General features: G+C 34.0%; 47 protein-coding genes, 1 tRNA gene and 1 pseudogene (1 of these 49 cut by a window edge). 40 read left to right on the top strand and 9 right to left on the bottom strand.

Annotation, left to right across the window (positions count from 1 at the left end):
• Window positions 1-26: 26 nt before the first annotated feature.
• Together KHA94_RS22395 and rocF are read left to right on the top strand one after the other, a co-directional pair.
• A tRNA-Lys gene (locus tag KHA94_RS22395) sits at window positions 27-99 on the top strand.
• Between the two features lie 451 nt (window positions 100-550).
• Window positions 551-1447 (top strand): arginase, encoded by an 897-nt coding sequence (rocF, locus tag KHA94_RS22390; protein ID WP_213104329.1) that lies wholly within the window; start codon window positions 551-553, stop codon window positions 1445-1447.
• 312 nt (window positions 1448-1759) lie between these two features.
• On the opposite strand, the gene KHA94_RS22385 is transcribed toward rocF, so the two are convergent.
• Entirely contained in the window at window positions 1760-1957 is a 198-nt protein-coding gene (locus tag KHA94_RS22385; RefSeq protein WP_213104328.1) for an aspartyl-phosphate phosphatase Spo0E family protein, read from the bottom strand.
• 165 nt (window positions 1958-2122) lie between these two features.
• Between KHA94_RS22385 and sigW the strand changes: the two genes are divergently transcribed.
• The 6 genes from sigW to glmS all read left to right on the top strand — a co-directional run bounded on the left by sigW (window position 2123) and on the right by glmS (window position 9614).
• Window positions 2123-2686: an RNA polymerase sigma factor SigW gene (gene sigW / locus KHA94_RS22380; RefSeq protein ID WP_213104327.1), complete on the top strand. Its 564-nt coding sequence runs from the start codon at window positions 2123-2125 to the stop codon at window positions 2684-2686.
• Window positions 2687-2705: 19 nt separating this feature from the next.
• Window positions 2706-3353: an anti-sigma factor family protein gene (locus KHA94_RS22375; protein WP_213104326.1), complete on the top strand. Its 648-nt coding sequence runs from the start codon at window positions 2706-2708 to the stop codon at window positions 3351-3353.
• A gap of 264 nt (window positions 3354-3617) precedes the next feature.
• Complete coding sequence (gene cdaA / locus KHA94_RS22370) at window positions 3618-4445, top strand: diadenylate cyclase CdaA (protein WP_213104325.1); 828 nt, start codon at window positions 3618-3620, stop codon at window positions 4443-4445.
• Entirely contained in the window at window positions 4438-5724 is a 1287-nt protein-coding gene (locus KHA94_RS22365; RefSeq protein ID WP_213104324.1) for a CdaR family protein, read from the top strand. The genes cdaA and KHA94_RS22365 overlap by 8 nt, the downstream gene beginning before the upstream one ends.
• 34 nt (window positions 5725-5758) lie before the next feature.
• Window positions 5759-7111 (top strand): phosphoglucosamine mutase, encoded by a 1353-nt coding sequence (gene glmM / locus KHA94_RS22360; RefSeq protein WP_213104323.1) that lies wholly within the window; start codon window positions 5759-5761, stop codon window positions 7109-7111.
• Between the two features lie 700 nt (window positions 7112-7811).
• Window positions 7812-9614, top strand: coding sequence for a glutamine--fructose-6-phosphate transaminase (isomerizing) (gene glmS, locus KHA94_RS22355; protein WP_213104322.1), 1803 nt, complete (start codon window positions 7812-7814; stop codon window positions 9612-9614).
• Between the two features lie 509 nt (window positions 9615-10123).
• Here glmS and KHA94_RS22350 read toward each other — a convergent pair.
• Together KHA94_RS22350 and KHA94_RS22345 are read right to left on the bottom strand one after the other, a co-directional pair.
• Window positions 10124-11350 (bottom strand): TolB family protein, encoded by a 1227-nt coding sequence (locus KHA94_RS22350; protein WP_213104321.1) that lies wholly within the window; start codon window positions 11348-11350, stop codon window positions 10124-10126.
• 245 nt (window positions 11351-11595) lie between these two features.
• On the bottom strand, window positions 11596-12015 hold the full coding sequence (locus tag KHA94_RS22345) for a hypothetical protein (RefSeq protein WP_213104320.1): 420 nt from the start codon (window positions 12013-12015) through the stop codon (window positions 11596-11598).
• A gap of 193 nt (window positions 12016-12208) precedes the next feature.
• Here KHA94_RS22345 and KHA94_RS22340 point away from each other — a divergent pair, with 193 nt between their 5' ends.
• From KHA94_RS22340 to KHA94_RS22285, 12 genes are all read left to right on the top strand, one after another.
• The gene (locus KHA94_RS22340) at window positions 12209-12418 is read left to right on the top strand and encodes a hypothetical protein (RefSeq protein WP_213104319.1); all 210 of its coding nucleotides are present in this window, start codon (window positions 12209-12211) and stop codon (window positions 12416-12418) included.
• Between the two features lie 452 nt (window positions 12419-12870).
• Window positions 12871-13503, top strand: a complete 633-nt coding sequence (locus KHA94_RS22335; protein ID WP_213104318.1) for a hypothetical protein — start codon at window positions 12871-12873, stop codon at window positions 13501-13503.
• Between the two features lie 253 nt (window positions 13504-13756).
• On the top strand, window positions 13757-14023 hold the full coding sequence (locus tag KHA94_RS22330; RefSeq protein WP_213104317.1) for a hypothetical protein: 267 nt from the start codon (window positions 13757-13759) through the stop codon (window positions 14021-14023).
• Between the two features lie 251 nt (window positions 14024-14274).
• Window positions 14275-15186, top strand: a complete 912-nt coding sequence (locus tag KHA94_RS22325) for an alpha/beta hydrolase (protein ID WP_213104316.1) — start codon at window positions 14275-14277, stop codon at window positions 15184-15186.
• A gap of 26 nt (window positions 15187-15212) precedes the next feature.
• Window positions 15213-16577: a sensor histidine kinase gene (locus KHA94_RS22320; RefSeq protein ID WP_213104315.1), complete on the top strand. Its 1365-nt coding sequence runs from the start codon at window positions 15213-15215 to the stop codon at window positions 16575-16577.
• A 5-nt stretch (window positions 16578-16582) separates the two neighbouring features.
• Window positions 16583-17203 carry a response regulator gene (locus KHA94_RS22315; protein WP_213104314.1) on the top strand — a complete coding sequence of 207 codons (621 nt, stop codon included), beginning with the start codon at window positions 16583-16585 and terminating at the stop codon, window positions 17201-17203.
• Window positions 17204-17444: 241 nt separating this feature from the next.
• Window positions 17445-17681, top strand: a complete 237-nt coding sequence (locus KHA94_RS22310) for a hypothetical protein (RefSeq protein WP_213104313.1) — start codon at window positions 17445-17447, stop codon at window positions 17679-17681.
• 72 nt (window positions 17682-17753) lie between these two features.
• Entirely contained in the window at window positions 17754-17918 is a 165-nt protein-coding gene (locus tag KHA94_RS22305; RefSeq protein WP_213104312.1) for an FDLD family class I lanthipeptide, read from the top strand.
• Window positions 17919-18076: 158 nt separating this feature from the next.
• Window positions 18077-21292, top strand: coding sequence for a thiopeptide-type bacteriocin biosynthesis protein (locus tag KHA94_RS22300; protein ID WP_213104311.1), 3216 nt, complete (start codon window positions 18077-18079; stop codon window positions 21290-21292).
• A complete protein-coding gene (locus tag KHA94_RS22295) occupies window positions 21279-22601 on the top strand; it encodes a lanthionine synthetase C family protein (protein ID WP_213104310.1) in 1323 nt (440 codons plus the stop codon). The genes KHA94_RS22300 and KHA94_RS22295 overlap by 14 nt, the downstream gene beginning before the upstream one ends.
• 23 nt (window positions 22602-22624) lie before the next feature.
• Window positions 22625-24478 carry an ABC transporter ATP-binding protein gene (locus tag KHA94_RS22290; protein ID WP_213104309.1) on the top strand — a complete coding sequence of 618 codons (1854 nt, stop codon included), beginning with the start codon at window positions 22625-22627 and terminating at the stop codon, window positions 24476-24478.
• Window positions 24479-24837: 359 nt separating this feature from the next.
• Entirely contained in the window at window positions 24838-26070 is a 1233-nt protein-coding gene (locus KHA94_RS22285) for an erythromycin esterase family protein (RefSeq protein WP_213104308.1), read from the top strand.
• A 572-nt stretch (window positions 26071-26642) separates the two neighbouring features.
• Here KHA94_RS22285 and tnpC read toward each other — a convergent pair.
• The 3 genes from tnpC to KHA94_RS22270 form a co-directional block, all read right to left on the bottom strand.
• Window positions 26643-28034 (bottom strand): IS66 family transposase, encoded by a 1392-nt coding sequence (tnpC, locus tag KHA94_RS22280; RefSeq protein WP_338030862.1) that lies wholly within the window; start codon window positions 28032-28034, stop codon window positions 26643-26645.
• 139 nt (window positions 28035-28173) lie between these two features.
• The gene (locus tag KHA94_RS22275; protein WP_213104307.1) at window positions 28174-28710 is read right to left on the bottom strand and encodes a GNAT family N-acetyltransferase; all 537 of its coding nucleotides are present in this window, start codon (window positions 28708-28710) and stop codon (window positions 28174-28176) included.
• 119 nt (window positions 28711-28829) lie between these two features.
• Window positions 28830-29153 carry a DUF2834 domain-containing protein gene (locus KHA94_RS22270; protein WP_213104306.1) on the bottom strand — a complete coding sequence of 108 codons (324 nt, stop codon included), beginning with the start codon at window positions 29151-29153 and terminating at the stop codon, window positions 28830-28832.
• Window positions 29154-29458: 305 nt separating this feature from the next.
• Here KHA94_RS22270 and KHA94_RS22265 point away from each other — a divergent pair, with 305 nt between their 5' ends.
• Window positions 29459-30328: a recombinase family protein gene (locus KHA94_RS22265; RefSeq protein WP_213104305.1), complete on the top strand. Its 870-nt coding sequence runs from the start codon at window positions 29459-29461 to the stop codon at window positions 30326-30328.
• 326 nt (window positions 30329-30654) lie between these two features.
• A pseudogene (locus KHA94_RS22260) lies at window positions 30655-30807 on the top strand (IS4 family transposase); the annotation flags it as partial.
• 286 nt (window positions 30808-31093) lie between these two features.
• Here KHA94_RS22260 and KHA94_RS22255 read toward each other — a convergent pair.
• Window positions 31094-32161: a hypothetical protein gene (locus KHA94_RS22255; RefSeq protein WP_213104304.1), complete on the bottom strand. Its 1068-nt coding sequence runs from the start codon at window positions 32159-32161 to the stop codon at window positions 31094-31096.
• A 202-nt stretch (window positions 32162-32363) separates the two neighbouring features.
• Here KHA94_RS22255 and KHA94_RS22250 point away from each other — a divergent pair, with 202 nt between their 5' ends.
• The 17 genes from KHA94_RS22250 to KHA94_RS22170 all read left to right on the top strand — a co-directional run bounded on the left by KHA94_RS22250 (window position 32364) and on the right by KHA94_RS22170 (window position 53929).
• Entirely contained in the window at window positions 32364-32969 is a 606-nt protein-coding gene (locus KHA94_RS22250; protein ID WP_213104303.1) for a TetR/AcrR family transcriptional regulator, read from the top strand.
• Window positions 32970-33202: 233 nt separating this feature from the next.
• Window positions 33203-34096 carry a DUF6414 family protein gene (locus KHA94_RS22245; protein ID WP_213104302.1) on the top strand — a complete coding sequence of 298 codons (894 nt, stop codon included), beginning with the start codon at window positions 33203-33205 and terminating at the stop codon, window positions 34094-34096.
• Between the two features lie 17 nt (window positions 34097-34113).
• Window positions 34114-34953 (top strand): TnsA endonuclease N-terminal domain-containing protein, encoded by an 840-nt coding sequence (locus tag KHA94_RS22240; protein ID WP_213104301.1) that lies wholly within the window; start codon window positions 34114-34116, stop codon window positions 34951-34953.
• Complete coding sequence (locus tag KHA94_RS22235) at window positions 34950-37103, top strand: Mu transposase C-terminal domain-containing protein (RefSeq protein WP_213104300.1); 2154 nt, start codon at window positions 34950-34952, stop codon at window positions 37101-37103. Before KHA94_RS22240 ends, KHA94_RS22235 begins: the two co-directional genes overlap by 4 nt.
• Window positions 37096-38769, top strand: coding sequence for an ATP-binding protein (locus KHA94_RS22230; protein WP_213104299.1), 1674 nt, complete (start codon window positions 37096-37098; stop codon window positions 38767-38769). The genes KHA94_RS22235 and KHA94_RS22230 overlap by 8 nt, the downstream gene beginning before the upstream one ends.
• 42 nt (window positions 38770-38811) lie before the next feature.
• On the top strand, window positions 38812-39645 hold the full coding sequence (locus KHA94_RS22225) for a TIR domain-containing protein (protein ID WP_213104298.1): 834 nt from the start codon (window positions 38812-38814) through the stop codon (window positions 39643-39645).
• Window positions 39646-39675: 30 nt separating this feature from the next.
• A complete protein-coding gene (locus KHA94_RS22220; protein WP_213104297.1) occupies window positions 39676-41535 on the top strand; it encodes a TnsD family Tn7-like transposition protein in 1860 nt (619 codons plus the stop codon).
• The gene (locus tag KHA94_RS22215) at window positions 41516-43069 is read left to right on the top strand and encodes a Tn7-like element transposition protein TnsE (RefSeq protein ID WP_213104296.1); all 1554 of its coding nucleotides are present in this window, start codon (window positions 41516-41518) and stop codon (window positions 43067-43069) included. Before KHA94_RS22220 ends, KHA94_RS22215 begins: the two co-directional genes overlap by 20 nt.
• A complete protein-coding gene (locus tag KHA94_RS22210; protein ID WP_213104295.1) occupies window positions 43063-44793 on the top strand; it encodes a dsDNA nuclease domain-containing protein in 1731 nt (576 codons plus the stop codon). The genes KHA94_RS22215 and KHA94_RS22210 overlap by 7 nt, the downstream gene beginning before the upstream one ends.
• Window positions 44783-45358: an ABC-three component system middle component 1 gene (locus KHA94_RS22205; RefSeq protein WP_213104294.1), complete on the top strand. Its 576-nt coding sequence runs from the start codon at window positions 44783-44785 to the stop codon at window positions 45356-45358. Before KHA94_RS22210 ends, KHA94_RS22205 begins: the two co-directional genes overlap by 11 nt.
• Window positions 45359-45360: 2 nt before the next feature.
• Window positions 45361-48276: an AAA family ATPase gene (locus tag KHA94_RS22200; RefSeq protein ID WP_213104293.1), complete on the top strand. Its 2916-nt coding sequence runs from the start codon at window positions 45361-45363 to the stop codon at window positions 48274-48276.
• Window positions 48277-48549: 273 nt separating this feature from the next.
• Complete coding sequence (locus KHA94_RS22195) at window positions 48550-48738, top strand: amino acid transporter (RefSeq protein ID WP_213104292.1); 189 nt, start codon at window positions 48550-48552, stop codon at window positions 48736-48738.
• A 635-nt stretch (window positions 48739-49373) separates the two neighbouring features.
• Window positions 49374-49919: a signal peptidase I gene (gene lepB / locus KHA94_RS22190; protein WP_213104291.1), complete on the top strand. Its 546-nt coding sequence runs from the start codon at window positions 49374-49376 to the stop codon at window positions 49917-49919.
• 320 nt (window positions 49920-50239) lie between these two features.
• Window positions 50240-50467 carry a hypothetical protein gene (locus KHA94_RS22185; RefSeq protein ID WP_213104290.1) on the top strand — a complete coding sequence of 76 codons (228 nt, stop codon included), beginning with the start codon at window positions 50240-50242 and terminating at the stop codon, window positions 50465-50467.
• A 131-nt stretch (window positions 50468-50598) separates the two neighbouring features.
• Window positions 50599-51024 (top strand): hypothetical protein, encoded by a 426-nt coding sequence (locus KHA94_RS22180; protein WP_213104289.1) that lies wholly within the window; start codon window positions 50599-50601, stop codon window positions 51022-51024.
• A 10-nt stretch (window positions 51025-51034) separates the two neighbouring features.
• The gene (locus KHA94_RS22175) at window positions 51035-51661 is read left to right on the top strand and encodes a TIR domain-containing protein (RefSeq protein WP_213104288.1); all 627 of its coding nucleotides are present in this window, start codon (window positions 51035-51037) and stop codon (window positions 51659-51661) included.
• Window positions 51662-52054: 393 nt separating this feature from the next.
• A complete protein-coding gene (locus KHA94_RS22170) occupies window positions 52055-53929 on the top strand; it encodes an SLOG domain-containing protein (RefSeq protein ID WP_213104287.1) in 1875 nt (624 codons plus the stop codon).
• A 224-nt stretch (window positions 53930-54153) separates the two neighbouring features.
• Here KHA94_RS22170 and KHA94_RS22165 read toward each other — a convergent pair.
• Window positions 54154-55313 (bottom strand): IS3 family transposase gene (locus KHA94_RS22165; protein ID WP_249365496.1). Its coding sequence is split into 2 segments (ribosomal slippage): window positions 54154-55052 and window positions 55052-55313, totalling 1161 coding nucleotides; the frame shifts between segments, so codons are not numbered across the junction.
• Window positions 55314-55665: 352 nt separating this feature from the next.
• Here KHA94_RS22165 and KHA94_RS22155 point away from each other — a divergent pair.
• Window positions 55666-56859 (top strand): toll/interleukin-1 receptor domain-containing protein, encoded by a 1194-nt coding sequence (locus KHA94_RS22155; RefSeq protein ID WP_213104286.1) that lies wholly within the window; start codon window positions 55666-55668, stop codon window positions 56857-56859.
• A 449-nt stretch (window positions 56860-57308) separates the two neighbouring features.
• Here the strand turns inward: KHA94_RS22155 and KHA94_RS22150 are convergent, their stop codons facing one another.
• Window positions 57309-57671 carry the 3' portion of an SRPBCC family protein gene (locus KHA94_RS22150; protein ID WP_213104285.1) on the bottom strand. The gene runs 132 nt beyond the window's last position, so the window shows 363 of its 495 coding nt (coding positions 133-495); its start codon lies off the right edge, out of view — the gene reads right to left on this strand; the stop codon is at window positions 57309-57311.

Raw genomic sequence — 57671 nt, 5'->3', positions numbered from 1 at the left:
AAATAGAGGAATTTAATACTTTATATGAGCCATTAGCTCAGTCGGTAGAGCATCTGACTTTTAATCAGAGGGTCGAAGGTTCGAGTCCTTCATGGCTCACTTATATCAAGTAAAGAAGACTTTTAGGAATCCCTAAAAGTCTTCTTTACTTGTTTTTGTGTTTTAGCATCTGTTAAAAAGATGATAATATGTGCAAAATCAATGGTGTACCAAATCTGATAAAAAATGCAAAACCTTCCATCAAAATGTTCCTATTGATGCCCGATACTTGAGAAAAATAGTGAGAGCGGTAATCAAAAGCGTTCTATACCCAATATCTAAGAAAAACCGGAAATACGATCATCATGAACTTTCTAAAGTCATTGAAGTCAACTTTGATAGAATAAATGCTTTTGATAGGATTTTTTATTACTTAGTTGATTTTAGAAAGACCTTAGTAGTAAAGTAATGAATGACTCTCGCATATATATTCACGGTTTTGTCGAGTTGAGTCATTTCTTTAAAAGGGGTTAAAATAGAGATATATTTATGGGTTGAAGGAGGATTTTTTATGAAGAAGCTGGCCATTATTGGCATGCCTATGGATTTAGGGCAAATGAGACGTGGGGTAGATATGGGGCCAAGTGCCATTCGATATGCAGGTGTGACGGAGCGTTTAAAAGAATTATTTGATGAGGTACATGATAAAGGGGATATTGCGGTTGGAAGACCTGAAGTAGAAGTGGATCCAGCTTCAAATCTCCGTAATTTAAATCTAATCGCTGAAAAGACTGAGTTATTAGCGAATGAAGTAGATAAAGCAATTGAAGATAAAGCGTTTCCACTTGTTCTTGGAGGAGACCATAGCATCGCCATTGGAACATTAGCTGGGGTAGCGAAGCATTATAAAAACCTAGGTGTGATTTGGTATGATGCCCATGGAGATTTAAATACAGCTGAGACCTCTCCAACAGGTAATATACATGGAATGCCGCTTGCTGTGAGTATTGGCTTAGGTCACCCGTTATTAACAAATGTCGGCGGATATGGTCCAAAAGTGAAGGCCGAAAATATTGTCATAATTGGTGCACGCTCTTTAGATGATGGGGAGCGCGAGCTTATTAAGAAGCATGGAATTAAAGTATATACGATGCATGAAATTGATCGTCTAGGAATGACAAAAGTGATGGAAGAGGCGATTGAATATCTATCGGAAAAAACAGATGGTGTTCATCTATCTCTTGATTTAGACGGTTTAGATCCACATGATGCACCAGGAGTAGGAACGCCAGTAAATGGCGGAATTAGCTACCGTGAAAGCCATTTAGCAATGGAAATGCTGGCTGAAGCAGGTATTATTACGTCTGCGGAATTTGTTGAAGTCAATCCAATATTGGATGATAAAAATAAAACTGCATCCGTCGCAGTAGCTTTAATGGGATCATTATTTGGCGAAAAGCTTTTATAAAAATAAAAAAACTAAGCAGACACTTTTAATAAGGACATTGCTTAGTTTTTTTCGCACGTTAAGAAAGTATAAATTGTCAGCACGGATTGATGATCCGACGTACTGGCCAATTTTAGGAATTAAGTACGACGGACAGGACAAGGAAGGCTTCGATAGCGATTAACATCGCACGAAGGAAAAGCGATAGCTTTTACGAGGATGTCCTAGTCGAGTGAATGCAACAGGATAAGGAAAGCTTCGTCAGAGATACATCGCACGACCAAAAGAGAAGCTTTTGGGAGGACGTGGCATGTATGAGTGCGATAAGTGTAACTACACCTCTGTCTTCGCCTTTCCAAGGCTCGCCAATCGGCGAGTTTTCTTTATATGGTTTTCATATAAATTTAGCAATTGATCTAATTTTTTACTCATGTCTAATACTTGCTTGTCAGATAATGAAGAATGAGAGGCTAACTTGTTCATTTCCTTTCTGCAATCTTCAATGTCTTTTAACAATACATTTTTACACATGAGAATCGTCCTTTTCTATGTTTTACGTACTATCATGTCCGATATGGAAAAATATTAAACCAAGTAAGTAAAAATTTGTTAATATAGATATATTATAACTAGTGAAACCTTTTTCGCTATCGATCGTAATATCAATTAGCCGCATAGAGCGGAGGTAAAATAAAAATGGAAACAATCGTAAAGAAAAGGATAAAGCAAGTACTAGTAGGGGATCAGGATGCGTATGCAGAAATAGTTGAAATATATAAAGACAAAGTATTTCTTATTTGCTACAGAATGCTAGGGAATAGACATGAAGCAGAGGATATTGCACAGGAAGCTTTTTTGAGGGCTTATGTTAACATTCACAGCTTTAATATAAATTTGAAATTCTCTTCATGGCTTTATCGAATTGCCACGAATCTTTGCATCGATCGAATTAGAAAGAAAAAGCCAGATTTTTATTTAGATGCTGAGGTTGCAGGTACAGAGGGTTTAACAATGTACTCACAAATTGCCGCTGATACGAGCCTCCCTGAGGAAGATGTCGAAAGTCTGGAGCTGCAGGAAACGATTCAAAGAGAAATATCCAAGCTCCCAGAAAAATACCGTACCGTTATTGTTTTGAAATATATTGAAGAGCTCTCATTGAATGAAATAAGTCAAATATTAGATCTTCCATTAGGGACGGTTAAAACAAGAATTCATCGGGGAAGAGAAGCATTAAGAACCCAATTACGATATGTATAATTTGAAGAGGGTGAGAACTTTGAAGTGTCCAGCAGAAGTGGTTCTTTATATGCACCAATATTTAGATGAAGAGATCTCAGCCGATCATGAACGGGAATTACGAGCACATCTGCAAAGCTGTAAGGATTGTCAGGCGCATTTTCATGAATTGAGAAAGACAATTGCTCTTGTTCGAAGCACTTCACATATACAGGCGCCATCTAATTTCACTGCGAATGTGATGGCTAAGTTGCCAAAGGAGAAGCGTAAGGTTGGATTTCAGCGCTGGATCAGGCAGCATCCGATGTTTACGGCAGCTTCTCTGTTCCTTGTATTAATGATAGGGAGCTTTTTCTCCTCTTGGGAACAGGATCGTCAATTATCCGTTTCAAAGCAGCCAAACCTTGTCGTTCAAAATGATACAGTGATTGTCCCTGAGGGTGAAGTCGTGAGGGGTGACGTCGTTGTGAAAAATGGAAAATTGCAAATAGAAGGCCAAGTAGAAGGAAATGTGACCGTTATTAACGGTGAAATTAACGGTGAAAAATATTTGGCTTCGGCTGGTCATGTGACTGGAGAAATTAATGAAGTGAATGCTGTTTTTGATTGGATGTGGTATCATATCAAAAATACTGCGAAAGAAATATTAAGTGTATTCGAAGGCAGCGAGCCTGAAACAGTTAAATAATACCTAATAACGGAATCTTGCTTAAAAGGCAGAGTTCCGTTATTTTTATTAAAAGGCACTCAGTCAATTCGAGCGGTATCTAATTCATTTATGTTATAATATTGACGTTACTTAGTAACAATGAATTTTTTTTCTAAATTTCTAGCAACAGCGCCTACTCCTCAAGAATAGCTACTTTAAATAATCTTCACAGGAACAATCTGAACTTTGCTAGTTCAGAAGGCGTTTGTGCTATTCTAATAAAAATTATTTGGAGGAAGGATAATGTCGTTTTCAGATTTCTCAATACTGAAATTTTTAGCTAATACTGTTGACATTCTCCTTGTATGGTTCGTCATCTATAAACTCATTATGGTTGTGAGAGGAACGAAAGCTGTTCAATTGTTAAAAGGAATCTTTGTCATACTCCTTGTTAAAGTGATCAGTGATAAATTCCACCTCCAAACATTAGGGTGGATGATGCAGCAAGTACTTATTTGGGGATTTTTAGCGATTGCAATTATTTTTCAGCCTGAGTTAAGAAGAGCCCTTGAACAACTGGGAAGAGGAAGATTCTTTTCAAGAACTAGCAATCAAGAAGCAGATGAACAGGAAAAATTAATAGAATCGGTTGTAAAGGCAGTCGATTACATGGCAAAACGTCGTATTGGGGCGCTTATTTCGATTGAACGGGAAACAGGAATGAACGACTATATCGAGACGGGTATCCAGCTTGATTCTAAAATTTCATCTGAATTACTCATTAATATATTTATTCCCAATACACCACTCCATGACGGGGCAGTGATTTTACAAAAAAATCAAGTAGCAGCAGCTGCATGCTATCTTCCATTATCTGAGAGTCCATTTATTTCTAAAGAGCTTGGGACACGTCACCGGGCGGCATTAGGCATTAGTGAGGTAACGGATAGTATTACAGTTGTTGTCTCAGAAGAAACAGGCAATATTTCCTTAACGAAAAATGGTGAGCTGCATCGTGATTTAAAATTGAATGTATTCAAAGAAATGCTTTCGAAAGAGTTGCTATCTCAAAACAAAGTGAAATCGACTTCTTCTGCTCGTTGGAATTGGAGGGCGAAGAAAAATGGATAAATTTGATAAGCTTATAGAAACACGATGGTTTATGAAAGTTGTTGCGTTAATTCTAGCATTACTACTATTCGACTCTGTTTATGACCCTGACAAGGATGTTTCGAATATTAATGTTCCAAGCGAGCAAGACTCGGTAGTTCTAACTAATATTCCGGTGAAAAGCTATTATGATACAGATAACCTCATTGTGACTGGTGTTCCAGAAACTGTTGACGTAACCTTAACAGGTCCAAAAAACTTTCTTCAACAAGCGAAAGCACATAAAAATTTCGAAGTATATGCTGATTTATCGGATGCGCAAATAGGCACTGAAAGAGTTCCGATCAAGGTTCGAAATCTTTCTGATAAGCTGAAGGCGACAGTGGATCCTGCCTATGTGGACGTAAAAGTACAAGAAAAGGTAACAAAGGATTTCAAGGTAGATGTAGAATTTGATCGAACATTATTAGAGGATGGCTATATCTCTGAACCACCTGTGGTAGAGCCACAGTATATAACAATAACTGGTGGAAAAGATGAGATTGAAAGAATCAGCTATGTGAAAGCCGTTGTTAATGTAAAAGGGCCAATTAAAGATACTGTTAGAAGAGAAGCCCAAATCCAAGTATTAGACCGGGACATGAATAAGCTTGATGTCATGCTGAATTATAATACGGTCGATGTGACTATCCCTGTAAAAAGCTTGAGCAAAACAGTACCAATAAGGATCATCCAAAAGGGAAGTCCACCAGAAGGCGTCACTATTAAAAATATCTCACTTGACGTAAACGAGGTAAAAATTTTCGGAAGCCAAGAAGCTTTAGACCGAACGGAAAATGTTAGAGTGGAAGTGGATGTTAGCCAGATAAATGGAGATACAGATATGACGGTGCCTGTTATCATCTCAGATGGAATCAATGAAGTGAATCCGAGTGTTGTAAAGGCAACAATTAGTACCAGTGTGAGTCAATCAGATACGGTTCAAGATGAAGAGAAAGAGAAAGAGAAAGAGAAAGAGGAAAATAAAACATTTTCAAATATCCCTATTCAACTAACTGGCCTTTCCAATCAGTTTGAGGCAACCGTTCAATCTCCTCCTAATGGCATTAGTCTAACGGTCACAGGAAAAAGTGGGTTGATTGAGCAGCTAAAAGCGAGTGATTTCCAAGTTTTTCTTGATTTATCTAATTTAACTGAAGGCGACCATGATGTAAAAATTAACGTCAAGGGCCCAGCAGATGTGCAGTGGAAGCTGGCAACGGAAGTAGCAAAAGTATCAATTACACAAAAGGAAATCTAATAATAGAACAAAAGGATAAGGAGAGATTAATGTCATGGGAAAATATTTCGGTACCGATGGGGTGCGTGGAGTTGCTAATAGTGAGCTCACACCAGAATTAGCTTTTAAATTAGGCCGTTTTGGAGGATATGTTTTAACAAAAGATAAAAGTCGTCCGAAGGTGATAATTGGGCGAGATACTCGTATTTCAGGCCATATGCTTGAAGGAGCACTTGTTGCAGGATTATTATCGATTGGTGCTGAGGTTATGCGTTTGGGCGTAATTTCAACACCAGGGGTTGCCTATTTAACAAAAGTCCTAGGAGCGGAAGCAGGTGTCATGATTTCAGCATCCCATAACCCTGTGGCAGACAATGGGATTAAATTTTTCGGTCCGGATGGATTTAAGCTTTCTGATGAGCAGGAGGCTGAGATTGAAAGCTTTATGGATCTTGAAGAAGATCAGCTTCCTCGACCAGTAGGAGCAGAGCTTGGACAAGTGAATGATTACTTCGAAGGCGGACAGAAATACCTTCAATTTTTGAAGCAAACAGTTGATGAGGATTTCTCTGGCATTCATATTGCTTTAGATTGTGCACACGGTGCCACTTCCTCTCTTGCTTCACATTTGTTTGCTGATTTAGATGCAGATATATCCATGATGGGAGCTTCTCCAAATGGGTTAAATATTAATGATGGGGTAGGAAGTACTCATCCCAAGGCTCTTGCTGCCTTCCTAAAGGAAAAGGGAGCGGATGTTGGTTTAGCCTTCGATGGGGATGGCGATCGCATCATTGCGATTGATGAAAATGGAGAAATTGTCGATGGCGACCAAATTATGTATATTTGCGGGAAATACTTGAAGGAACAGGGCAGATTAAGACATAGTACCGTTGTTTCCACCGTTATGAGTAACCTTGGATTTTATAAAGCATTGGAAGCAAATGAAATTCAAAGTATCCCAACTGCCGTCGGAGATCGTTATGTTGTAGAAGAGATGAAGAAGAATGGCTATAATCTTGGAGGAGAGCAATCAGGCCATATCATTTTCCTTGATTATATTACGACTGGTGATGGGCTTCTTACTGGCCTTCAGCTCGTTAACATTATGAAAATGACGAAGAAGCCATTATCAGAGCTAGCGAAAGAGATGAAGAAATTTCCGCAAAAGCTCGTCAATATTCGTGTGACGGATAAACATCATGTAACAGATAATGAAAAAGTAAGTGCCGTCATTTCTGAAGTAGAAAAGGAAATGAATGGAAATGGACGAATTCTAGTTCGTCCTTCTGGAACGGAGCCGCTTGTTCGAGTTATGGCTGAAGCTCCAACTGAAGAGCTATGCAACTCCTATGTAGAAAGAATAGCAGCTGTCGTTGTAGAGGAAATGGGTTTAAAGGAAGAGTAAGAGTAAACAAGCTATGCATAAGGGAACGAAACGGTTCTCTTATGCATATTTTTATATTAGGAATCACTTCCGCATTTCTTAGTTGTATAGGAAATTATAATTTCCGCTATCTGTTGATAACTTGAGATATAGTTTATCTACGTTCAGCTCCAGCGCCTACCTCCTCGAGGTCACAAGCCAATCCTCCCAGAAAGGTAAAGAACACCTTTCCGGGAGGCTCGTCTTGTGCTTGTCGGAGGTGAGCACTAAGGAAAGCTTCTTTGAATATTCATCGCAGGAACAATTTGTCCTTTAATTGTTCCGAAGGCGCTTGCGCATTTGTTCTTGACTTAGGAGTTTTGCTTGTTGTATGATATTAATGTTTTTCACATCTTCATGTTGAAAGGAAAGGTGGGCAGAGGTTTAATCATGTAATATAAGCGCCAGGACTAATCCGCGGACGACAAATGGATTAGTTGACGAGGTGGAGGTTTATCGAAGATTTCGGCGGATGCCTCCCGGTTTCAAGCAAACCGATATCTCATCTTTAAAACATTAGGGTAACTTAATCCACAAAGGGATGGGAATGCTAGTAGAGGAGCCGGATGGAAAGACATCTGGTATTGAAAAACTAGAAAAATGAATTCATTACAATACAGAGATAAGGGGCAAGACTGTCCCTTTGGCTTCTTGCCCCTTCTATTTTAGGAGGAACAGAAGTATGTGCGGTATCGTAGGATATATTGGAAATAATGATTCGAAAGAAATTTTGCTAAAAGGCTTAGAAAAGCTTGAATATAGAGGGTATGATTCAGCAGGAATCGCTGTTTTGAATGAGAGTAAAGTCCAAGTTTTTAAAGAAAAAGGCCGTATTGCCGATTTACGTAATATTGTGGATTTTGATGTTCTTGCCAATGTAGGGATTGGTCATACTCGTTGGGCAACACATGGAGTGCCAAGCACGGTAAATGCTCACCCGCACCAAAGTACATCTGGCCGTTTTACCCTTGTTCATAATGGTGTCATCGAAAGCTATGAAAGCTTAAAGCGTGAATACTTGCAAGGCGTTTCTTTTATTAGTGATACAGATACAGAGGTTATCGTTCAGCTGATTGAATTATTTGCTGGAGAGGGATTAGCAACTGATGAAGCGTTCCGCAAAACGCTGACACTATTAAAAGGCTCCTATGCACTCGCGCTTTTAGATGAGCAGGACAACGAAACGATCTACGTTGCAAAGAATAAAAGCCCGCTTCTTGTTGGCTTAGGTGAAACATTTAATGTTGTCGCATCAGACGCAATGGCTATGATTCAAGTAACAGATCAGTATGTTGAACTAATGGACAAGGAACTGGTCATCGTGAAAGAAGATGAGGTAGTCATCCAAAATCTAAATGGCGAGATCATTACTCGTGACCCGTATACGGCGGAATTAGATGCAAGTGATATTGAAAAAGGCACATATCCTCACTATATGCTGAAGGAAATTGATGAACAGCCATTAGTGATGCGTAAGATCATTCAAAATTATCAAGATGATCAGGGGAACTTAACCATTGATCAAGAGATCATTGATGCTATGAATGATGCCGACCGTATTTATATTATTGCTGCGGGAACATCTTATCATGCTGGATTAGTTGGGAAACAGTTCATCGAAAAGATGGCTAAAATTCCAGTGGAAGTCCATATTTCCAGTGAGTTTGGCTATAATTTGCCTTTACTCCCTGAGAAGCCGTTATTTATCTTTATTTCTCAGAGCGGAGAAACAGCTGACAGCCGTGCAGTTCTCGTGAAAGTGAAGGAAATGGGCTATAAAGCCATCACCATTACGAACGTACTAGGTTCTACATTATCCCGTGAAGCGGATTACACGCTATTGCTTCATGCAGGCCCAGAAATTGCAGTTGCTTCTACAAAGGCTTATACAGCTCAGCTAGCCGTTTTAGTCATTTTGGCAGAGGTAACAGCAAAGAGCCGTGGAATGAAGTTAGGACTTGATCTAGTTCATGAGCTAGGAATCATCGCAAATGCTATGGAAGTGCTTTGCAATGAAAAAGAGGAACTTGAATCCATTGCCCGTGAATTTTTAACAGTTACACGCAATGCATTCTTCATCGGCCGTGGATTAGACTTCTACGTTGGCCTTGAAGGCGCACTTAAACTGAAAGAAATCTCTTATATTCAAGCTGAAGGATTTGCAGGCGGCGAATTAAAGCACGGTACGATTGCTTTAATCGAAGAAGGCACACCAGTTATCGCCTTAGCAACACAAGAAAGTGTTAATTTAGGTATCCGCGGCAACGTACAAGAAGTAGCTGCCCGTGGAGCATACGCGTGCATCATCTCCATGAAAGGACTGGAAGCGGAAGGAGATACCTTCGTACTTCCAGAAGTGCACGAGTTATTAACACCTCTTATCTCTGTTATTCCGTTACAACTCATTTCTTACTATGCTGCCTTACACCGTGATTGTGATGTTGACAAGCCGAGGAATTTGGCGAAGAGTGTGACGGTGGAGTAGGAAAAAGATTTATTGTTCGCTGATTGTGTCGTATTAGAATAAAGATTGATAATTTATAACAAAGTTCGATAATTTTAAATAAAGATTGATAATAGATAATAAAGTTTGATAAAAAATAACCTCTTCGGTATTATAGCCGTAAGAGGTTATTTTTTTATTTTTCTGAAAAAGGCGGGATAGAGAATGAAGCTAGGCTTTAGAGATTTTTATTATTTAGATGCAGATGTAGCTTTAGAATAAAGATTGAGCAAATTAATACTAATAGCCTTGATGAACACGCTCTTAGGGGTAGTACCAGCGAAGCTGACACCACCCGCAATAAGGAAATGTCAAGGTTATAATACGTTATTTAAGTTAAATACTTCCAATGCACATACCCTCATCCTGTTTTGGATGGGGGGAAAATAAAGTTGTTAAATAAGGATTCTTTAGCAATAAAGTCGTTTAAAAATCTAAGTTTTATACAACAATCGCGCCCGATTGCTGAATAAGATTTATTCAACATATTCTTAAGGACTTTGCTCCAGTGTAAAAAACATTGGAGCGTAATCTACATTTTTAAGCCATATATGCTCTTGACCACTTAAAGCATTTTTTACCCATACATCACCTTTATTTTGCTCTGCCATCTTTCGAAACCAAGTAAGGTGAGATCCAACAACTTGAGGATCTTCGTCAAGTTCATTCTTCCTTGGAAACGAGATTTGTTTTTGCTCTCCTGTTCTTATGTTTATAGCGTAAAGTGATGTGAACATAGTTGGTACGGGTCCTTCTTTCCACTCCTTGTTCTCTTTCGCACGAGCCACAATAACCAAATCTTTAGAGAACCATTCCAGATCGAGGTCTACAAATCCTTTAGGTGTGTATTCCTTTTGTTCTTTAGATGCTGGCATTTCGGCAATCGTCATCTTCTTGTTTTCAACGAAAAATCTTCCTTCTCCTGAAATATAGGCCAATTGATTGGCTGAAGGAGCCCACTTAAACCAGTCTTTAAACTCTAACATTTTTCCTACTGATTGAAAGTGTTTTCCTTGTGATGATAGGACACATAACGTATTGCTATCCATGGACCAAGAAGCTGTAGGAACAACTAAAAAGCTAACCCACTTCCCATCAGAACTCCACTTAAAATAATAGGCATCAATCCCAAACAAATCAGGTTCTTTAGTTTGAATAGTATAAAAAGGCTTTATTTTATCTTTAGCAAGATTTGCATCTAATGGAATTCTGTAAAGTGGGATTGGACTCCACCCTGTAGGAAGTAAGTTGGATTGTGAGGAAACAATAAATTCTCTCCCGTTCGGAAACCATTCAAAACCACTAACTCCTAATGAGACATTTTCAAATCCTTGGGGCCGGCCATTCTTTATTTTTGTCACATTTAATATACCTTGATCATTGTAGGCCAACTGATTTTTGTTTGGGGACCATTTAAAGTCAGATGTTACGACCCTTACATAAGGTTGGTAGCTTTCTTTTTCCTTTGTATCATAAATGAATAAATCCGATTTTTCTCCCTTTTCATCACCATCAATATACCCAATAAAACGACCGTCATATGACCATTTCGGAGAATACACATATCGGTCCTTTGTGAGTTGTATTTCTTGACCACCCTTTTTGAGCCACAACTGATGATCACGGATAAATGCAGCTGTTAGTGGTGCTTCTGCACTTGCTATCGTCGAAAAATGAAAACAGATGAGAGTTAGTAATAATAAAATCCGAATTCTCACGTTCAATCCCTCCTACTAATAGATTTACCAAATCATTGTTAGGAATTAACTGGGATAATATGGTAATTAATATCATTTACTTATATTTTATGGTACAACGTCCTTTTCCAATGATTTGCTCTTTTATAACGTAAATAATCAAATAATGGACTGCTGCAGCAGTCCATTATCTTTCAATTCTTGCGCCCGTTGAACAAGGTCGTTCTTAATTAGATGATACCAATTAAAGGTAACACCTTTTCCAGTTACTTATGTTTATAATCTATTACTTCTACTTTAAAACCATGGCTACATCCAATTTTGGGGCTGTCGCAGGATGGAGATACTCTTACTTTAACCAAGTCATCTGCATATTCCAATGAGCTATTACTATTATCAGGAACTCGAATCCTCACGGAAATATCATAAGAATGATTGTTATTATAAACAATACCAACAATCCTCTGTGACTCCCAGCCAAAAGTAGCAGCATCATTACCTGGGTATTCTTTCATCACTCTCTTATCAATAGATGGAAATATAATATCTCTAATAATATCCTCTGGTGTGACGTACCAGTCATCTGCAAATGGTTTAATTTCCTTTGGCTCTGGAGGTTTAGCATTAGCTAAGTTTCCTGATACAAACATTAATGAAAAGGTGAAAAGGACAATTACTTTCTTCATGATGCTCATTCTCCATAATTTTTTACAGTTAGATTTCGCATCTTTAAATAATATTATCCACAACAACCAATAACCCGTATCTTACAAGTTGTTTCGTCTACACATTAATAAAATGGTTTCGGAAAGTGTTCAGAATAGTGTAGAACCAATGCTACCAGCTCCCATAAGTAAAGAAGCTGAGCGAGCGAAACAGATGGACGATACAATTACTCGCATGAGAATTGAGATGCAGCTAGAAGATCTTGCGATTCAGGCATGGGAGAAACTCCCTGAAAATGAAAAAACGAAAAAAGCTGGTTTCTTTAGAAAAGAAGAGGACTTGGTCAAAAGAGATAAGTTCATTCGAAGCTTTAAGAAAAAGAATCTAAACAAAGTGTTGGAAGAGGCCTTTAGCTTAGATTAAACCAACTGTTATTCATTGGTGAGATGAGGAGATCGTAGGAAGTTTGTTAAAAGTTACAAACTATTAAAATATCCCGAAATGTTCAGTAAAATGATAAAATTATTGTAGATTATTGGTATTATGTGTTTGCTAGTTTTAAGCTTTTTGTGATACACTCACTAATAACAAACTTGAACGAAAATGAAAAAGACTTCCAGCCATCTAAGTAGTGCGCCAACACTCTTAGACGGTTTGCCCTACTGTAACTAGGGAAAACACTGACAGGAAAGTCTTTATTCTTTCATCATAATTATATTCATTATACAAAAATATGATGTAGGAGTCAAAGATTTTTCATGTTAAAAAGTCTGTTAATGCTACCTTTTTTTAGCATAACTAAGACGGTGCTTTCCTTTTACTTAAGGGGGGTATCGTCTTTTTTGTTGGTTCTTATAAAAAAGGAGAATGAGATTATGATGGAACAAAACGTAACCTTTAAAAAAGGCGAAGAAAAACGTGAAGAATTAGAATTACCTACATTACATTTTGTAGTCATGGACCAATGGGTTGACGTAATTGGAGAAAAAGCATTATTTGCCTGGTTGAAAATGTATACATGGTGTGATCGTGACCGAAATAAAGGTGATAAGCTAGTTGATATAAACTTATGGGAACAATCCAAAATCCCTGATAGTTTAGTAAAAATCAGAAAAAAATTAAGTGTTGGAAATGATACATTCTACAACAAAATCCTTAAACCTTTATGGAATGTTGGCCTGATTGATATTGAAGAATGGGCAGAAGATCCAAGAAGTGGCCAAAAGGCTATGAATATTATTGTTTATAAATATCCTCAAAATAATAAAAGTCTTTCATTTGCTAAATTAGCAGAAGTTAGAAATTATGATACTGATTATAGTTCTACTGCTAAAAGTTTTGCTAAAAAAGGTGGTAGGCCTAAGAAAGAAGATTCAGAGCAACCAGAGGAATTAACCGAAAATGAACTTAATGATCTTGTGGATAACTCTAATTTAGGGGGGTTCTCTCACAGAACAGGGGGGGTTCTCTCACAGAACGGGGGGGGGTTCTCAAATAGGAGACAATAATATACTTAATACTTCTTTTAATAGTCTTAATACTATTAGTAATAATCTTAATAGTGATATAAAAAACCTTAATACTAATAATAATAATTTTAATTCTTCTTCTAAAGAACAGATAGAGGGCAAAAAATATATAGCTTCAACTTTAATAAAAAATGAAGAAGAAGAAGAACTTGAGATTAATAAATTTGTAATTGAATTTTTAAAAAATGAATTAAATTATTCTGACTACATAATCTCAGATATTATTAAACATATGGAATTGAATAAAATCAGTGTATTCTCTAAATCACAAATGATAAATCAAGCAAGACGTATTATTAAATGGGTTAGTGAAAATAAACAAGAAATTCGTGAATTTGGAATGTTTTTTGTAAATGGAATTATGAAACATGAGCCGTCCAGTAAAATCCTTATTCCACAAGCAGAGCTTAAAAAGATTGCAGAAGATGCACGAAAAGAAAAACAAGAAAAAAATCAGTATACAGGCAAAGTTCCTTTTTATAATTGGCTAGAATCATAATATTATTCTAATTACGTGTAGAATAGAAAAATAAAGGTGTGCTGTTTCTCGAATGCCTGCACCTGCCGGCAGAGCGACCGAAAATCAATTTTGATTAAACTTTATTTTAAAGCTACATTACGATGGATTCTTATCGAAAATTAGGACAGTATCATGCGTGTTCGATGTTACGGAATTAAACAACTTTATTTGTATTTAACAGGAAGTAGTTCCGAACGGTTACAATTTATTTTGAAAAGGAGATTTTAATAATGCTGTATTTTATTAGTGTGGTAGCGTTTATTTTTATTTTAGTAATGTTAGTATCGATTTTTGTTGGCTGGAAGTTGATACATCCTCCGGATAGACCCGTCATTGATAACCCTAAAAATTATGGTTTAAATTATGAAAATATTAGTTTTAAAAGTCGTGGAAATGATATTAGTTTAAAAGGATGGTACATTCCTGCAGAAAAAAATGAAAAAATGACTTTGATTTTTGGCCATGGATATTTAGCTAACAGAGAAGAGCCTCGAGCAGAAGCTTTAAAATTAGTAAAAACACTTGTATCTGATGGCTACAATGTGCTGATGTTTGATTTTAGAGCATGGGGCGAATCAGAAGGAAAAATGTGTACGCTTGGACTCTATGAAAAGTCTGATATGCAGGGAGCTATTGATTGGGTAAAACAAAAAAACCAGAATTCTAGAATTGGCTTAGTTGGTTTTTCTATGGGAGCTGCAACATCATTGTTGGTTGCGGCTGAGGAAAGCTGTGTAGAAGTAGTTGTTGCTGATAGCCCATTCAGCGATTTAAAAGCATACTTAAACGAAAATTTATCTTACTTTACTAAACTTCCGAAGTATCCATTCACTCCAATTATTTTAAACACGATACCTTTTTTATCAGGTGTAAAACTTGATGTTGTTAAACCTATTGATGTTATTGGAAAAATATATCCTCGAAAAGTGTTATTTGTACACAGTGATGCAGATAAAACAGTCTTTTGTAGACATAGCGAACTGTTATCAAACTGTCATCCTGACAAATTTACATATTGGAATACATCAGGTGTATTGCATTTGCGAAGTCACCAAACTTATCCAACTGAATATCAAGAAAAAGTACTTTCATTTTTAAATTCTGTTGCTGATGTAAAATATGTTGAAAAAAGCAATGTATAAAGACATCTTATGTTAGGGGTAGTTATATGATATTAACCTTTTTAATTCTTTATACGGTTGCTTTAGTGGTTTATTTTAATAATCGAGAAAAGAATTGGGGTCTATGGCTTAGTTTATTATTATTTTCATTTGGTAGTGGGGCCTTTGGTAAGTCTGTGATTGAAAATTTTTTTCCGTATCTGATCAAATACAATTTTGTTACTTTTAATTCTGAATTTATATTTCAAATAATCTATAGTATAGGCAGTTTTTTAAATCAAAATGTATCTCCTTATTGTTTTATGATGTTTGCAGCTACATATTCAGGTCTCTTTTCAAAGGGAAAATTAAGAGTATTAGGTTCATTGTTGCTAATTCCCTTATTCATTATGTTTCTCAATACAACTTTTTACCCGAAAGTTTCGCATAATTGGATTTTAGTGGCTATTTGGGCAATTCCATGTTACTTAGTTGGAACATCTTTTATGATTTATAGTACAAGTATAGAGAAAAGTACTGAGATAAAAAAAGATCGGAAATTATTTAATTACCTTTTGCTTCCTCCTTTTCTAACAAATGTTTTGACCAATTATATAGGGCATGCGGTTGGATTAACCGCCATGTGGAGATTAAATTCTATTCCTGTTGTATTTGCGGGAATCACATGTTTAGTTATGATGACAAAAATGGGAGTATTAGGTGTTAGACTTAAAATAGAAAAACAGGCCTTTGATAGTAAAATGCAAGTTTTTAATACGGGATCTGGTTTATTAAACCATGCAGTAAAGAATCAAATATATAAAATTAATTCCAGCCTTTTTATTTTGAAACCCTACAGAGATCAATTAAAAGGAAGTGGTAAAGAAGCGATCGATATTATCAGTCGGAGTTCAGATCATCTTACGAAATTGGTAGATCGAATCCAAAGTAAAACACAAGAAATCTATATTGTACGCTTAAAACAGAATTTAAATAAACTGTTAGATGACAGTATAGAAGATATACAGATGGATTGTAAAAATAAAAAAGTGATAATTAACAAGAAATATAATGCAGGAAATATTGATGTTTTATGTGATAGCACTCATACAAAAGAAGTGTTTATAAATATTTTAAAGAATGCACTGGAAGCTTTAAAAGAAGGTGGAGACATAGAGGTATTAACAGAGATTTCTAAGGCGGACAATGTCATAGTTGTATTTACTGATAATGGTATGGGTATACACCCTAATAATTTACGTCGTGTTGTAGATCCTTTTTTTACTACAAAAGGCAAGAATGGAACAAATTTTGGTTTGGGCTTAGCTTATTGCTACCATGTGATGACTAAAAGTGGTGGGAATTTAGAGATTGAGAGTGAGTTAAATAAAGGGACAAGTGTTAAATTAACATTCCCGATGAATGAGGTCTGATGCATATGGATAAAATCAGAGTTGTGTTAATTGAAGACGATGAAGATTGGATTAAAATCATAGAAACGATTATTGGCAATGAAGATGATATGATGCTTGTTGGATGTAGCCGAACACAAGAAGAAGCAATTAAACTTTCAACAGCACTTGATCAAATTGATATTTATCTAGTTGATATAAATCTTACGGAAGATAACTTGGATGGTATATACACAGCATTAGAATTAAAAAGAAGTGAATCTTCTAAAATTATTATGTTAACATCCATGTCAGATGAAGAAGTTATTCAGCAAGCTTTTACGGCTGGAGCAACAGATTATATTTTGAAAAAAGATGCTTCTCATATACCTGAAATTATCCGTTCAACTTATTATGAAAACCCTCCAATTCAAGCTTTGATTAAAGATTATATTCGCTTGAAAAGCGAAGAACAACTTAAAGAATTAACTACTGCTGAAAGAGAGGTATATGACCTTATTGAGGAAGGATATTCGAGAAGCGAGATACAAAAAAAATTAATTAAAAGCGATAATACTATTAAGAATCAAATCAAAAATATACTAAAAAAACTATCTGTATCAAGTATGAAGGAAGCTATTCAAAAAGTGAAATCTGGAGGTTTATAATGCGTAGTTACTTCATGGTGATCAGCCAAATTGTCAGATTCAGATCAAAAGTAAAAAACTTCAATTGAATATTTAACAATAAAAAGGGGCTATATTAGCCCCTTTTTTTATTTTAGGGCTATAAAATATAGCCCCCTTTTTAATTTAGGGTCATAAAAAATGACACTCCTCTAATTTTGTCAGATCTTATATTATTTATGTAGACAATCACTCAAGTGAGTAGCTGAGGAGGTAGAAGAGATTGCCTATACAAGATGAAAAGGACGAGAAACGATTAAATGCGGATATTCCGAAAGATTTACACAGGAAAATATCAATTCTTCCAGCAAAGAAAGGAGTTAGATTAAAAGCTCTAGTCATTGACTTTTGTTATTTTTTAATTCTGTACCAAATTTGTAAATTTTTTGTGTGCTATGATGAAATCCGTAAGAGAAAAGCCGTTCCTTCTCAATTGAATATTTATCCATTTTATTTTTAACAATTTAAAAAGATTAAGGGTTTTTTAGGCATACCACAAAGGGAAATAAACATATTAAGGGAGAGATTGATTATGCAAAAAGATTTATTTAATGTAGATTTTCAAGTTCAACAAATGAATAGTGACGTAGTTGAGCCAGATACTGTTAGAACAACTGTATGCTGGGTAACAAAAGTTACTTGTAAAGCTTCTTGTGGTTGTAATTTTACATCTTACTGTACTCCAGGTTGTTTCTAATTTTCTGGCTGTAATAAGCGATAATGTTGATACTGCAGAATCTTATCAACATTAATGATCTACATAGGCCAGCCTATATAAAAAACGGACTTTATTTAAAGTAATTCAACCCTATGTGGTATGTCTAAAAAATCTTTAATTTAGAAAGGGTGTTACACGTGAATGAAAATACATTAGACACAGAGTATATGCCATTAGATTTCTTTATGTTGAGAACTCCTTTGCTTCCTTTAGAAAACTTTATAAAACAGGCGGAGCAATTATCTAAACACGATAATGATAATTATGATGAAGAAGTAGATAGATTAATAAGTTTGTTGGAGTTACCGGAAATTAAAGAGTCCATCGCGATATCAAGTTTGTCTCTTTACAAAGCAATTAACAAAAAAGATAAGTCTAAAAAACAAAAAGAACAAATTATAAGCAGCGTTTTTAAGTATATCAATCGGATGTCTACAAGATCTACACCATTTGGATTGTTATCAGGCATCAGTATAGGAGAGTTTAATGAAAAGACTGATTTAAAGCTTAACCATATTCATAAACATATGAAGCGGGCACGTCCCGATATGCAGTGGCTCCTAAAAGTAGTTAAAAATATGGAACAGGATATTCAAATTGTAAGACAACTATATGTGACTGCAAATAAAATGATTTATCAAGTAGGTAATAGAATTAAGCTTCCTTTTTTAACTAATTATGGAGACGTGTCGAATAATAATGTATCTTTCTATTACTCATCCGTAGATTGGAATGAACTAGTGGAAATTACACTATCAATAGCAGCAACTCCTATTAAACTGGATGATCTTAATAAGCATTTACAGAGTAAATACGATCAAGTTGATATGAAGATCATTGAAAGCTTTACCTATAATTTATTCATAAATGAATTTTTAATAAGCTCTCTTAGACCCCCTTTAGCAGATGATAATGCTTTTGAATATGTATTAAAAGAAATGAAGTCAATTAAAGGTTTAGAACAATTAAATCTTTATCTACATAATATAAATGAATTAATTAATCAATATAACTCGATTCCAATTGGAAAAGGTTTAGATCAGTACATAGAAATTTGTGAGGCGATGAGGGAAATTGCCGATGTTAAAAACCCTCTTCAAGTAGATTTGAGAGTGAACTACATTTCTAATAGCTTACATAAGGATATAAAAAATGAAATAACAAAAGTTGCAAACGTATTATGGAAACTGTCACCACAAACAGTATGGTTTAAACATTTAAACAAATACCATGAACAATTTTTAGAGAAATATGGCATAGCCAGAGAAGTTCCAATCCTGGAACTATTAGACGAGGATATTGGCTTAGGAGCCCCCCATACATATGAGAATCCAATAAGTATTTATCCTTTTGAAGATAACTATCAGGAGGAAGTCATATACTCACGTAAGATGATGAGCATAGCTGAAGAAGCTATTATAAAAGGGAATGAAGTGCGCTTAACGGACGAAATCATTCATGATTTAATGATTCCTATTGAGAATGACTATCGTGAGCATCCTGAATCGATGGAGCTCTATTTTACTGTTAATCAAAAAAACTCCCAAGACAAGGAAGAACAATATCAACTAATTATGGGGCCTAATGCCGGTTCTCCATCAGCCGGCAAAAGCTTCGGGAGATTTCTGGACATCCTTGATCGTGATGTAACGAATCGATTTAAAAAGGAAAAACAAAAACAGTTTCAACCGGATGGTCCTATAGTAGCTGAGATTGTTTATCTGCCAAGACATTCAAGAGCGGCAAATGTAGCCCTAACTAAGAATCTTGGAGATTACCAAATAGTGTTGGGGACTAGTTCATCCAATCTGGCTAATGAGTTAACACTGGATGATTTAGTAGTAGGATGTACGATGAATCGATTGTATATTAAGTCAAAAACATTCAATAGAGAAGTGATTCCGGTAACCAATCATATGCTGAATATTACAAATGGAACTCCAAATGTATATAGATTTATGTGTGAAATAGGAATGGCACGATATAAGAATTGGCGCGGTTTTACTTGGGGACTGTTGTCCAATCTGCCATATTTACCGAGAATCATTTATAGTAATACGATTCTTTCGTTAGCAACATGGAATATAAATCATAAAATAATTAAATTTAATAAAAATCAAAGTGACAATGATTGGTTTGATGAAATAGCAAGATGGAGAAAACTGTATAAAGTACCACGATATGTTTATTTAACGGATGTAGACAATCGTATTATGTTCGACTTAGAAAATAAATTGCATCTATTAGAATTAAAGAACGAATTTACAAAAATTCTAGCAGATGAGTATATAACCTTAACAGAGATTGGAACAGACTTTACTGATTTAATTGTTAGGGATGAACAGCAAAGAATGTACAATATGGAATGTGTTTTTCCTTTGGTGTTAGCCTCTAAGGAAGAAGCGTCCAAAAATATCATTAGTCAGCAGGAAAAGGATGCAATGAAGGTCTATTCAAGCTTAGATAGTCGTTCAGGTGAATTTAATCGAACTTATTATCCCGGAAGCGAATGGATGTACTTTAAGGTTTATGGAATAAAAAGCAGAATCGAAGAATTTATTGCTGTACATCTTTCGCAATTCATTCATGAGCAAAAAGGAAAAGGTGTATTCGATACTTACTTTTTTATGCGATATGCGGATCCATTACCACATATAAGAATACGTTTTAAGGGAGAACCGGAAATATTAACAGGTACGTTATTGCCTTTATTTAATAATTGGATGAAATTATTAAGAGAAAAAGGTGTAGTTACACATTGTTCAATTGATACTTATGATAGGGAAGCTGAAAGATATGGCGGTCCAAAACTGATAGGATTAGCTGAAAAGGTCTTTTCAGAGGATAGCAATTTTGTCTTAAATGCCATAAATTTCAGCAGTGTTGAAAAAAGAAGTCTATCTCTTGAAGATATTGGGATCATTAGTACGATTGACTATTTATCTCATTTTCTCCCTGACTTTGATCATCAGCTGGAATGGTTAAATAACGTGACTGATTTTAAAAAATACAGTAAGGAATTTAGGGAAAATCGGTCATTATACATGAAAATTGGTAATGACACTGATGAATGGTCTACATTACGAACGACTGAAGATGGTGAATTAATTTATCAGTATTTAAAGACCAGATCCAAAGTGATTGAAGAATATGTACAGGAAATGGCGTTAACTAATGATATTTATAATAGCCAAGGCAGTATCATGGGAAGCTTTATCCACTTAAATTTGAATAGGTTAATAGGAATTGACCGGTTGAAGGAAGAAAAAGTAATGACACTTTGCAGGCATACTCTTTATAATCTTAGATTTCTTAAAAAGCAAAAGGGGCTTAAAATTCATGTTGAAGTCTGATCAGTGCAGAATATTGTCGCAAAATGAACAATATGAAGTGACAAGATTAATAGATAAATTGAAAATGATCTATCGTTCCCCAGAAAAAGTGAGAGATTTTTATGATGAGCAGGGATTTAGTGATTTTGATTTATGCAATTTAGCCGTTGGATATCCCGGTATCTGTATATTAACAGCAGAATTAGATGATATTTACCCTCATGAAGGCTGGGGGTTAGTAGGACATGAATACATGTCCTACTTACAAAACTTAGTTAATGATGGGAATGTTTATTCGTCTTCATTATGGAATGGTTTAAGTGGTATAGCCACAGCAGCAAACATTTTGTCTAAAGATAGAAAAAAGTACGCAAACGTAACGAAGGTACTTAATAACTACATCATTGCAGATCTCGATACATTACTGGATAAGGCAAACGCTAATTTAGGCGGTCAGGTGGATATGTACGATTATGATGTAATCGAAGGACTTACGGGAATTGGGCGTTATTTAATCCAATTAGATGATTCCGAATCCAGAAAAGCTACCATAAAGGCCGTTCGTTATTTAGTTTCTTTGACAAATGATATTCTGTGCGACAACCATATAGTTCATGGATGGTATATCTCTCAAGAAAATCAATTCCTTGAAAATGAAAAAAACATGTATCCAAAGGGTAATTTTAATTTGGGACTGTCCCATGGGATTGCCGGCCCCTTATCTTTCTTGAGTAGTGCATACAGCAGTGGGATTATAATAGAAGGCCAAAAAGAGGCAATAGAAAAAATAGTTTCATTTTATAAAACATGGGCACAAAAAGATCAATATGGAATGGTTTGGCCTGACAGGGTAAAGTTTGAAGAGTTTGTCAGCCGGGAAAAGGATGATATTCCTGTTAATAATGAATCTTGGTGCTATGGTATACCAGGCATTAGTCATTCCCTTATGTTAGCGGCTGGGGCATTAGAGGATGCTTCATTAATGAAATATTCTATTGATGCATTTGAAGAAATCTTCTCCAGACCAGAAAGCATATGGTCGATAAAATCTCCTACGTTTTGCCACGGCTATGCAGGATTGTTATACATCACACAAAAGTTTTATCTTAATAATCCAAATTCGCAATTAGAAGGTTTTAGGACGAAACTGATTAAATATATTCTTAATCAATATAATGAAGAATTACCATTCGGATTTTTAGATTACGATCATCGCGGCGGGGCACAGAACCCTGGATTATTACTAGGTACAGCAGGGATCTTGCTTGTACTGATTAGTTTATTAAAGAATGAGACAGCCGAATGGGATTCTATTTTTCTTCTATCTTAGTGTAATCGAGAGGAGATATTTTTTTGCAACTTAATAACCAATCAATTGACTTAAAAAATATTTTACACTCCTTTTCTTACTGGCCTAGGTTATTCTGTTTATTCTGGAATACACATAAAGTTTACTTTATAAGCATCACGATATTATCCTTTATTCAGGGGATACTCCCTGTATTATCTTTGTATATGACGCAGCTCTTAGTGAATACAATCGTAACAACAGATACAGGTGTGTTTGATGAAATCCTCTTCGTTTTTCTTTTGTTTATTATTTTTACTATCTTTAAAGAAGTTGTCAACTTAATTACCGAATATATTGATGGACTTTTCCAGACTCTATTAACCAATAAATTAAATTTCATGATTTTAGACAAGTCAAATACGTTAGGACAGGAGGACTTTGAAAACTCGGAGGTCCAGGATCAGCTGAAGCGTGCGCAGCAGGAAACCGGATACAGACCTTACCAAATATTCCAGCAGATTCTGTCTATTATAACGAGTGTCATTACCGTGATCTCCTCGATTGTATTTTTATTTTATTGGAATTGGTGGGTAGCATTGATTCTAATTGTCTTACCGTCTTTCTCATTTTTGTCTTTCATCAAAATTAGTAACAAAGAATTTTTCGTCTTTTGGAATCGTGCAGGAAGAAATAGACAGAGCTGGTATCTTACGCATCTTTTAACACATGATAAAGCCTTTAAGGAGGTAAAAATTTATAATATCGGTCGCTTATTGCTTGATCAATATAATAAGATTATGAATGGGTTTTACTCTGAAGATAAGCAAATTGCTACGAGAAGACTTAAAATGTCTCTATTCTTTGGTCTTATTAATTTAGCATGTGTTTTTTTTGCCATTTACTTAGTGATAAGAGACACCTATCTTAAACAGATTTTAATTGGAAGTTTTATTAGCTATGTACAAGCGATCATTTTGATACAAACTACATCTGAAAGGCTAATGCATTCTGTTATCAATCTCTGCCAGCATAATTTATTTATTGAACAGTTATTCAGTTATCTTGAAACCAAATCGAATGACCCTGTGTACAGGCGTCCGGATTCAGCCATAAAGCTGGAGGTCATAGAATCGATCGAATTCAAAAACGTTTCCTTTTCTTATCCCGGTACTGAAAATTATGCTTTAAAGAATGTTAGCTTAATTCTAGAAAAAGGGGACAAAATAGCGATCGTCGGCAAGAATGGTTCAGGAAAGTCTACGTTTATTAAACTGCTATGTCAGTTATATGAAAATTATGAAGGTGAAATACTGATTAATGGAATAAACCTTAAACTGTATGATACTGCATCCGTCAGAGAAAATATTGGGGCGGTATTCCAAGATTTTATGCAATATGAAATGCCGCTACGTGCTAATATTGGATTTGGAAACTTTAAACATATGCATGAAGATGAATTAATTTATAAGGCTGCTGAAAAGGCAGGAATCGCTGCGTTTGCTAAAGCACTACCTAATAAAATAGATACGCAGCTGGGAAAATGGTTTCCTGGTGGTTTTCAACTATCTGGAGGGCAGTGGCAAAAAATCGCTATTGCGAGGGCGTTTTTTAGAGATGCGAGTCTTTATATTCTGGATGAACCAAGTGCTGCATTAGATCCTGAGTCAGAAAAAGAAGTTTTTGACAAATTTATACAGTTGCTTGATAATAAAATAGGAATATTTATTTCACATCGATATACGACGACAAAATTTGCTGAACGAATTATTTATATGGAAGATGGGGAAATAAAGGCAATGGGCAGCCATCAGGAGTTGATGGAGGATTGTCCTGATTATTATTATCTTTATAATCTGCAGGCAGATTCTTATACTGATAACGATCTTCTCAGTACAAAAAATGTTGTAAATGGATAAGGAACAGGGTCAGAAAGGCTTACAAGCTATCTTTTGTTTTGTATGGCAGCTAATATCAATTAGTATCATTCTTATTATTTTTCTCTTATTCTTTATTCAGTTTGAGTGAAAACAGTGAAAAAGTAAAAAACAAACATACACTATTTAAGACTGGTTTTTTCTATTTAAACTAGTCTTATAGTGTACCTTTATTCTTTTATATCAATCCCACTAAACACATCAGCATGATCGGATCCTGTCGTTTACCCGTTTTCTTCCCTTTTTCCATACCTTTCCTTAAATATATCAATCCCATTTAATTATATGGGCTTTTATATAATTACATTAGAAAAACTATAATATAGTAGTAGGAGATCTTAATGAAAAATTTCCAATTCATAAACAGAAAATATAATAGGTCTGTAGAATGGGTGAAAGAACATTCTTTCGGTATAGACACCTTAACCCAAGTTAAAATGGATGAGTTTCATTTTTTAGAAAAGGTTTTAAAAAATAAGAGAATAGTGTGGATGGGTGAAAATGGTCATGGGATTGCAGAGCATAATTTATTGAAATCCAAACTAATTGAATTCTTATATCATAAAATGGGATTCAAAGTTATCGCATTCGAGAGTGGATTAAGTGAATGCTATAGCTCGAATCACTTAAAAAACAGCCTATCTGTAAATGAATTAATGGATAAATCCATCTATTCTTTATGGAAAACAGAAGAAACGATATCGTTATTTAAATTAATAAAAGAAACTGATTTGAACCTTCTTGGATTTGACTTTCAACCTTCTACTAAACAGAACTTATTCTTAGAGTTTTTAGAGAGTATCGACATTGATATTCCAGTAGAATTTAAAATGTCTGTAAAAAGGGTAGATGAAGGAACTCTTGATTGGTACAAACGTATTGGTGAGTATAAGGCAAGAAGAAAAAAAGTGCCCAAAACTATATTTCAGGAGTTTCAGGGAGACCAAAAAGAACTAATCGAAGAAATAACTGAGTTAAATCATACTCTTAGGGATTTGGAAGAAGAGTTTGTTAGAAAAGACTTGCATGTACTCTACAATGTAATCCAAAAGGTGTTAGATAATAAACATCGTTTTTTAAACTTTCTAAGTGTTGACCGCCGATCTTATTTAAAATTTCGAGATCAAGTGATGGCGGACAATATAAAATGGATTTGTAATGAGTTGTATCCTAATGACAGGATTATCATTTGGGCTCATAACTCACATATTTTCAAAAGTTATGAAACTTCATCTAAATATAAACCTATGGGATCATTAATGAGTCCAGATATTGTGAATCAATCTTATTATCTCGGTCTTTTCATGTATGAAGGGAAGGCTGCTTTAGATAAAGGAACTATTTATGATGTAAGGAAACCACCTAAAAAGAGTCTTGAAGATTATATGAATCATAACACAACATCCATATCTTTCCTTGATTTTTCACATGCATCACGCAGCGAATCAAATAAGTGGATATTTAGCAAAACTCTAATATTAGAGTCAGGAACCATGCAAAAGTTAATTATCCCAGCAGAGCAAATGGACGGTATTTTCTTTATAAAAAAAGTTTCACCACCGCATTATCTCTAGACTTTTCATTATTAGTCCCAGAATAACTTGGCGGAGACCCCCTCTGATCGAAGTTTACTTTATGATCCTTAATGAGTTGGAAAAAGGAAGTGTTCTCATGTTGTTAGATTTAATAGTAGACTTAGTATGTACAATCTATTTTAATTCGAATTTTGGATCGAATCAAAGTAGAATAAGGAGAAAGATTAAAAGATTATCAAAATATCAACCAGAAATACTGGACCTTTACAATAGACATGAAACTGTCTTTGAAGAAAATCAGGAACTATCTAACTTAGTGCTAAAGTCTAAAGTGAAAAATCAAGAACAAAGAGACGAACTAATAATTAAAATTCAAGAATATCTAAAATTGGGTAATAATGGGTGAAACATGAGGTTGAAAAAGAAAAACGCTAGATTGGTATAATAGGGTTGTCTGAGAACTATTTTTAAAATGCGCTTTTATTGGTTCTGGTGAAAAGATTGGATTTGTTGTAAGCCCGAAATATAAAAAAGAAGCGCACCTTTCCGGTACGCAACACAAATAGCCGAATATCCTGATTTTTTCAATCAAATATACGGCTTATTTTCATTTATTTGCTACATTCTGCCTGAATTATTTTTGACCATGGCATGTATTGATCTATTATTTCAGGGTTTTGATGGATACCGAGATTCGGTAGATCCGTCAAAAGTTTCTTTGTGTATTCATAGAAATCAACGCCGTTACTTTTGGTTGTTTCTGCGATACTCAAACAAATGGCGTTCGCTTTTGCACCAGCTTCACTAACCGAAAAAAGCCAGTTTTTTCTACCCAAAACGTTAGGGCGAATGGCATTTTCAGCTGGATTATTATCAATTTCAATGCGCCCATCAGTTAGAAAAGCTTTGAGTCCATTTGCTCTGTTCAATGTGTATTCAGCTGCTTTTGCGAGGGCATTTTTTCCGAAGAATGGTGACGTTTCAACCCATTTAAGGAATTTCTCCACAATTGGCTTGGAGTATTTTTGGCGTTTTTTTCTACGCTTACTCGGAGACAAATATTTAAATTTCCTTTCGAGTCGATATAAATCGTCACAATAGCTCACACCAATTTGGCCATTTTTGCTGTCCGCTTTCAGCCAATAACGACGAACATGCGCCCAACAATTTGCGAAGGTAACGCCTTCCAACTTATCATAGGCTGAATAACCATCACAAACAATTGTTCCAGAAAATCCTTCTATGAAACTTTCAAGGACAGATCGAGCACGTGATAATGAGCTTTGAAACAGAGTCATTATTGGCCCTTGGCTTGGCACACTTCGATACACCCAATTATAGGCATTGGTTTGACCAGATTTCCCATCGGATCGATTGATAATTTGTCCATACGTTTCATCGACATGTAAAAGCGTTTTCCCCATCATCAAATGCTTCATTCGTTTGTAAATAGGCAATAGCCAATCACTTGATGCACGAATGACCCAATTTGAAAGGTTCTTATCATTGGTATTCAGGCCATAGCGATCCCATTCCTTTACCTGACGGTAAAGTGGTAAGTATTGTGAAAACTTATCATATATTACTTTGGCAAGTACGCTAGGACTTGCGATGCTCCGTTGGATAGGAGGCTGTGGTGCTTTACCACGTTTAATTTGCGCTTTTTGAAATGCATCACCTTTGCAATTTTTACATTCATACGCGTATTCAATGTGTTGAACTTTCTTCATTTTTGCCGGAATAAATTCTGCTTCTTCGCGTACGATTGTACTGCCAATTTCAAGCATTTGTCCTTGGCAACAGTCACATTGCGTATTCTCTGGATGATAGTGAACTGCTTCTACTTCGATATCATCACGTAATGAATCATTTATCGCATCCACTATTCTGATTAGCCCTTTCACCCCAAATATTTCTGATACGAACGGAATAAGGACCTTATCGGCCGCTGTAAGTACATTTCCTGCCACTAGGCCCATACTTGGTGGCGTGTTTTTGCATATCCCCCCGAAAAGGTTTATTATAAAAAACCTCCTGATTTGTAACAGATTCAGGAGGAACTTTGTAACACTTGAATGAAAAAAAGGTTGATCTTATCCAATTATAAAGTTCCTAAACAATAGCGCCCGATAATTGAACACCTTATTCAAAAAAGACACTTGGATACTCAACTACACCAGAAGCATTATCGAGGGAACCCTTCTGTAATTCAATAGCCATTAAGGCTTCTTCAGGCACATCAAATGGTGCTTTAATTTGCCATAGAGATGACTTTCTAAAACCAAATTTCGGATAATATTCTGGATGACCTAATACAATAACTGACTGGAATCCAAGCTCCTTTGCCTTTTGTAATGCCCCCTGTATTAAGGACTTTCCTATACCCTTATTTTGATAATCAGGTAAAACAGAAATGGGGGCAAGTGCTAATGACCCTGTCTTTTTATTGCCATTACCAATTAACACTTTAGATAAAAGTATATGTCCTAGTATCTCATCGTTATCTTTACCAGCAGCCACTAAAGATAACTCAGGAATAAACACATTTGATAGCCTGATTCGTAAAACTAATTTATGCTCATTCTGATCACTATGGTCTGCTGAAGCAAATGCAGTTTTTACAACTTTCTCAGTTGAATCATAGTCACTTTCCTGCTCTTTGCGAATAATAAAATTCATATACACAACTCCTAATTTTATAATCTGGCCCGATTCCTGTATAACCTTTATTCCGTTAATGCGCCCGATACTTGAATAAAGATTTTACTTGTTTTAGCTGGAACATCTTTATTTCTAATTTATACTTCATCTTTACTCTTAATATAAGAATGTCTAAAAAACAAAAATAAAGGTAGAGCTAAAGATAATCCAACTGTAAACAGAGATAAAAGACAAATCCATTTTTCTTTAATGTTATACTTTCGTGATTCATTGAACATAAATACCAAGAAAACAACACATGAGATTAAAAAATCAACTGCAAAAAAGGCCGATATCGTGTTAGTAAATAATAATTCTAATAATAAACCTAAATCAAGTCCATTATCCCTGAGGAACTGAATAAAAAAATAATACGGAAAAACAGTACCAATTAGCCCTAAAATTAAATATAATTTTTTCACTGGATAATTTCCCCTTTTTTAACAAAGTTACTATTAGATTACCATAACTAATTCTAAGATCGTTCAAAATATATATATATTATTGAAGATTCCTTTACTAAACAATCTGGCCCGATTGCTGAATAGGTAATAAATGAATAATTCTTATCAAAAACGAATGTATTTGATAAACTTTACTTTTGAAAATTTCAAACTGTAAAATCCTTATTTATTCGTTATCAAAATCATTATCAAAAACAAATTAACAATAACACCCCTTAATGATAAAATTGTTAATGTTAAAAGCCAAAGGGGGATTATGATCAATGCAATACACTTATGGATATGCAAGGGTTAGTACCAAGCAGCAAGATTTGATCCGGCAATTAGATTTGTTGGGCGAGTATAACTGTACCGAAATACTAACAGAAAAAATGTCAGGGACAAAAAAGGATAGACCAGAACTTATTCGATTAAAGGATAAAGTAAGACCTGGTGATTCAATCGTTGTAGAAAGTTTCTCGAGATTAGGTAGAAGCACAAAAGATTTAATAGAGTTAGTCGAGTACTTTGAAAGTAAAAACGTTAAATTGATTAGCATAAAAGAGAATTTTGATACGAATACACCCCAAGGTAAACTAATGCTTACTGTCTTTCAAGCATTCAGCCAATTCGAAAGGGATCTAATAGCTCAACGAACAAAAGAGGGATTGGAAAGTGCAAGGGCAAGAGGTAGAAATGGTGGTCGTCCAAAAGTGAAAGAAAATCAGATAAATAAAGCTTTAAAACTATACAACTCTAAGGAATATAGTATTAGCGAGATTGTGGAAATGACCGGAATAAGTCAAGCAACATTGTATCGTTACATACAAACAGCTCGGAAAGGCAAAGAGAAACAAGCTCATATTGATCTAGAAAACATTGCAAAAATAAGAATGGGGTTGCAAATCGAAAATAACAATAAATTTGTACGTGGCAAAGGGAAGGTAAGAGAAAGTATTGAACAGTTCCTAAAACATCATTACAGAATGGAGATCATAGCTAACGAATATATCATCTACGTCCCTTATACAACCGTTGATGCATTAAAAAAGACAGTATATGATATTCTCGGTGAAATGGATAGTGAGGCTGATATGAGGAACTGTTTTATTGAAGCAGACGTTTACTGCGATGAATTAGGACTCACATGGTAATCTCAATGGGTTTGTTTTTTCTATTGCTCTTTTCTATTCCTTATTAAACAATTAAATTACTTTTATTGGAAGTGATCCTGCGGACTAGAACAGCTACCCTGTCACTAGGCCTACAAGAAATACTATAATTCACTGTATTCCACAAAAATAAGTCAAAAGTTTTCTGTTTAATTAAATATACTAGAAAAGAATCCATTTTGATCAATTTTTCAAAATGGATTCTTTTTATTTATCGTAAAATACCGGTTTGTGAGGTGTTTTTGATCAAACTTTTTAAAGCTACATTATCAAGTGGCTCAAAAAAAAAGGAATTCTTGCCGTACCCCATTTATATCAAAAACCCCGAGCCAGAATACTTCAAAAATGGCACGTTAAAAAAGCAAACAGAATACATCCAACTTGATATGACACAAATGATGTCTGATTTAACCCCTGGTGACACGATGGAAATTCCCGATGCATACATAGGCCAAAATCGTGCAAGCGCTATTGGAAGTGGTTGTTGAGGAAGTGGCTTCAAATGAAACTTTATTTTCGGAATGTAATGTAACGGGGACAATTGTAAGTTTTTGTTGCGACATGTGAAAAGCACCTCCTTAATTTGATACGTTCATCGTACCAGGAGGCGCTGCGTGTTTATATGCGTTGTTTGATTGGGGGCTTACACTGTACAACCTCCTCCCATAAACATATGTTATTTTGATATTTTACCTTCTAAAAAAACCGCATTCTTTTTAAAAATGCGGTTTTCACAAAAGTTAAATACTATTTCTCAAGAGTAATCATCTGAATGGATGGAATTCCTTCATAATCAGTAATATTATATATTCGTAATTTCTTTTCAAACTGATGGGCAATTAATTCTTTAGTTGTAGGAAGTAAATCTAAGGTAGTTTCATAAGAGTCAGCATCAGTTTGTAAACTATATGAATATAGATCACGTTTTTCAGGATGTTCAATAATATTAATTCCCCCATCGTACATGTAATAGAAATTATCTCCGATACTTCCAATTAATTCGTAGTCTTCTGGAGGATAAACACCGTCCTCTATAACTTCATCTTCTTTATAATAATACGGCCTGTATGAATCAGCATAGTCGAGCAGTACCATGTTCTCTTCATAATTAATATATGCCACTGAAGTATGAAAGCTCGTGTTACCAAAAGGGTCAGTTGTATTTATAGTCTTTCCTGTTTCTAAATTAATAGTCTCAAAATTCTCGTCGTCTTTAGACTTAACAAGAGCTAATCCTTGAGATGTTTTAATAAGATAATTAGTATTAGAGGAGTCAAAATGGTCAGGGTCAACAGGTTCATCGTAATATGGAATACCACTTTCAGTCTCAATTTCGCCTTTTTCATTTATTAAATATAATGTCTTATCAACTGCTTCGCCTTCCACAATACGGGAGTCTTTATTTGTTTTAGCTATCGTTGTAGGAGTTGCCAATATAATACTTTCATCATCTGATATTAGTTTATCCTTAACCAACCATTTATCTCCATTAGTAATAGATAGATAAGATTTTTCATCTTTCATAATTGAAACATAAGTATATAACTTATCACCAATTATTCTTTCTCCAATGTCGATTGAATCATCGTCAAAGAATTTTAATTCCCCTAATTCAGTAAACCCATCATTTCCAAGTTGTTTAACATTCTTTACTTTAAGATTTGTGGCTGTGGTTTGTTGCTCCTCCTGTGACTGGATTTCTCCTTCTCCTTCTGTCAAAGGACTCGTATTGCTCCCAGTTTGATTACCTGAACAGCCTGTTACCATTAATACTGAAAAGCAAATTGCAGTTATACCTTTTATAAATTTAGGCAATGTTGACACTCCTTTTCTATCTTCTTTTAATTAAAGTACAGATAAAAATAAACAAGGTATTTCTTTAAGAGGTCATTCGGTTTATTATTGATTTAACACTTTAATAAGTACCAACCAGTCGTTATTTATTAACAAATTATATAATAGTAATTTATTCCAATCAATAAAAATATGCAAAATTTTCTAAAAAGGGGTTTTTATTGTGAATTACTTTCAGAGGCAATCAGAAGACACCATTAACAAATTAATGCGATCAGGAATTGAATTGTTTTCTAAACAAGGCTATTCTAGTACAAGCATTAATCAGATTGTAGAACACGCTGGCTACTCTAAAGGTGCTTTCTATGCTCATTTTTCGACTAAAGAGGAATTCATGTTAAAGTTGATAAAAGAAGGTATAGATTTTTATTTTGAAGATCTAAAGGAAGAACTTAATCAAAAAGATCGAGATTTACTAAATAAATTTAAAGAACACTCCATGCGTTTGGTGAACGAGTCCTATGAAAAGGGATCTTCTCCCATGCTTCTTCAAGGATGTATGATTTCTAATGAATTGCCTCAAATAAAAGAAAGTCTTATTCTTCAAATGGAGGGATGGAGGTCATTTCTTACACATTTTTTTCAGGAAATGAAGAACGAAGGTATTGTCCGAAGTCCATTAGATGCTAGAACTTTAGCAACAGCAGGTATGGCCCTTTTTAATGGATACAACTTGCAACACTTTGTTGACAATCGAATTCAAATACAGGAAATGTTAATTGTTTTTATTGAACTGCTTCAAATCCAAGAACCTAATAAGAAAGATTAATAAGGACAATTACTTGTGAGTGATAACCTATGTATAATGTATTAATCTTTTGTTGATTTGCAAACTAAAACCCCTTCAACACCCAAGGGGTTTTTACATGTCCGATTATAATTGTTATACAGGACTATATACATCGTTTATGAATCAACGTTTTTGGCTTCTCAATAAACCTGGTGGCTGCATAAAATAGTGGGGTTGTATGTAACCTCTTGCTCAATTAAATGGCCCTATAATTGAACAATACAGCTGAAGTTCAAGGTCAAAAGAAAAACCCTATATTAATACAGGGTTTTATCAAACTTTGTTTTAAATTATCAATCTTTTTTATAAATTATCGAACTTTTTTACAAATAATCAAACTTTATTTTAAATTAACAGCAGATTACGTTGATAATCTTTTAGGTTATATTGAAGGTTATATTGAAGAAGAAGTATCTGCATTAGAAAGAGAAGAGAAAACTGTTCAAGGTAAAGCAAAGGCAATGGGATTTGGTGAGGCTGGGAGAGACTCTAAATCAGGTAAAGAGTTTACTAGAAGAGGAAAAATAACGCCTGAAATAAAATTTAAGCGAGTAATTGATTATTTAATCGCTAATGATTTAGATCAAAGAGATGCGTTTGATAATGATTTATGGGAGATTCTGATACAAGAGGATGAAATTATAGAGGTAAGAGGCAGTCTTCATTTCACACAAATATATGATTTAGTAAAGGAGGCAAAATATATAGGAAATGTAGGTAGTGGATTAGGTGTAATTGATCAACAAGAGGTTGAAACAGTAACTTTTATGTTGGACAAATTGAAAGAAATCCAAGAAAAAAATGGTATTCCAATAAGAGTTAACACACGTGATGCTATTTACAGTTTTATTGCATATTTAAACGAAAAACATTTGATGAAAGACCAGGTTGATATAGTAGGAAATGATTTTAAGATGCTTTGTAAGGTAGAACGTTTAATACCTAAAGGTGAGAAAATGGAACTTTTTGATTTAAAAGAAATTGAAAGAAAATTTTCGAATAGAGAGCAACGCAGAAAAAACAAAGTTACTCCATTGCCAAAAGAATTTAATGAAAGTGTTGAAGGGCCTTCAGCTGTAGTTTTACCAATTGCGATTTATCGCTAAATAAGGGAGGGAGGTTTATGTCCAAACGTAAACGTGTATCGTCAACAGAGAAGAAGCAGAAAAATGGTCACGGGCAAGGGATGGGTGTTGATTATAAGCCTTGGTTAGTCATTCAGGATGTATCTTCGTTAGGTCGTTCAACGCGTTTAAAAGGAATTAAAATTCCTCGACAGTATGAATTCTTATCAGATTTGGAACGAAACTACTTTTATTTATTGGAATACTCCGATTTAGTAGTGGATATCCGAGAGCAATATCCGCTACTCCCGATTGAAGAAACAATCATCATTGCAGATGAACTTGGTATCAAACATCCAGTGCATCCACAAACGAAAGAGCCGATTGTGATGACAACCGATTTTCTTGTTACAAAATTAGATAACGGCAAACCTGTTAATCTCGCACGAACGCTTAAATATAAAGATGATTTAATGGATGAACGTGTAATTGAAAAGTTCGAGATTGAACGAGAGTATTGGCAACGTCAAGGTGTCGATTGGGGAATCGTAACAGAGCTTGAAGTACCAAAAGAAATGGCACTCAATATTACCTTTGTACATGCGTATGCTGATTTAAGCCATATTGAAGATTTTCGGCATTTCGCAAAAGACGATCTAGATATGTTCAGTGTGTATTTACTTACGCATTTGTTGTCGTATGAGTTAACTGTACGAGAAGCAGCTATTCAATTAGAGCAAGTATTTAACCTTCCTTCTGGGAGTGGATTAACGTTGTTCAAGCATCTAGTTATTACAAAAGCGATTGAAATTGATTTGATGCATAAACTAGATGTGAATCAGATTATTGAAATCAAATCAATTCGTAAAGATTATTCACAGAAGGTGAGAGCAATATGATTTTTTACAATCAGGTATACCAATACGTGAGTAAAGAAGATAAAAATCGTATTCGAATCATCGAAATCGACGATCCCATCGCTTATTATGTAGAACTGCATGGTGATACTTCAATGCCGAAAAAAAGCGATATAAAAACGTTAGAAGCCGAGATAGAAGCTGGTGTGTTATTAGCGATATTAGACCCCTATATGGTTGGCTATGAGGATAAAGACTTAACGCCTAAGCAAATTGAAAAACGTGATGAAGATTGGCACGTTGTTTCAAATACGTGGGAGAAACATAAACTACAGCTACTTGAAAAGAAATTACGTGAGCAAAGTTTTGGTACCATTGCAGAAGCATTTAATTTAAGTAATTTAAAGGTAAAGCGTATATTCACTCGTTTTTGGCAGCGAGGCTTAAATAAAAACGCATTGTTGCCTGACTACATTTATTCAGGCGGCAAAGGTAAAGAACGTGATTTATCGAATGTGAAGGTAGGTAGACCACGCACGTATGCTTTATCCGATGAAACGAAACAAGGGATTAATATTACTGACGAAGTGAAGAAGCAATTTAAACATGTCATCAAAAAGTATTACCGGAAGAAAGAACAAATCACGTTAGCGGAAACATATGATTACTTGCTACGCGAATTTTACTCCCATCAATATACCGAAAACAGTGTAGTGAAATATAAAGTATGGGATGCGTCACGTATTCCGACATATAACCAGTTTTACTACTGGTTTAAAAAGTATGAAAATCCACAATTGGATATTTCATTACGAAAAAGTACAAAAGAATTTGATTTAAAACATAGACCGATTTTAAGTAACTCAACTTTAGAAACAGATGGACCGGGTACTCGATTCCAAGTCGATGCGACGATTGCTGATATTTATTTAGTGAGCTCTTTTGATCGGTCTTTAATTATTGGTAGACCTATCGTGTATGGTGTAATCGATGTGTATTCAAGAATGTTCACTGGGCTGTATGTAGGGCTAGAAGGTCCGTCATGGGCTGGTGCAATGATGGCACTAGATAATATGGTTACAGATAAAGTATCGTTTTGTGGTGAGTGTGGAATAGAAATTGATGAATCACAATGGCCAGCCAAGCATTTACCGGAAATCATTATTGCCGATAGAGGCGAATTTGAAGGTTATACAGTAGGAAGTTTGATTAATAATTTCAACATAAAAATCGAAAATACCTCAGCATATCGTGGTGATTTAAAAGGGATAATTGAACGTCAGTTTGGCACAATTAACGGCAAAATCAAACGCAAGACACCAGGAGCCATTCAAAAGGAATATAGGGAGCGTGGCGACAGAGATTATCGATTAGATGCTAGTCTCAACTTAGGAGAGTTCACAAAAATCGTTATTCACCTCGTTCTGCAACATAACCAGAAAATCATTGAGAAATACCCGTTAGAAAAAGGCATGATTGCAAGTGGCTTAATTGCTACACCTATTAACATTTGGGAGTGGGGAATTGCGAACAAAAAAGGTCGTTTGCAAACAATTACGGATAAAAATATATTCCGACTTAACTTGCTACCTAAAGGAAAAGCACGTATTACTAGAGCTGGAATTAAATTTAAAGGGTTATTTTATGGCTCTGAAAAGGCGATTAATGAGCAGTGGTATGCAAAGCTAAAGAATAAGAGCATCGACATTGTATATGACCCAAGAGTGATGGATCAAATTTATATTCCGCATACTGATGGACGCAGCTTTGATGTCTGTTATTTATTAGATACGAGCGCACAATACAAAGGTGATACGTTAGAGGAAATTGAGTTTTACCAACAGCTTTTACAAGAAGTAAAAGCGGAGGAACTCAATAAACAAAGAGAAAATATAATCAATACAGATGCAGCAATCGAAGAAATTGTGAAAAAGGCAATAAAGGAAAAGAAAGCAGTTCCTACGAATACGACGAAGGTTGAAAAAATTCGTGATATTAAAGTTAATCGGGCAGTAGAGAAACAGCTGAATCGAGAAGATGAGAAATTTGATTTAGTCGATAAACCTGAAATACCAGTAGCAAAAGTTGTTGAATTCCCTATGAAAACTGAAGAACCGCCAAAGAAATCTGGCTCACGTCTTATGAATAAATTAAAGAAGAAGCGAGCTGAGGAATTTGGAAAAGATGAATAACGCTGTGTTAAAAGGTGAGATGGAAGAAGCCATGTATAAGCCACAACCCCTTACTGAATACGCACATAATCCTTTTATCGAAGCTCTTCCACCAATTTTTGAAGAAGATGAAGTATTGGATCGTTTTATGGTGACACCACGTATTAGCCAGCAGGACAAGCAAAGTGAAACGAATATTAGATACCACGTGCTTAAGCGTGTGAAAAATTTTATTCAGCCTTTGCCAATTCACTTTGAAGTAGAGCGTCGATTATCAACATTAATTCGTCGTGGCTACTTAGCTCGCAATCCATTAGATAAAATGTTTTTAGAGCGTATTCGATTGTTACATCAACTACGTGAGAACGAGGAACAAGCACATAAATATATTGATAAACGCTTAAACCATATTCGCTCAACCGCAGATAGCCTTTCTATTATTGGCATCTCAGGTATCGGTAAAACAACGGCAATTGAACGATTGCTGTTAATGTATCCACAGGTGATCAAGCACGATACATATGAAGAGCAGCTGTTTAATCGTACGCAAATTGTCTGGCTGAAAATCGATTGTCCGTATGATGGAAGCCTATCAACTCTCTGTAAGAGTTTCTTTAAAGCGATTGATGATTTATTAGGTACACGTTATTTAGAGAAGTTTGGCTACTTAAATCGAATTACGTCTACAATGCTTCTACACATGACTACGCTAGCGAGCATGTATGGAATTGGTGTACTTGTCATTGATGAAATCCAGCACCTGCTACATTCGAAAAATGACCAAGAGGAAATGCTAAACTTCTTCGTTACTCTCTCGAATACAGTAGGCATTCCAACAGTTTTAATTGGTACATCAAAAGCGCAACAACTATTTAAAGGAAATTTCCGACAAGCTCGACGTGCTGCAAGTGATGGAGCAATTATTTGGGATCGTATGACTGAGGATAGTGAAGAATGGGAGTTCTTTTTAGAAACGCTTTGGGAACTGCAATGTTTAAAAAAGCGTTCGGAGCTGACGGAAGAAGTGAAAAAAGCCTTTTATGAAGAATGTCAGGGCATTACCTCGGTAGCGGTAAATTTATTTATACTTGCCCAAGAACGAGCGTTATTTGATGAGAATAATTCAGATGAAAAGATTACGGTTAAAGTGTTGAAGCAAACTGCGAAGAAGGATATGAAAATCATTCAGCCCATGCTCACAGCGATTCGTGAAAATGATTTTGCCGCGATGTATAAATATGAGGATATTATGATTAATCTAGATGAGCTGATGATCAATCATAAAAGGAATACAGAGTACGAGGGTAAAGTGAAAGCTGCAATGAAAGAACGCCAAAATACGCTGGAGTATAAGCGACAGGAAATGGTTGAGAGTTTGAGTGTTGAGGTTGCAGCTTTGGGGATATTTAAATCTTTAAATATAGAAGATATTAGGAATTTAACTACAAAAATAGTTGAAGGGAATTCTGTTGATACTAAATATAATGATTTGAAGTTAAAAATTGTTCAGAAAGCAATAGAATTAAATCAAAGGAAAGAGCACCAAGTGAAATTGAAAGATAAGCATAATGATAAGATACTACCTTTGAAAGCTATAAAGAAACATGCAGAATCAAAGAAAGTGCATTCTTATGAGATTCTTAAATCCAGTAGGTATATTAAGTGCCCATTAATTGAATTTTATTAAAAATATAAATTAGATAGTGAATGTAAGGGAGAAGGTTTTTATATGCTATATCAAGTGTTTATGGAAGTTACTAATATCTCAGGATCGAAAGAGAACTTTGAATTATTTGAGTTTGATAAGCCGGATAGAAACCAAATAATAGAAGATGTTATCCTACCATATTTAAATAAAGATGAACTTCAATTTAATGGCTATTTTTTAGAGGCTCAAAATGTAGTAAGAATAGTTGTAAAAACTACAGATGAATCAGTTAAAAAATTAGCTGAAATTGAAAATTCCAACAATCCCCCAGGTTTTTTCTTTTTCACAACAGAAGAGCACATTGTAGGAGGAGATAAACATACAAAGGACATAACAAAAGAAATAATTTCTGAAGCGAAGGAGAAAATGAGTAAAGCTGTAAAAAAGAAACAATCCGATGTGGAGTTTGATAAAAATAAAGTATTTATCGTGCATGGACATGACGAGGTTGTAAAGTTATCTGTGGCAAGATTTTTAGAAAGGTTAGGTTTACAACCAATAATATTACATGAACAAGCAAGTGGAGGCACAACCATTATTGAGAAAATTGAAAATAACTCAAATGTTGGTTTTGGAATTGTTTTATATACACCTTGTGATTTAGGGAAAGCAAAAAATGATGAAGAATTTAATGCCAGAGCTAGACAAAATGTTATTTTTGAACATGGCTATTTGATTGGAAAGTTAGGGAGATCGAATGTTTGTGCTCTAGTGAAAGATGATGTAGAGAAGCCTAATGATATATCTGGAGTTGTATATATAAATTATGATTCAGGAAACGGATGGCATCTAGAATTATTTAAGGAATTAAAAAACGCAGGATATGATATTAATGCCAATCTTTTATTTGGCTAAAGTTCATATGTAAAACTAAGTGGTGATTATATGCTACCCTTCTTCACAAATCCATATCCAGATGAGTTATTGTATTCTGCTATTGCACGTTATCACTTTTATAGTGGCAATCTTGATTGTAAAGATACGTTGGAAGAGTTGTTTGGCAGTCGTTCTGTGATTCCGAGTGTGGAGATTGGTAGTCATTTTTCTATATTGGCAGAAAAGCTAGGTTCCCATTACACTATCGAAACCATTTTAGCTAATCATACGATTTATCCTTATTATGCTATGTTCCTTTCAAAGAATCGGCAGCAAGAAATTATTCAGGATGTTGCTAATGATGGACAAGGACTTTATGCAAGATTAGGTATGGTCGCAGGGAGCATCTGTAGGAAGGATGGTCTGTACTATTGTGCGTCATGTACAAAAGGAGATCTAGAGCAATATGGTGAGCCGTACATTCATCGAAAACATCAGCTACAAGGAATTGATTATTGTCCACATCATGAAGTGCTGTTAAAGAAATACTCAGTTACTCCGAATGTAGTGAGCAGAATTGAGTTTATACGATTTGAAATAGAGCAGATGGATTTAGCACGTATTTATGAAGTTGATCCTTATGCTGAAATAAAAATCCAGTTAGCAAAGCAAGCATATAAGTTATTGCAGCAACCATTGCATTCATTGTCGAGGCAAGAAGTTTCACTGAAATATCGAGGATTATTAAGAGATTTAAAATTGGTTACCTCATCTAACCGTATTCGACAAAAAGAACTTTATAAAAAGTTTAAACAAAGGTTGCCTGTTGATCTCTTAGCGCAATATGAAAGTGAAGTGTATGTTGCTGATGAATATAATTGGCTAAAGGTACTTACACGAAATATGAAGCGTCACGTACATCCTTTTCGACATTTATTCATGCTACATTTTTTAGAACAAGATATAGATGATTTCATAGATTTAAAGGCTGATATAGGCCCGTTTGGTGAAGGACCATTTCCCTGTTTAAACCGAGCTGCATCGCATTATCAGAAGCTCGTTATACCATCTGTTGCAGTAACAAGAGATTTTAAAACAAATGCTCCAATTGGCACTTTTAAATGCGCTTGCGGCTTTACTTATGCTAGAAAGGGTCCTGATAAATCACCAGAAGACTGTTTTCGTATAGGTAAAGTAAAACAATTTGGACATGTATGGCAAGAGAGACTAAATCAACTAGCTGAAGGTGATTTAAGTATTAGGGCAATTGCCAAAGAAATAGGTGCAGATTCTAAAACGGTAAAAAGGTATTTACCGAATAATATCGAAATAAGTAAAGAAGTGTCGGAATCAAGTCAAGAGCTAATGGCAAAGTATAAACAGGACATTGTGGAGATTATTCGAGAGTTTTCACAATTATCTCGGACTACGTTACGTGTGAAATGTAAGAAACAATACATTTTCTTATATCGACATGATAAAGAATGGCTGATGGATGTTTTGCCTTCTAATCAAAAGAAACTGCAACCTACTATAACAGTTGATTGGTCTAAAAGAGATCAAGAGTATGTAGTAAAAATTAAAAGGATTTATAAAGATTTATTAGAGTTAGAGAAACCTATTCGTATTACACTTTCTTTAATCGGTAGAAGGCTTGGTATTTTAGTAAATTTGGAACGACATTTAGATAAATTACCGAAAACTGAAAGGCTTCTTTCAGCGATTACAGAATCTGTTCAACAATTTCAACTTCGCCGTTGTTGTATAGTAATTGACCGAATGATAATGAAGGATGAGCCAGTTATTTTATGGAAGGTGCAGAGGATAGCAGCAGTGAAATCGCATCATTTCCATGAGATTAAGCCATATTTAGAGAGCTATGTACAGCAAAAGCAGGATGTGAAGAACGATGAGCAAACAACAAGTTAAATTGGATAATTGGCCATTTAATAATGGAGAGAAAGCACAATTAACTTGGATAAGCTCTCCTTTTTGGCAATCTAAAAAAATTATGATTTATGCATATTTCAGAATCAATGGAAAAACAGAAAAGCTATTGGCAGATTGGGGAACATTGCCGGCATTAGCAATCCAACATTACTATATGAATGGCGATATTAGAAAAAGTATCGCACCAGCAGGGACAGAAGAAGTTGAAATGACCATTTATCCTAATAATGTAAGCTATTTCGAGAAGGAATGGAGCATTTACGGCACAAATGATAAGGATATGTCACGCAGTTTTATCGTTTCTTCTGATAACAAAAACTATATTCTTCCGTTAATTGAAGTCGTCCGAAGTATTTTAGCACCAAATCGTTTTTTACTTTATCGACTGTTTGAAACAAATTCTTTTCCACAATATTTTATTGAGCAATACGGAGCGAATAAAATTCATCTAGATTTTTCATCACTGTATCATCGCAAATACACAAAAGACAATTTTCTCTATCAATTAGTTTGGCTACTTTCCAATCAAGATTTAAGAAGAATTTTTGAAAACGTAGCCTACACATTTATTAATATGGGAATTGTAAAGTTTGATTGGTTATTTACAAAGCCAATTACAATTAAAGCGATTGTTAAATCAACTTCAAATGGTGGCACAATTCTTAGAATCACCAATGTTAAGAACAAACAAATTCCTTATAGTGAAATTTCATTTTCGCATCCTGAAATTATACAAACTGAGAAATCAGGTGAAGCTAAAAAGTACACGCTACATAGCAAAAGCGGTAATGGCAACCAGCAAAATGAATTAACGCTTGATGAACAAGTTGAAGGTACTACGGATAACTTCGATTTGATTGAAATGGAAAATCAAGTCCATGAGTATGTGAAGCTACCGAAAGTAACAAAAATACGGAGGAATTCTAATAAGCAGCGTAACTTTGAAGATGAAAATACGAAAAAATATTTTATTGATGATCAAGGTAGAAGATCGACCTCGGATGTTGGTGGAAATAAGGTTGCTAAGGGATTAGAAAATAAATCCCTTTACGATATTCAGGTACAAGGAGAATTGGGAGAGTTTATTAAAGTATTAAAGGTATTAGAAAATTATTCTGAAGTGCAGTCGATAAATGTGATTCAAGGGAGTTTGAATGAGTTTTCTGATACAAAAAGGTTTGTTTATTTGAATGATGGTGTTACTGAAAGGAAGTATGTGATTGCTGAAATTGTCTTGTTTGCAAACAAAGTAGTGAGTGTAATTGAAGTGGAGCGTGAAGATATGGCACTGTCCACTTTAATATGTAAATTAAAGATGCAGCAGGATAAAAATTATTGTTATAAACAAACTTTAAGCGGGCTAGTTAATAATAATGGGACATGGGATAAAAAGCAGTTGAGTTTTAATGAAATAAAATTTTCAACGCTGAAGCATGGTAAGAAAGAGGCTCAGCATAGAGCTAATCTCTTAGTAAATAAATTTATTAAAATATTGAGGGGAATTACATGCTAGAAACATTAGACATAAAGAGAAAGAAAATTGAAAGTACCTTAGAAAATTATATGGCGGATTTGGAAGAAGAAGGAAAACAAGAGATATTACTACATAAAGAGCAAATAGTAAGTAGTCTTATGTCTGGGGAATTCAGGGACTTAGGCGGATTAACAGCTATGAGAGGATTTGTCTATCAATATTATGTATCGATGTATTATATAGTATCTATGATATATCAAAAGAGGGATAATTGGTGGAGTTCAGTAGTATTAGAATATTTTGATGATATAACTTTGATTGGTGAAAATAAAATTCGATTTATACAAGTAAAAACAGTAAAAGAAGGGGGAGCTAAATCTCATGCACCCAATGATTTTGTTAAAAGAAAATCTTTAAAAGACCCTGAAAATCAAAAGTTACATTTTAATAGTTGGGTGGAAAAGAATATATTGAACTATGACTATTTCTTAGAATCTAATTTAATTGAAGAAGTTGATAAAAGTACTTACAACCCTCAATTTGAAATAGTGACTAATACTAAACAGAGTAGTTTGTCTAATTTAATAAATTATACTGGGAATATTAATTTTGAAATTAAGGATGCTATATGTTCTGAAGATAAATTAAAAGTAGCTATTTTAAAGCCAATTGAAAATTTAGGTTTTGAGTTCGGGGATTTTTCACAAAAAGAAATTGACTACTATTTAAAAAAGCTTTATATAAATAAATTTGGTTCAACAAGAGAGCTTTATGAAAACATTATAGACATGATTGAAGAAACAATTTTTATTACTGATATTAGAGCCAAATCTATAGCAGAATATGTATTTCAAAAAATGTTTGCATTTGTTATATCCAATAGTCATGAAGATAATGAAGATCGTATAAAAAAAGATGAATTAATAATAACTAAATTACAGATTGAATATTTAATAGCAGGATGGGTTACTGAAGCAAAAGAATTAATTAGTGAGCGTTCTTATTACGATAGTGCTTGGGCAATCTTTAACAGGGCTATATTGGATTTAGAGTCAGAGTTCAAGGAACAATTTGCAAATGAAAAATTAAAAGCCGAATTACTTAAAGAATTGCAATGGATTAATGAACATATTACAGAGAGTAATAGAGGAAATAGTACATATTGTGTATTAGTTCTTAATAAAATATTTAATGGAAATAACAATCTATCGATGTGGGATTTTGAACATGGTGATATTAAAAGCAATCTAAAAGAATCATTAAGGTTTATCATATATTTCCTTGTCTTTTATGAAGAACATTCGGAAGTTTACAATACGGCTAAATTGTTATTTCATGAGGGGCATTCAAGTGTGATAGATAACATTCTTTTTACATTATATCATGCCCGAAATAATTCGAATAAAGTAACATCTATGGAAAAAATAAAATTCAGCTTAAATGAATGTTATATTTCAAGACAAATTACTATAGATTTATATTGTTTACTTTTAGGAACAAAAAAAGATGTTGTAAATCCGACAGCCTCAAGTATTTCAAATATGTTTAAAGTTACGAGTACAAATAGTAATATGCATAAAATTACAGATGTACCTGATAACATGCGTTTTGTTGATGTGGGTGAAGTAGAAGAGTTGTTTGAAGGCTTTAAGGATGAAGGGATTGATTTAGAGAGTTTTAAACACAATGAGCTACTGCCAAAATGGAAAGAATATTTGGATGGGATAGTAAATAAATTGAAGGAGAATTACATTGAAGGTTGAAACAGTAATTGATTTTTTACAATTAAAAAGGTTTGAGCAATATCAATTTGAATCAGAGCTTATGAATCAATTTGAAGAGCATAATATAAATATTTGGGCTAGTGATACAAGGTTAATAATGTTAAAAGAATACAGAACACAAAATTCTTTATTAGATTGGGAAATGAAAGATCAAGCATGCATTGCGAGTGCATTATATCATATCCCCAAAAAATATCTCAATAATTTATATTTTTTTATGGTTTTAGATTTTAAGACTGATGAAATTGAATTAAGGCTAAAGATAAATAAGATAGAAAAAAACGAGTTGATTTGTAAGAAATACATTTTAAAAGATATAGATGATTTAAATAGAATTCCATTTTTAATGAAAATAGCTCCAGAAAGCGATACATTTGCCTTTGATGAAAAATTTAAAAAAAGAATTATGAAATTTAATGAGCAGATTGATGGTAAAGGAAATTTAAGTTTAGAAAAAGTAATGAATGATTATTTTAATAATTATTTGAGTAATAAGCAGGCTAGCAAAATAAAAATAGAAAGCTTATTAGAAATAGGAGATTAAAAATGTTTATTGGAAAAATAATATTAAACAATTTTCGCATTTTTAGAGGGGTACATGAGTTTGATTTTTCAAATAAAAAGGTAATTGTAGTAGAAGGACCGAATGGGCATGGTAAAAGTACAATTTTTGATGCGATTAATTGGGTTATTTCAGGAAAGATTTCTAGATATGTGGGTTCGTCTGAACATCAACAATTTAACTACATTATAAATAGTGATGCTTATTTAAGTAACGTGAACGAAGCGTCGGTTGAAGTATATTTTAATAGTGAGAAAGAGTTAACTATTAAAAGAATTGTTAAAAGGAATGGTTCCACTAAATTATTTATAAACGGTCAACAACTAGGGTTAAGAGAAGGACAAAAAGAAATAGTCCAATTGTTAGTTAATGAGAAGATAGTAAATGATGCTAACTTACTTGATTCTATTGATTTACTTTCATTTATAGAATCAACTTTAATTTTATCTCAGGAAAATTTAGAAGAATTTGTTAGAGGTAATAAACCGACTGAAAGATATTCTAAGTTAGAACAAATTTTAGGTTTAACAAGATATGGACAAGACTTTAAGGATTATTTACAAGAGTTAAAAAAAGAGTATTTGACGGAATATAATCATATTATTTCAAAACAAGAAGATTTGAGGCACAAACGAGAGTTGTTAAATGCAGAATACCAACCTAAACTGCAACAAAGTGAAAGAGATGGGAATAAACCAAAATCGAAAATTTTAGATGAACTTAATACATTTTGGGGGAACTTACAGAACTACTCACTTAAATCATTTAATAGCCCTAAAAATTTCCATGATATTACTATAGATGAATATGAGAATTTAAAAAAGTATATTGAATCTATAGAAGATGAATTAAAGAGGTTCGACTTTTTAAAATTTGAGATAGAACAAAAAGAGATTTATGTAAATGATACAGAGTATAACGAAAAAATAATAAACTATAAGAACAACATAGATACTTTAAAAGGGAAAAAGTTCAAACGTGAAAAAGGTATAGAAAAAGCTGATTTAATAAGAGAGAAATTAAGAAGGATTGCTTTAACTAATAATTATTTAGATGATAAGAAAATTGAAAAGGAAAATATAAAAGTAGACACTAGTAATATCATTAAAAAGTTGGAGATTGTCTCCAATAATGTAGGGGTAGATTATGTAAGTTTGACTTATGAAAAAGTATCTGATTTTATCGAAGAATTTAGATTAAATAATGATGTTTTAAAGAAATTATTAGAGAAAAATAGCATTTTGGAACATGAGAACCAATTGACTTTATTAACACGTAAAGCAGAGATGTTAGAAACGGCATGCACCCCAAAAAATAAGCTTGTGAATGATTTGCAAAATAAAATTAAGATAATTGATAAGCAAATTTTAGATTTAGATAATCAGAAAAAGAGTAATTTAGAGTCTCAAATAAATACGATTATACATGAAGTTCAAACTCATTTGATAAATAGTAATGAACAAAAATGTTTAGTGTGTGGTTCTACTTTTAGTAGTAATGAAGAATTAAAAGATTCTATACGTATGCAGTTAGAAGTCTCAAAAAAGTTAGTAAATGGATTTGAAATAGCTCTAAATGAATACAAGGTTCAGAAAAACAAGTTGAATGTGGAGCAAAAAGTAACAGAACAAGAGTTAAAAGTTTCTCAGAAGGAATTAGAAAACTTGAGAAAAGAAATAAAAGAATTGAAAAATAAAATTGTAGTTATGCGTCTTAATAATTCAATTGATATAGAAGATATCGGGCAAATTCAAATAGAAATAAAAAAAGTACAAAATTATAAACAGAATAATGATAATAAATATAAGGGCTTTATTGAGATTAAAAAAGGATTAGATTTATGGAATGATTTGAAGCTAAAAATAGAGAGAATTACTGAAGAAGAGAAAGAAATCCTTGCAAAGCATACTAGCTACAGATATTTTATTGAGGACCAAAGAAAGCTACAATTAAAACTAAATAAAATAGAAAGTTATATTAATATCGCTAAAGTAAAAATTCAAGAGTACGATAAACAAATATTAGAATTGAATCAGATTATTCAAGATATAGAGAGAAAGCTGCAGCAACTAGTCCAAATTAAAAGTGAATTAGAAAAGATGATTAATTGTGAACTGGTACTAAATAGTAGTGAGATATTAGATTTCATTATAGAAAATATTAGTTTGTTAAAAAATGAAAGATTTGAATCTAGAAATCTTTTAAAAACAATAGAAAAATATATGGATGACATTAAATTAAGAGAGATGGAATCAAAAATTGAAAATTACGACCAAGAAAATCTAGTATTACAAAAACAAATTGATCAATATGTCAAAATGGATGAACAATTGAAAAGTTTATTTACTTATCATACTCAAGTACAAAGTTCTTTAGTGAATGAATATTTGAATGGTCTATCCTTAGCAATAAATAATTATTTTAGACAAATTTCTCCACATTCTTACTTTAACTATATTAATTTAATAACGAAAAAAAATGAATTATTTATACTTTTAAAAGATAATCAAATTGGGTCTGTAGATATCGAAAGTGATATAGAAGACTCAGTAAACGCTAGTCTTACTTTAAGCGCTGCACAATCGACTATATTAGCAATGAGTATATTTTTAGCTTTAAATAAATCTCAAAATTGGAGTAAATTAAATGTAATAGGAATTGATGATCCATTCCAAAATCTAGATGATATTAATGCATATTCTTTCATAGACGTTCTGTCTAATTTAGTTTCAGTAGAGGATAGACAAATCCTGATTAGTACCCATGATTCGGATTTTGCTAGGCTAACAGTTAGAAAAATGAATTTAGACTCAGATGATTATGCATATATAAAAATACAATCTTATACTAGAGAGGCCATAGAGATTCAATCTGAGCAGTATCGGTCTCCCGGAGAATAAAATGATATAGTTTTAATCAATCTTTTTTATAAAAGGTAAATCATTATAAAGTTTAAAGCCATGCATTTTGATCAAACTTTGTTCAAAACGAATGAGTTTCTTCTATATTGTAATTAATGTTTGTAGCACTCATTTAATCAAACTTTATTCTTAAGCTACAACTAACTACCTGTTTTGTTAAAAAAATGTAAAAAAGCAATATTCAGTATTTATCCCTATTGTTTTACACTATACTAAGAAGGATATGTTAAAATAATTAAACGGGGTGATAATATGAAAGAGAAAAAGCCACCATTTAATGATGCAATAGATCATTTTAATAAGATTGAGGGAAATGCTACAGACCCTTCAAATGCCAAACTTAAGAATTTACCAAAACCCATTAAGTACATTGGTTATTTTATTGTTTTTTTTCTCATAATAGCGTTTTTAATAATTTTCATTTTAAATGTAATAAAATGAAAATAGGAAAACATTCACTTAAGGTCGTGTGAAAAAACTGAGAGCCTTCAAAAAAGGGTGTACATATATAGCACACCCTTTTTCTAATTGGGGCCCCGTCCCGAAAGCCCGGATTTACAACGCTAAGCCTATTTTCAAGACGTTTCCCCCATTTTTAACAACGTTAGAAAGTTTAAGTGGTCTTAAACGGGTGCTTTTCCTTAATAATACAACATAAAGATCTTCAACAATCGGGCGCGATTGTGGTGCAACATAGATAGGAAATGATCAAACTTTTTTATAAAAGAATGAACCAACTGAAAATATTAAGAGCGTGTTTTGATCAATCTTTTTTTCAAAACACGCTCTTTTCTATGATCGTTTATCAAGGTTATTAGTATCAATTTGATCAAACTTTATTTTAAAGCAACAAAAAGTACTCTTCCTTGTAACAAAAACGGAACGTTTATGTTATAAATATCCTAAAAAACACTTATTGGTAAATAATGTATACTTATGACCTATTTTTACACGTATCTCGGCTGAACCCCAAATAAAGAGCAGGATAGTGAAAGAAGGAATTTTTACTTTTTTGTTGAAGTATGTTCCTAAGAAGGGATTTCGTGAGTTATTGAATATGCGAGAGGATGAAAAGAATGGCTAAAAATAGAAATGAGGTCTTGGAATGGATTAAGGCTCTCTTTATTGCAATAGTATTAGCTTTTATTATTCGTGCTTTTTTCTTTACACCAATTGTAGTTGACGGAGCTTCAATGGAGCCTACCTTGCAAGACCAAGACCGTATGATTGTAACGAAAATAGGAGAACCGAAAAGATTTGATATTATTGTTTTTCACGCATCAGAGGATAAAGATTATATTAAACGTGTAATAGGATTGCCTGGAGACCGTATTGAATATAAAGATGATATATTATATATAAATGGAAAACCTTATGATGAAACGTATTTAGACGAATATAAACAAGAAGTAACCGATGGGCCATTAACTAATTCATTTACATTACGAGAGACTCCAGTAGGTAGAGACGTAGTTCCAGAAGGACATCTGTTCGTTATGGGTGATAATAGAAGATACAGTAAGGATAGTCGCCATATAGGGGCTGTTCCTATGGAAAAGGTAGTGGGAACAACGAAAATTGTTTATTATCCTATTGAAAAGATAAAAGTAATTGATAATTAAGGATGTCTAATTAGAGAGGAAAAGGTCTAATTGTTCAACTAAAGGGTAGCTTTACTTTAATAACAATCTTCCACAATCGGGCGCTTTTCTGAAGGAATAGCGCTTATTTTCATTATAGGGCCAGATTGTGGAAGAACGCTCGGTGGTAAGATTTTAAAAAATAGAGATTGTGAAGGAATACATTTAAAGTAACGGAGCTATCAAAATAGAGTTTATTATCGTTATTCCATTAACGAAGCAGGTTACATCAAGAAGAAATTTACTCCAAATAATCCTCTATATAGGTATGATAAATATGTATAAAAAGATAGGAGGATGTTATGGAAGTTTTTAAATTCGGTAAAGAGTTAGGTCAAGCAATTAACAATTACAATTCTGTTTCAGCTTTTTACTTAAAGATAATGAAGACGGTGGAACCGATCAATATAGGCTTAATGCACATAGAAAAAGGTGGCGTACTTGGCTACCACAAAGCACCAGTTCCTCAGCTTTTCATTTTAGTAGAAGGCGAGGGAGTTAAAGAAAGTCTATCCAATCAACTAATCTAGGAGATTTGCTAATTACCCACTTCAAATATTGGAAATTATAGTATAATAGTGGTAACAATTTCTTATTTGGAGGGGTGTATGATAGATAAGCAGATTTATGAATACGGATTTAGTAAAAAGGAATTTGCCTTTTGCGAGGAGAAAGTGAAGGCTATGGATTGATGGCTGACGAGAAAAAACATAAACATTTGGAAATGATTCAGGGTGTTATCACTCGTATGGGTTCCAACTCATTTATTATCAAAGGATGGTCGGTTACTGCATTCGGTGCAATGTATGCTTATTGGCTTGCTAAAAGTGATTACTTGATTTTAATTTTGATTCTTGGTGTTGTACTTTTGTTCTGGTTTCATGACGCTTATTATTTGTATTTGGAGCGTGGTTTTAGGAATTTATATGATGAAGTGCGAAAAAAAGATGATGACCAAATTGATTTTGAAATGACACCGATTTTCAAAGAAAAAGGGATTTGTACTGCCCTGAGACCTATTCTTGGATGGACTTATGGTAGTATCACATTAATTACAATAGTTTTACTTTTTATTTTTAAACCCTAAGGAGGTTTTTATGGCTAGTAATGTATTTGTGTCCTTTAGATTTTCTGATGGATTAGACTTTAAAAATAAGCTTGTTGAAAAATTCGACGAACTCCAGTACACAATCAATAAGTCTGAAGATGAAGATCGCTCGAATATGAGTGAAGATACTATTCAAAAATATCTTTATGAAAAACTCGAAGACTGTTCATTGACGATTGTTGTATTAACACCAAATGCAATCAATTACAATACAAAGCAAGTTTTTGATAATGGAACATGGTCTTATAAAAATGTTTATGATGATTGGCTTTATGATGAATTGCGTTATTCATTAGAAGACCGCACTGGGAATCGCACTAATGGAGTAATTGCGCTTTATACACCAGAAGCTAAAAGTTATGTTATTTCTGCTGAAACAGACGAAGTTACGACCATTACTGATTTTGAAAACTTAGTACGAAAAAATATGCTAAACGTCAAAAAAACATATAAATATTGCCCAACAGAAGGGAGATGGAACTCTGCTAAAGATAATTATATTTCTCTAGTAGCTTTCGATGACTTTATGAAAAATCCTAAGGATTATATTGATTCAGCACTTGAAAAACGAAATAGGACAGATCAATTTGATTTAGTGAAGCGAATGAAACCATAGGTAAGTTTATGGGATTTATGAAATATAGTTATAAAGAAATTTGCGAAAGAATTAAGGGATTTTGTGAACTAGCCTTTATAATTGTCTAAAATAATATTTTAAAAGAAATCCCGCTCATACAAATGAGCGGTTTTTATTTTAATTTATAAACGAAGCCCTTTGGGGAAATTACTAACTTTTGTTACTTTCAAAAAAATAAAAATATGAGAGTTATTAAGAATGAAATAAAATGTAGAAAAATGTATTATAATAGATATATAGGTAAATACGACCATACTGTTTTAAGGATAATAGTAATTAACTTAACAGTAAATAGTGTAGATGATTGCTAAGAATGACTTAGGGTTTTTTACCTAATAAAGTAAAAAGCACAGGATAATAAGAGGTGGTTTGGTGAGAGCATATATTGTTCACCCAAGAATAACATTAGGAGAAGTACAAATATCAAATGATTTTTTTAAGTTTTTTCGAGATGAATTAGAAAAGCATGCTGAGACGACACCGATTACAAGTGAAATGGTACTCCACTCGATAATGCAGCCGATCAATGAAGATATTGTTATCTTTTTTAATAGAACAAATGATTCCTATTCTTCATCATTTCAATCATTCCTTAGAGATGCAGTTGAGACTGGTGCGAAGCTTCTTCCTGTCGCAATAACTCCTGCACATCGTGTACCTCCTAGTTGCATACCAGATTCCCAAAGCTATGATGTGTATGATGCCCTTCAACGCAGAAAATTGACCCAATCACAATTAGAAACAGTAGCTATTGCAATGGCAAGGGATGTGGTTTCAATACTACAACCCACATTGACTAGAAGGAACATGGTTCTGTTTTTAAGTCACCGTAGAATAGATGGTGAGGAAATAGCAGGAGCATTTTATGATGAGTTATGTTTGAGGGCTCAGGATCGATTCCGAGATTTAAGTGATATACTGGTTGGTGAAGATGCTCAAGAAGTCATTGAACGTAATCTTCGTAAGAGTGATGCAGTCGTTTTCCTAGACACTCCTCTAAGCGGAGAGTCTCAATGGATTGAGTTAGAATTGAAGATGGCATTAACTATGAACTTACCAATAGTGTGGGTGAAACTCGGAGAGGATACAGATCGAGTAGACCTAAAGATAAAACCAGCAGATTTTCCACATTTTGTAGATTCTAAAATCGAGTTGGGTTTGAGAAGAGTTGACCAAAATCTTGTTGATTCTGTTATTCATAAAGCATTTGAAATTTCTAGAGAAAATGCCAAGAATATATTTGGTCATCTACAACGTATACGTGATTTACAAAGGGAGGGGAAGATTACCCTTGAGGTTCTAGACCAGCGACATTATTTGTATCAGGTTAATATACCTCGCGGAGGTTACCGGTACGTACAACGACCAATGACACATCTTATTAGTTTTTATGGAAGAATACCACGCGATGAGGACAAGAATATGTTTTCCAGTTCAATTATAGAGCAGGGCTATTCAAAACACCCACGGTTGGGACATGTTTATGATTCAGCATTAATGCTTGCACCAATGGCTTCGCAAAATAATGAAGAAGTGTTAGAGGACCCCCACTTTATTGACTCGTGTGATGACTATGTTTCAAGTCTAGAGCTTCTATTCAGGGGAAACTTACCCAAGGATGAGACCAAAAAAGGTGTTATTATCTCGGGAGCGTTTCCTGACTGTGCTCCAGAATATCAGCAAGCTCTTTGGAATGCTCTCTGTGCTTTTGTGGAAGCTATACTTGACAGAAATTGGACCGTTGTTTTCGGTGCACATCCAACTTTCCAACAAGTAATTTTTGATAAAGCAAAGCTAAGACGTCCAGATGATTTTATTCAAGCTGTACACTTGTTTATCTCAAAACATTTTGTTACACAAGCAACCATTGAAGAGATGTCATCTCAAGCAACTGTAACTGGGATAGACCAAGTTGATAATGACCGGGATAAGAGCCTGACCGCAATGAGAAAAGCGATGATTAAACCAGAAAATGCATCATGTATGATAGTAATAGGAGGGAAGACCTTAAGGCCAGGCATTCCACCTGGTGTTGACGAGGAAATATCACTTGCAATATCTCAAAATATTCCTGTCTTCTTAATTGGGTCGGTTGGAGGAAGAGCAGCAGAAATTGCTTCAGAGCTCCATAGAGAAGGATGGAAGGGAAAGCCAAACAATCTATCTGAGGAACTTAATCGAGAATTAATGATTAGCCCAGATTATGCAAGGTTGGCAAAGAAATTATTTGATACATTAGAAATTTAATGAGTAAACAAGTAATTGTGGGTAGTGATAATGGGAAATAAGATATTAGTGTCATATAAATATAATGATAGTAGCGTTTATCCTCTAAACGACGAACCAGGCACTAAAGCAATGATACTATGTCAAGAAAATAGACACAGATTTTCTACCGCGCTATCGCTTGGTGGCCTGCACAAAAAAGTTTAAAAGAAAACCATTTTTAAACTTTTTTATGCAGGAAAATTTTATGCCACTGTTTGAACATACATTTTCTCGAATTCATTAGGTGTGTGATAGTCAAGAGTTGAATGAATTCGCTTTGAATTATAGAAGAATTCGATATATTCAAAGATCGATTTTCTGGCTTCATTTCTTGTTCTGTATCTTGTTTGATAAACGAGTTCACGTTTAAGAATACCGTGAAAGGACTCGATACAAGCGTTGTCGTAACAGTTTCCTTTGCGGCTCATGCTGCCAATCATCTGATATTGTTTTAATAGTTTCTGATATTCAGTTGATGCATACTGGACGCCACGATCGGAGTGATGAATAAGCCCATTACCAGGCTTCTGGCGATGGTACGCCATTTTTAAAGCATTCATCACTAGCTCCTTTGTCATCGTTTTATCCATAGACCATCCGACAATTTTGCGGGAATACAAATCCATGACACTTGCCAAATAAAGCCACCCCTCATTTGTCGGGATGTACGTAATATCTGTAACCCACGACTGGTTGGGCTTGTCCGCCTTAAATTGTCTATTTAACACATTTTCACTTATTGGATGATGGTGCTTGGAATTGGTCGTAGCTTTATATTTTTTGGTTGTGCAAGATTTCCAATTATTCTTTGTCATGATGCGTGAAACTGTACGCTGGCTTACTTTTATTCCTCGCTTGTTTAGCATTTTTGTAATTTTTATGCTTCCATAGCGTTGCTTGAATTCAATGTGAGTTTTCAAGACCTGTTGAGACAGTTCCTCATGCTTTTTCTGTCGGCTACTCTTTGGTCGTTTTATCCATTTGAAATAGCCGCTTTTAGAAACTCCCAGGACTTTGCACATCTTCTCCACTCGGTATTGGGAGTGATGATGATGAATAAAATCATACTTTACCGAGGGCTTTTCGCGAAGTAGTGCATCGCCTTTTTTAAAATTTCGTTTTCCTCCTCCAGATCACGCAATTGTTTTTGTAATGCTTTTAGTTCGGCTTCTGGAGATGAAAATGTTTGTACAGCCTTTACCTCGGGCTGTTCACCATATTTCTTGACCCATCCATGTAAAGTATTTATATTGATTCCAGTTTCTCTAGCCACTTGTGCGACTGGTTTATTGTTCTCAAGAATATACTTCACTGTTTCTTTTTTGAATGTTTCATCATAACGTTTACCAGTACCTTTGGTCATGTAGACACCCCATTATTGTTGTTTATTTTATTATAACAATCTGTGTCTACTTTTTAGTCTAGCATCACAAGGCATTACGTAGATGGATTTGAAAAAAACTAAAAGATAAAATTTATGATAGTAGCATTACTATAGTATTAATCTCGAAAAAAATGAAAGATTGGACTTCTGAGAAGGACCAATGGATCCCCTGGGAGATTAGTTATTAAAAGCTCTCAAGAAATGATAGAGTAAGTAAGGCAATGCAGTCTTAGCAGTAGTATTACCAGAAAGAGTTTTGGTGAATCAATGCGATTCAATAAGGCTTAGCCTGATTCACTGCATTATCTAAAAGTATTGAAGGGGACTCAAAATGTCGGGTTTCACTAAACATATGTACACAAAAGAACTTGTGAGTATTAAGAAAGATCTCAGCAATTATGTTAATAAAATCAGTTTAGTTTTGCCAAAAGAATATGACTTAGTTAATATAGTGTCATTAATAAAAAGATATTATCCATTTGAGTGGCAGATATTGACCGAAAAATATAATTACTATTGTGCTAAGGATAGAAAGCTAAAAGTATTACAAAAAAAGGTTCGATTTAGTATGATGGAACCGAAACTATTAGTTGAAAGTTTGAATATTACCAGGAAGCTGTTGTCAAAGGAGTATATTGATTCATACAAGAATAGTTTTAATCATGAGGTGCAGATATCAGCAGAAGAGGGTCTTAAGAAAGAAAGAGAACCCAAAATAAAAAAGAGACAAGAAAAAATCACAATAGCAAAAATAAAAGCTCAGGAAGTTGAACCATTGTTTCTCGATGAATTGATGGGGTTATATGATAGAAAATCAACATCACAAAAAGATAGGATATATATTTTAAAAGAACTACAAAAATACTACTGCTCTAAAGTAATTGTCTTCTTTAAAAAGAAAGTAGAAACAGAATACAATAGACAGTTGCGAGAAATGGCCTTTTACCATTTGCAGGAGCTTGGACATTTTGCAGTATTAAGAAAACAGAAGTATATGCGCATTCCAAGTAAGAACAAGAAGCGACGAAAATTTTTGAAAGATGTGTATGCTAACGAAAGATTTAATATTAATGAAATCCCTGAAGAACTAGAGTATAGAATTCAAAACTCAAAAGAGCAAAGAATTAAGACTTACGATTATTTTATTTCGCATAGTAGTGTTGATTTTTATGAGATTCAACATTTGATTGGAGAATTGAATCGAGGGAAGAGAAATGTCTATTGTGATTGGATAAATGATAATGACTACTTAAAACGAAATTTAGTTGGACTAGCTACTAGAACAATAATAGAAAAACGAATAGAACAATCGAAAGCAATCATTTTTGTAATATCGGAACATTCTATGCAATCCAAATGGGTGAAATATGAATTAAATTACGCTCATGAACTAAATAAACCTATATTTGCAATTAGGAAAGAAGACATTTTAAATGAGTGTTATTCTATTAATAAATTTAATGATCTATGGTTCCTGGATAAGAATTATAAGAACATTATGCTCTTTGAAAGCAACAAAAAGTGAGGTCAGAATCGTTGCCAACAAAAGTACATACAAATTCAGTCTAATACTTTATTTTCAAGATTAATGTTGATGTTTCGGAAATTATTTTAATCAGTCTAAAACTTAATTCTCAAAAGCTGACGATTTTTCAACCGAAAAACCGCCTCAAATCAACAATTCCAGTCTAACACTTTATTTTCTTTGAACAAATTGAAAGCTACAAATAAAGTTTGATCATTTATAATATAGTTTGATTAAAAATCCTGTGTTGATATGCAGGATTTTTTCTTGTTCCACAATCGGGCCAGATTGTGGAGCAACCCAGTTATGGTATTATGCTGAAATTAGGAAGATATTGTGAAGAAATATACTTAAACAGGCAGTTTAATAGGGATTTTTCTAAAGTAAGAACCGAAATATTAAAACCATCTATTAAATTCGAATCAATAGATGGTTTTGTGCAGTTTATTTTATTTTAAAGGTTGGCAACATAAACTGCCTTCACCTTTTTCAAGTGCAGACTTTAAGCTACTTAGAACACCTGACCAAGCCATTTGATGCCAGTCAAATGCTTCTTTCCAATTATTATCTTCTTTAAATCCAGTATGTTCAACAATTACTTTTGTAGAATCGGTATCAACTGTTTTAAGACTAACATTAACAGTAGTTAATTCATTTTCATTATTCATTATTGATTCAAATTGATCTGGGCCTTTCCAAGTGAATCGTAACTCTTTTTCATCAACAAGTTTAATAATCTTGCAACCTTTGGTATTCATACCAGTTTTATTTCCTGGAATAAAATAAAGTTCATACGCCCCACCTTCCATAGC

It is taken from the genome of Cytobacillus citreus (genome assembly GCF_018343665.1).
Classification (GTDB): Bacteria; Bacillota; Bacilli; order Bacillales; family Cytobacillaceae; genus Cytobacillus; species Cytobacillus citreus.
This window is presented reverse-complemented; position numbering and strand designations above follow the sequence as displayed.

Excerpts from the sequence above, each read along its gene's own strand:
- KHA94_RS22385 (WP_213104328.1), bottom strand. The coding sequence starts at position 1,957 with ATGTGTAAAAATGTATTGTTAAAAGACATTGAAGATTGCAGAAAGGAA.
- KHA94_RS22345 (WP_213104320.1), bottom strand. The coding sequence starts at position 12,015 with ATGAAGAAAGTAATTGTCCTTTTCACCTTTTCATTAATGTTTGTATCA.
- KHA94_RS22240 (WP_213104301.1), top strand. The coding sequence starts at position 34,114 with ATGTCCAAACGTAAACGTGTATCGTCAACAGAGAAGAAGCAGAAAAAT.
- KHA94_RS22315 (WP_213104314.1), top strand. The coding sequence starts at position 16,583 with ATGGATAAAATCAGAGTTGTGTTAATTGAAGACGATGAAGATTGGATT.
- KHA94_RS22210 (WP_213104295.1), top strand. The coding sequence starts at position 43,063 with ATGCTAGAAACATTAGACATAAAGAGAAAGAAAATTGAAAGTACCTTA.
- KHA94_RS22305 (WP_213104312.1), top strand. The coding sequence starts at position 17,754 with ATGCAAAAAGATTTATTTAATGTAGATTTTCAAGTTCAACAAATGAAT.
- KHA94_RS22235 (WP_213104300.1), top strand. The coding sequence starts at position 34,950 with ATGATTTTTTACAATCAGGTATACCAATACGTGAGTAAAGAAGATAAA.
- glmS (WP_213104322.1), top strand. The coding sequence starts at position 7,812 with ATGTGCGGTATCGTAGGATATATTGGAAATAATGATTCGAAAGAAATT.
- KHA94_RS22225 (WP_213104298.1), top strand. The coding sequence starts at position 38,812 with ATGCTATATCAAGTGTTTATGGAAGTTACTAATATCTCAGGATCGAAA.
- KHA94_RS22200 (WP_213104293.1), top strand. The coding sequence starts at position 45,361 with ATGTTTATTGGAAAAATAATATTAAACAATTTTCGCATTTTTAGAGGG.
- sigW (WP_213104327.1), top strand. The coding sequence starts at position 2,123 with ATGGAAACAATCGTAAAGAAAAGGATAAAGCAAGTACTAGTAGGGGAT.
- KHA94_RS22175 (WP_213104288.1), top strand. The coding sequence starts at position 51,035 with ATGGCTAGTAATGTATTTGTGTCCTTTAGATTTTCTGATGGATTAGAC.
- cdaA (WP_213104325.1), top strand. The coding sequence starts at position 3,618 with ATGTCGTTTTCAGATTTCTCAATACTGAAATTTTTAGCTAATACTGTT.
- KHA94_RS22230 (WP_213104299.1), top strand. The coding sequence starts at position 37,096 with ATGAATAACGCTGTGTTAAAAGGTGAGATGGAAGAAGCCATGTATAAG.
- rocF (WP_213104329.1), top strand. The coding sequence starts at position 551 with ATGAAGAAGCTGGCCATTATTGGCATGCCTATGGATTTAGGGCAAATG.
- KHA94_RS22285 (WP_213104308.1), top strand. The coding sequence starts at position 24,838 with ATGAAAAATTTCCAATTCATAAACAGAAAATATAATAGGTCTGTAGAA.
- KHA94_RS22155 (WP_213104286.1), top strand. The coding sequence starts at position 55,666 with ATGTCGGGTTTCACTAAACATATGTACACAAAAGAACTTGTGAGTATT.
- KHA94_RS22320 (WP_213104315.1), top strand. The coding sequence starts at position 15,213 with ATGATATTAACCTTTTTAATTCTTTATACGGTTGCTTTAGTGGTTTAT.
- KHA94_RS22340 (WP_213104319.1), top strand. The coding sequence starts at position 12,209 with ATGGACGATACAATTACTCGCATGAGAATTGAGATGCAGCTAGAAGAT.
- KHA94_RS22275 (WP_213104307.1), bottom strand. The coding sequence starts at position 28,710 with ATGAATTTTATTATTCGCAAAGAGCAGGAAAGTGACTATGATTCAACT.
- KHA94_RS22195 (WP_213104292.1), top strand. The coding sequence starts at position 48,550 with ATGAAAGAGAAAAAGCCACCATTTAATGATGCAATAGATCATTTTAAT.
- KHA94_RS22265 (WP_213104305.1), top strand. The coding sequence starts at position 29,459 with ATGCAATACACTTATGGATATGCAAGGGTTAGTACCAAGCAGCAAGAT.
- lepB (WP_213104291.1), top strand. The coding sequence starts at position 49,374 with ATGGCTAAAAATAGAAATGAGGTCTTGGAATGGATTAAGGCTCTCTTT.
- KHA94_RS22185 (WP_213104290.1), top strand. The coding sequence starts at position 50,240 with ATGGAAGTTTTTAAATTCGGTAAAGAGTTAGGTCAAGCAATTAACAAT.
- KHA94_RS22220 (WP_213104297.1), top strand. The coding sequence starts at position 39,676 with ATGCTACCCTTCTTCACAAATCCATATCCAGATGAGTTATTGTATTCT.
- KHA94_RS22365 (WP_213104324.1), top strand. The coding sequence starts at position 4,438 with ATGGATAAATTTGATAAGCTTATAGAAACACGATGGTTTATGAAAGTT.
- KHA94_RS22215 (WP_213104296.1), top strand. The coding sequence starts at position 41,516 with ATGAGCAAACAACAAGTTAAATTGGATAATTGGCCATTTAATAATGGA.
- glmM (WP_213104323.1), top strand. The coding sequence starts at position 5,759 with ATGGGAAAATATTTCGGTACCGATGGGGTGCGTGGAGTTGCTAATAGT.
- KHA94_RS22325 (WP_213104316.1), top strand. The coding sequence starts at position 14,275 with ATGCTGTATTTTATTAGTGTGGTAGCGTTTATTTTTATTTTAGTAATG.
- KHA94_RS22295 (WP_213104310.1), top strand. The coding sequence starts at position 21,279 with ATGTTGAAGTCTGATCAGTGCAGAATATTGTCGCAAAATGAACAATAT.
- KHA94_RS22330 (WP_213104317.1), top strand. The coding sequence starts at position 13,757 with ATGGAATTGAATAAAATCAGTGTATTCTCTAAATCACAAATGATAAAT.
- KHA94_RS22335 (WP_213104318.1), top strand. The coding sequence starts at position 12,871 with ATGATGGAACAAAACGTAACCTTTAAAAAAGGCGAAGAAAAACGTGAA.